Annotated in this window: 49 protein-coding genes, 1 tRNA gene and 1 pseudogene (1 of these 51 cut by a window edge); 23 read left to right on the top strand and 28 right to left on the bottom strand. The window is 61.2% G+C overall.

Annotation, left to right across the window (positions count from 1 at the left end):
• The 4 genes from IVA96_RS08310 to IVA96_RS08295 all read right to left on the bottom strand — a co-directional run.
• Positions 1-3062, bottom strand: partial view of an efflux RND transporter permease subunit gene (locus tag IVA96_RS08310; protein WP_247278657.1) — the 5' portion only. It extends 88 nt beyond the left edge of the window; the window shows 3062 of its 3150 coding nt (coding positions 1-3062); its start codon is at positions 3060-3062; its stop codon lies beyond the left edge, outside the window.
• The gene (locus IVA96_RS08305; RefSeq protein ID WP_247278658.1) at positions 3062-3991 is read right to left on the bottom strand and encodes an efflux RND transporter periplasmic adaptor subunit; all 930 of its coding nucleotides are present in this window, start codon (positions 3989-3991) and stop codon (positions 3062-3064) included. Before IVA96_RS08305 ends, IVA96_RS08310 begins: the two co-directional genes overlap by 1 nt.
• Before the next feature lie 158 nt (positions 3992-4149).
• On the bottom strand, positions 4150-4821 hold the full coding sequence (locus tag IVA96_RS08300; RefSeq protein WP_247278659.1) for an OmpA family protein: 672 nt from the start codon (positions 4819-4821) through the stop codon (positions 4150-4152).
• Positions 4822-4965: 144 nt separating this feature from the next.
• Positions 4966-6489 carry a caspase family protein gene (locus IVA96_RS08295; protein ID WP_247416785.1) on the bottom strand — a complete coding sequence of 508 codons (1524 nt, stop codon included), beginning with the start codon at positions 6487-6489 and terminating at the stop codon, positions 4966-4968.
• 374 nt (positions 6490-6863) lie between these two features.
• On the opposite strand from IVA96_RS08295, the gene IVA96_RS08290 reads away from it, so the two are divergent.
• On the top strand, positions 6864-7670 hold the full coding sequence (locus IVA96_RS08290; RefSeq protein ID WP_247278661.1) for an N-acyl homoserine lactonase family protein: 807 nt from the start codon (positions 6864-6866) through the stop codon (positions 7668-7670).
• A gap of 58 nt (positions 7671-7728) precedes the next feature.
• On the opposite strand, the gene IVA96_RS08285 is transcribed toward IVA96_RS08290, so the two are convergent.
• Positions 7729-8271, bottom strand: a complete 543-nt coding sequence (locus tag IVA96_RS08285) for a MarR family transcriptional regulator (protein WP_247278662.1) — start codon at positions 8269-8271, stop codon at positions 7729-7731.
• Between the two features lie 109 nt (positions 8272-8380).
• Between IVA96_RS08285 and IVA96_RS08280 the strand changes: the two genes are divergently transcribed.
• The 5 genes from IVA96_RS08280 (at position 8381) to fahA (ending at position 14038) form a co-directional block, all read left to right on the top strand.
• Entirely contained in the window at positions 8381-9994 is a 1614-nt protein-coding gene (locus IVA96_RS08280; protein ID WP_247278663.1) for an FAD-dependent oxidoreductase, read from the top strand.
• 7 nt (positions 9995-10001) lie between these two features.
• Positions 10002-10226 carry a DUF2783 domain-containing protein gene (locus IVA96_RS08275; protein ID WP_131874472.1) on the top strand — a complete coding sequence of 75 codons (225 nt, stop codon included), beginning with the start codon at positions 10002-10004 and terminating at the stop codon, positions 10224-10226.
• 24 nt (positions 10227-10250) lie between these two features.
• Positions 10251-11207: an MBL fold metallo-hydrolase gene (locus IVA96_RS08270; protein ID WP_247278664.1), complete on the top strand. Its 957-nt coding sequence runs from the start codon at positions 10251-10253 to the stop codon at positions 11205-11207.
• Positions 11208-11209: 2 nt separating this feature from the next.
• Positions 11210-12556, top strand: coding sequence for a homogentisate 1,2-dioxygenase (hmgA, locus tag IVA96_RS08265; protein WP_247278665.1), 1347 nt, complete (start codon positions 11210-11212; stop codon positions 12554-12556).
• A 210-nt stretch (positions 12557-12766) separates the two neighbouring features.
• Entirely contained in the window at positions 12767-14038 is a 1272-nt protein-coding gene (gene fahA / locus IVA96_RS08260) for a fumarylacetoacetase (RefSeq protein ID WP_247278666.1), read from the top strand.
• 172 nt (positions 14039-14210) lie between these two features.
• Here fahA and IVA96_RS08255 read toward each other — a convergent pair whose 3' ends face one another.
• Positions 14211-14522, bottom strand: a complete 312-nt coding sequence (locus IVA96_RS08255) for a DUF1272 domain-containing protein (protein ID WP_247276745.1) — start codon at positions 14520-14522, stop codon at positions 14211-14213.
• 74 nt (positions 14523-14596) lie between these two features.
• Complete coding sequence (locus IVA96_RS08250; RefSeq protein ID WP_247276744.1) at positions 14597-15076, bottom strand: Lrp/AsnC family transcriptional regulator; 480 nt, start codon at positions 15074-15076, stop codon at positions 14597-14599.
• 121 nt (positions 15077-15197) lie between these two features.
• Between IVA96_RS08250 and hppD the strand changes: the two genes are divergently transcribed.
• Complete coding sequence (hppD, locus tag IVA96_RS08245; RefSeq protein ID WP_247276743.1) at positions 15198-16316, top strand: 4-hydroxyphenylpyruvate dioxygenase; 1119 nt, start codon at positions 15198-15200, stop codon at positions 16314-16316.
• Between the two features lie 116 nt (positions 16317-16432).
• Here hppD and IVA96_RS08240 read toward each other — a convergent pair whose 3' ends face one another.
• The 4 genes from IVA96_RS08240 to IVA96_RS08225 form a co-directional block, all read right to left on the bottom strand.
• Positions 16433-17545: a CaiB/BaiF CoA-transferase family protein gene (locus IVA96_RS08240; protein WP_247416780.1), complete on the bottom strand. Its 1113-nt coding sequence runs from the start codon at positions 17543-17545 to the stop codon at positions 16433-16435.
• A gap of 205 nt (positions 17546-17750) precedes the next feature.
• The gene (locus IVA96_RS08235) at positions 17751-18551 is read right to left on the bottom strand and encodes a xanthine dehydrogenase family protein subunit M (RefSeq protein ID WP_247276741.1); all 801 of its coding nucleotides are present in this window, start codon (positions 18549-18551) and stop codon (positions 17751-17753) included.
• Between the two features lie 15 nt (positions 18552-18566).
• Entirely contained in the window at positions 18567-20909 is a 2343-nt protein-coding gene (locus tag IVA96_RS08230; RefSeq protein WP_247297719.1) for a xanthine dehydrogenase family protein molybdopterin-binding subunit, read from the bottom strand.
• A gap of 79 nt (positions 20910-20988) precedes the next feature.
• Entirely contained in the window at positions 20989-21474 is a 486-nt protein-coding gene (locus tag IVA96_RS08225) for a (2Fe-2S)-binding protein (RefSeq protein WP_247276739.1), read from the bottom strand.
• A gap of 341 nt (positions 21475-21815) precedes the next feature.
• Here IVA96_RS08225 and IVA96_RS08220 point away from each other — a divergent pair, with 341 nt between their 5' ends.
• The gene (locus IVA96_RS08220; RefSeq protein ID WP_247416775.1) at positions 21816-23855 is read left to right on the top strand and encodes a HAMP domain-containing methyl-accepting chemotaxis protein; all 2040 of its coding nucleotides are present in this window, start codon (positions 21816-21818) and stop codon (positions 23853-23855) included.
• A 176-nt stretch (positions 23856-24031) separates the two neighbouring features.
• On the opposite strand, the gene IVA96_RS08215 is transcribed toward IVA96_RS08220, so the two are convergent.
• Positions 24032-24406, bottom strand: coding sequence for a DUF3175 domain-containing protein (locus IVA96_RS08215; protein ID WP_247276736.1), 375 nt, complete (start codon positions 24404-24406; stop codon positions 24032-24034).
• Positions 24407-24585: 179 nt separating this feature from the next.
• Here IVA96_RS08215 and IVA96_RS08210 point away from each other — a divergent pair, with 179 nt between their 5' ends.
• From IVA96_RS08210 to IVA96_RS08200, 3 genes are all read left to right on the top strand, one after another.
• Entirely contained in the window at positions 24586-26070 is a 1485-nt protein-coding gene (locus tag IVA96_RS08210; RefSeq protein ID WP_247276747.1) for an MFS transporter, read from the top strand.
• A 3-nt stretch (positions 26071-26073) separates the two neighbouring features.
• Positions 26074-26895 carry a trehalose-phosphatase gene (gene otsB, locus IVA96_RS08205; protein WP_247276735.1) on the top strand — a complete coding sequence of 274 codons (822 nt, stop codon included), beginning with the start codon at positions 26074-26076 and terminating at the stop codon, positions 26893-26895.
• Positions 26896-27134: 239 nt separating this feature from the next.
• Positions 27135-28598 (top strand): trehalose-6-phosphate synthase, encoded by a 1464-nt coding sequence (locus IVA96_RS08200; RefSeq protein ID WP_247276734.1) that lies wholly within the window; start codon positions 27135-27137, stop codon positions 28596-28598.
• Between the two features lie 114 nt (positions 28599-28712).
• On the opposite strand, the gene IVA96_RS08195 is transcribed toward IVA96_RS08200, so the two are convergent.
• Positions 28713-29054: a hypothetical protein gene (locus IVA96_RS08195; protein ID WP_247416771.1), complete on the bottom strand. Its 342-nt coding sequence runs from the start codon at positions 29052-29054 to the stop codon at positions 28713-28715.
• A gap of 195 nt (positions 29055-29249) precedes the next feature.
• Between IVA96_RS08195 and IVA96_RS08190 the strand changes: the two genes are divergently transcribed.
• The 3 genes from IVA96_RS08190 (at position 29250) to IVA96_RS08180 (ending at position 32823) form a co-directional block, all read left to right on the top strand.
• Positions 29250-29339: transfer RNA gene (locus tag IVA96_RS08190), tRNA-Ser, on the top strand.
• 666 nt (positions 29340-30005) lie between these two features.
• A complete protein-coding gene (locus IVA96_RS08185; RefSeq protein WP_247416768.1) occupies positions 30006-32171 on the top strand; it encodes an ATP-binding domain-containing protein in 2166 nt (721 codons plus the stop codon).
• Positions 32158-32823, top strand: coding sequence for a DUF2290 domain-containing protein (locus IVA96_RS08180; RefSeq protein ID WP_247416765.1), 666 nt, complete (start codon positions 32158-32160; stop codon positions 32821-32823). The genes IVA96_RS08185 and IVA96_RS08180 overlap by 14 nt, the downstream gene beginning before the upstream one ends.
• 117 nt (positions 32824-32940) lie before the next feature.
• Here IVA96_RS08180 and IVA96_RS08175 read toward each other — a convergent pair whose 3' ends face one another.
• The 6 genes from IVA96_RS08175 to IVA96_RS08150 all read right to left on the bottom strand — a co-directional run bounded on the left by IVA96_RS08175 (position 32941) and on the right by IVA96_RS08150 (position 36252).
• The gene (locus IVA96_RS08175) at positions 32941-33333 is read right to left on the bottom strand and encodes a hypothetical protein (RefSeq protein WP_247416763.1); all 393 of its coding nucleotides are present in this window, start codon (positions 33331-33333) and stop codon (positions 32941-32943) included.
• Positions 33334-33398: 65 nt separating this feature from the next.
• Positions 33399-34778 carry a recombinase family protein gene (locus IVA96_RS08170; RefSeq protein WP_256465473.1) on the bottom strand — a complete coding sequence of 460 codons (1380 nt, stop codon included), beginning with the start codon at positions 34776-34778 and terminating at the stop codon, positions 33399-33401.
• Positions 34775-35218: a DUF2924 domain-containing protein gene (locus IVA96_RS08165; protein ID WP_247416759.1), complete on the bottom strand. Its 444-nt coding sequence runs from the start codon at positions 35216-35218 to the stop codon at positions 34775-34777. The genes IVA96_RS08170 and IVA96_RS08165 overlap by 4 nt, the downstream gene beginning before the upstream one ends.
• Positions 35211-35414, bottom strand: a complete 204-nt coding sequence (locus IVA96_RS08160; RefSeq protein WP_247416757.1) for a hypothetical protein — start codon at positions 35412-35414, stop codon at positions 35211-35213. The genes IVA96_RS08165 and IVA96_RS08160 overlap by 8 nt, the downstream gene beginning before the upstream one ends.
• A 103-nt stretch (positions 35415-35517) precedes the next feature.
• The gene (locus tag IVA96_RS08155; RefSeq protein ID WP_247416756.1) at positions 35518-35976 is read right to left on the bottom strand and encodes a hypothetical protein; all 459 of its coding nucleotides are present in this window, start codon (positions 35974-35976) and stop codon (positions 35518-35520) included.
• Between the two features lie 120 nt (positions 35977-36096).
• Positions 36097-36252 carry a hypothetical protein gene (locus IVA96_RS08150; RefSeq protein ID WP_247416754.1) on the bottom strand — a complete coding sequence of 52 codons (156 nt, stop codon included), beginning with the start codon at positions 36250-36252 and terminating at the stop codon, positions 36097-36099.
• A 50-nt stretch (positions 36253-36302) separates the two neighbouring features.
• Between IVA96_RS08150 and IVA96_RS35760 the strand changes: the two genes are divergently transcribed.
• The 5 genes from IVA96_RS35760 to IVA96_RS08130 all read left to right on the top strand — a co-directional run bounded on the left by IVA96_RS35760 (position 36303) and on the right by IVA96_RS08130 (position 41240).
• Positions 36303-36674, top strand: coding sequence for a helix-turn-helix domain-containing protein (locus tag IVA96_RS35760; protein ID WP_346347895.1), 372 nt, complete (start codon positions 36303-36305; stop codon positions 36672-36674).
• Positions 36671-37570, top strand: a complete 900-nt coding sequence (locus IVA96_RS08145; RefSeq protein WP_247416753.1) for a hypothetical protein — start codon at positions 36671-36673, stop codon at positions 37568-37570. The genes IVA96_RS35760 and IVA96_RS08145 overlap by 4 nt, the downstream gene beginning before the upstream one ends.
• 487 nt (positions 37571-38057) lie before the next feature.
• A complete protein-coding gene (locus IVA96_RS08140) occupies positions 38058-38921 on the top strand; it encodes a KilA-N domain-containing protein (protein ID WP_346347894.1) in 864 nt (287 codons plus the stop codon).
• 526 nt (positions 38922-39447) lie between these two features.
• On the top strand, positions 39448-40755 hold the full coding sequence (locus tag IVA96_RS08135) for a site-specific DNA-methyltransferase (protein ID WP_247416751.1): 1308 nt from the start codon (positions 39448-39450) through the stop codon (positions 40753-40755).
• Between the two features lie 2 nt (positions 40756-40757).
• On the top strand, positions 40758-41240 hold the full coding sequence (locus IVA96_RS08130) for a phage terminase small subunit P27 family (protein WP_247416748.1): 483 nt from the start codon (positions 40758-40760) through the stop codon (positions 41238-41240).
• Positions 41241-42496: 1256 nt separating this feature from the next.
• Here the strand turns inward: IVA96_RS08130 and IVA96_RS08125 are convergent.
• The 8 genes from IVA96_RS08125 to ligD all read right to left on the bottom strand — a co-directional run bounded on the left by IVA96_RS08125 (position 42497) and on the right by ligD (position 51230).
• Positions 42497-43729: a hypothetical protein gene (locus IVA96_RS08125; protein WP_247416746.1), complete on the bottom strand. Its 1233-nt coding sequence runs from the start codon at positions 43727-43729 to the stop codon at positions 42497-42499.
• A gap of 9 nt (positions 43730-43738) precedes the next feature.
• The gene (locus IVA96_RS08120) at positions 43739-44758 is read right to left on the bottom strand and encodes a hypothetical protein (protein WP_247416743.1); all 1020 of its coding nucleotides are present in this window, start codon (positions 44756-44758) and stop codon (positions 43739-43741) included.
• A 3-nt stretch (positions 44759-44761) separates the two neighbouring features.
• Positions 44762-45403, bottom strand: a complete 642-nt coding sequence (locus IVA96_RS08115) for a hypothetical protein (protein ID WP_247416739.1) — start codon at positions 45401-45403, stop codon at positions 44762-44764.
• Between the two features lie 187 nt (positions 45404-45590).
• Entirely contained in the window at positions 45591-47045 is a 1455-nt protein-coding gene (locus IVA96_RS08110) for a hypothetical protein (protein ID WP_247416737.1), read from the bottom strand.
• Between the two features lie 12 nt (positions 47046-47057).
• Positions 47058-47783, bottom strand: coding sequence for a thermonuclease family protein (locus tag IVA96_RS08105; RefSeq protein ID WP_247416734.1), 726 nt, complete (start codon positions 47781-47783; stop codon positions 47058-47060).
• 674 nt (positions 47784-48457) lie between these two features.
• Positions 48458-48904, bottom strand: coding sequence for a PIN domain-containing protein (locus tag IVA96_RS08100; protein ID WP_247416731.1), 447 nt, complete (start codon positions 48902-48904; stop codon positions 48458-48460).
• Positions 48905-48909: 5 nt separating this feature from the next.
• On the bottom strand, positions 48910-49407 hold the full coding sequence (locus tag IVA96_RS08095) for a hypothetical protein (protein ID WP_247416728.1): 498 nt from the start codon (positions 49405-49407) through the stop codon (positions 48910-48912).
• A 14-nt stretch (positions 49408-49421) separates the two neighbouring features.
• Complete coding sequence (gene ligD / locus IVA96_RS08090) at positions 49422-51230, bottom strand: DNA ligase D (RefSeq protein WP_247416727.1); 1809 nt, start codon at positions 51228-51230, stop codon at positions 49422-49424.
• Between the two features lie 150 nt (positions 51231-51380).
• Between ligD and IVA96_RS08085 the strand changes: the two genes are divergently transcribed.
• Positions 51381-51569 carry a DUF3606 domain-containing protein gene (locus IVA96_RS08085; protein WP_247276746.1) on the top strand — a complete coding sequence of 63 codons (189 nt, stop codon included), beginning with the start codon at positions 51381-51383 and terminating at the stop codon, positions 51567-51569.
• A 670-nt stretch (positions 51570-52239) separates the two neighbouring features.
• Here the strand turns inward: IVA96_RS08085 and IVA96_RS08080 are convergent.
• Complete coding sequence (locus IVA96_RS08080; RefSeq protein ID WP_247416725.1) at positions 52240-52665, bottom strand: hypothetical protein; 426 nt, start codon at positions 52663-52665, stop codon at positions 52240-52242.
• Positions 52666-52863: 198 nt separating this feature from the next.
• Between IVA96_RS08080 and IVA96_RS08075 the strand changes: the two genes are divergently transcribed.
• From IVA96_RS08075 to IVA96_RS08065, 3 genes and pseudogenes are all read left to right on the top strand, one after another.
• Positions 52864-53088, top strand: coding sequence for a hypothetical protein (locus tag IVA96_RS08075; protein WP_247276711.1), 225 nt, complete (start codon positions 52864-52866; stop codon positions 53086-53088).
• Positions 53089-54918: 1830 nt separating this feature from the next.
• Complete coding sequence (locus tag IVA96_RS08070) at positions 54919-55353, top strand: nuclear transport factor 2 family protein (protein WP_247276710.1); 435 nt, start codon at positions 54919-54921, stop codon at positions 55351-55353.
• Positions 55354-55486: 133 nt separating this feature from the next.
• A pseudogene (locus IVA96_RS08065) lies at positions 55487-56432 on the top strand (IS110 family transposase).
• Positions 56433-56962: the final 530 nt, after the last annotated feature.

Here is a 56962-nt window from a genome sequence, read left to right as displayed (position 1 = left end):
TCGCTGTGCACGATCAATCGCTTGGCGAAGCGCCAGATCAGTGCGCCGAAATCGTCCATCACCATGAACATCGCAGGCACGAACACCAGCGACAGGATGGTCGAGAAGATCAGGCCACCGATCACCGCGAGCGCCATCGGTGAGCGGAACTCGCCGCCGGCGCCGACCGCGAGCGCGCTCGGCATCATGCCCGCGGCCATTGCGATCGTGGTCATCACGATGGGGCGGGCGCGCTTCATGCCGGCGTCGATCATGGCCTCCTCGCGCGGCTTGCCGGTGCGAATGGCTTCGATGGCGAACTCCACCAGCATGATTGCGTTCTTGGTGACGATCCCCATCAGCATCAGGATGCCGATCCACACCGGGGTGGTGAGCTGCTTGCCGGTGACGAGCAAGGCGGCGATCGCACCGCCGATCGAGAGCGGCAGCGAGAACAGGATGGTAATCGGCTGGAGGAAAGTGCCGAACAGCAGCACCAGCACGGCGTAGACCATCATCAGGCCGGCCGTGATCGCGGTCGCAAAACCGTCGGACAGCTCGTTCAGGCTTTCGGCGTCGCCGGAGGGTGAGACTTTCACGCCTTTCGGCAGACTCTTCATCACCGGCAGGTCGTAGATCTTCTTGGTGGCATCGCCGAGCGCGGCGGAGCCGACGAGATCGGCCGCAACGGTCGCCTGCCGCTCGCGGTCGTAGCGGTTGATGCTGGTGGGGCCTTGGTCGAGCTTGACGTCGGCGATGACCGAGAGCGGCACGCCGCCCTTCTCGCCGTGCTCCCCGAGCGGGACACGGAGCTGCTCGAGCGTCTTCAGATTGCCGCGCGCGGCGTCTTCGAGCTGAACGCGGATCGGCACCAGGCGGTCGCCGACGTCGAACTTGGCGAGTGCAGGCCCGACGTCGCCGATGGTGGCGACGCGGATGGTCTGCGACAGGCTTTCGGTCGAGACGCCGAGCCGCGCGGCGAGATCGGCGCGCGGCTCGATGCGCAGCTCGGGTCGCTCCAGCGAGGTTTCCGAGATCACGTTGGAGATGGTGGGAATGCGCTTCATCTGCGTCGCAAGCTCGCTCGCGACGTTGTTGACGATGTTGGGATCCACACCGGTCACCACCAGCGAGATCGCGCGCAGGCCGTTCTCGTCGAGGAACCAGAAGCGGATGTCGGGAACGTTCTCCAGCTCCTGGCTGATCGAGAACTCGAGCTCGCGCTGGGTAATGTCGCGGCTGTCCTTGGGCGTGTAGTTGATGATCAGAGCGGCGCGCCGGACTTCCTGAGTGCCCGGCGGGACGCGCCCGCCGTCGACGAAGATGCTCTTCACCTCGGGCCGCTTGCGCAGCCGCGCGACGATGTCCTCGGTGACCTTTTCGGTGTAGGCGAGCTGAGTGCCAGGCGGCAGCTCGAGGGCAAGCAGCGAGCGGGCGCTGTCCTGCGCCGGCAGGAAGCCTTGCGGCAGCAGCGTGATGCTCCAGATCGAGGCGGCGAAGACGCCGAGCCCGATCAGCACCGTGATAAAATAGTGCTTCACCGACCAGGCCACGATCCCATGGTAGGACCGCAAGATGCGACCGGGCGGCGGCTCCACATGCGTGTGGTGCTTGAGAAAGTAGGCGGCTAGCACCGGGGTGACGAAGCGGGCCGCGAGCAGCGAGAAGAATACTTGGACCGAAACGGTAATGCCGAACTGCTTGAAGAACTGTCCGGCGATGCCCGACATGAAGCTCGCGGGTGCGAAGATCGCGATGATGGTCAGCGAGATCGCGATCACCGCGAGGCCGATCTCGTCGGCGGCCTCCAGCGCGGCACGGTAGGGCGACTTGCCCATGTTCATGTGCCGGACGATATTCTCGATCTCGACGATGGCGTCGTCGACCAGAATACCCGTCGACAGCGTGATGGCGAGAAAGCTGACGAGGTTCAGCGAGAAGCCGAGCAGGTCCATCGCCCAGAACGCCGGGAAGATCGACAACGGCAGCGAAATCGCGGCGATGATGGTCGCGCGCAGGTCGCGCAGGAACAGGAGCACAATGACGACGGCGAGGATGGCGCCTTCGAACAGGGTCGAGATCGCAGCGTGGTAATTGCCCTTGGTATATTCGACCGAGGTGTCGATCAGCTTCAGATCGACGTCGGGATAGGAGGCCTTCAGCGCGTCGATGCGCTTTTGCACGGCCTCGGCTACCTTCACGTCGCTGGCGCCCTTGGAGCGCTTGATGCCGAGCGCGACCACCGGCTCGCCGTTGAAGCGGGCGAAGGTGCGACGGTCGGCAATGGTGTCGGTGACGGTGCCAAGATCGTCGAGCCGGACCTCGCCGCCGCCGAACAGCGGGATCATTGTGCCGGCAAGATCGCCCAGCGTCTTGGCGCCGGCGAGCGTGCGGATGGCCTGGTCGTTCTTGCCGATCTCGGCGCGGCCGCCGGCGACGTCGACATTGGTGCCGCGCAGGCTCTGGCTGACATTGACCGCCGTCAGCCCCATCGCTTGCAATCGATCGGGGTCGAGCGAAACCAGGATCTCGCGCTCGACACCGCCGATGCGCTCGACCTGGGCGACGCCGCGCACACCCTGCAGCGCGCGCTTGACCACGTCGTCGACGAAATAGGAGAGCTGCTCGGGCGTCTTGCCGGGCGAGATCGCGGCATAGGTGACAATCGGCAGGCCGATGACGTCGACGCGCTGGATCAGCGGCTCAGTGACGTTCTGCGGCAGGTTGGAGCGCACGCGCGTCACCGCGTCCTTGACGTCGTTGAGCGCGCGGTCCGTGTTGGTCTCCAGCGCGAACTGGATCGTGGTGACCGACAGGCCGTCGGTGATCGAGGAGGTGATGTGCCGCACGCCCTCGACGCCGGAGACGGCGTCTTCAACCGTCTTGGTAACCTGGGATTCCAGCTCGGCAGGCGCAGCGCCGAATTGCGATACGGCGACCGAGATCACGGGAATGTCGGCCGACGGCAGCCGCGTCACCGCAAGCTTGGTGAAGGAGGTCCAGCCGAGGATCAGGAGGATGATCGAGAAGACGACCGACGGCAACGGATTGCGGATCGACCATGCCGAGATATTGAGAGCCATCAGCGTACCCGCGTGCGATCGAGTTCATCGGCGAACATGGTTTTGATCTGGTCGCCATCATGGAGCGAAGAGCCGGCGTCGGCGACAACGATTTCGCCGACCTCGAGCCCTTCCAGGATTTCCGTCGCGCTGTCGGACGATAGTCCGACCCGCACCTTGCGCGTCTCGACAATGTTGCCCTTGACGACTTGCACGGTGAGATGGTCGATCGCGGTCTTGGGAATCGAGACGCCGCAGCTTCGCTTGGCATCGATCGAGGCGCGGGCGAATACGCCGACCTTCAGCGAGGGATTGTTGGTGACGCTGATGCGGACGCGCCCGAGCTGGGTCGTGCGGTCGATTTCGGGCGCAACCAGCCGGACCCGGCCGATCAGATCGGGCGCGTCGTCGCGGCTGATGCGCACGGTCGCGCCGGAGCTGAGCTTGGGCATGTGAACCGCCGGGACCTGGGCGTCGAGCTCGATCTCGCTGTTGACGGCGATGCGGAACATCGGCCCGGCCTGCGGCGAGGCCGGCGCGCCGACGATGGTGCGGACCTCGGTGATGAGGCCCGGCGCGGGCGCCTTCAGCGAGATCGGGCCTTGCGGGCCGGGCCGCTGCGGTTGGCCCGGGATCTGCGGCGGCGCGGTCAGGCGGGCCAGTTCCTGATTATCGGTGACAACAGTGCCTTCGGTGACGAAGAGGTCCGTAACCCGAGAGCCTTCCTGGTCGGCCACGACCACGGCCTCGCGGCGCGGCACGAAGAAGCCGGTCACCCGCACGAGATCGGAGAAGCAGGCATTGGTCGACTTCGTCACGATGACGAGCGCCTCGCCCGGCGTTTCCTTCGCCTCAGGGCGATGCCGATGCTCAAACAGATAATAGCCGAGGCCGAGCGCCACGACGAACACCACCGTTCCCGCCGGCTTGAGATATTCGGAAAGGTTCATCGCCGGATCATCCTGGCCTGGCTCACGGCCGTCCGTACGAGGCCTATCGAGAGCGTTTCCCTGAAATAAAGTGGCGTCCCGCAAGGCTGCGGGACGCGCCCTGGAAGCGAGACGTTACACCACATCACGACTTGTCACTGCAAAGGATTGCGTCGTGCTTACTTGGATGCGGTGGTCTTGTTTTCCATGTTGACGACCTGCACGCGGCGGTTGACCTCCGCCATCGGCTGGTTCGGATCCTTCAGCTTGCTCTTGCCGTAGCCGACGGTGACGAGGTCGGTCGCGGAGATGCCGTACTTGTCGACGAGGTAGCGCTTAATCGAATCGGCGCGGCGCTCCGACAAGTCCTGGTTGTAGGCTTCGCCGCCTGCGGCATCGGTGTGACCGGCGACCACGAAGGTCGAGCCCTTGAGGTCGGGGCTCGTCAGCGCCCGGCCGAGCGCCTGCACGGACGGCATGGACTTGGCGCTGATATTGGCGGAGTTGTAGTCGAACGTGATCTCGAGATCGATGTTCGGCTTGTCCTTGGCGACCGAGGCGATTTCCTCGCGCTCGGTCGACGACAGCGAACGCGTCGAGCGGCCACGCACGGACTGGATCAGCTTGGTCTCCGCCGCGTTCGGCGCGGGATCGGCCTGCGGAGCGATCGAGAGGCCGCGCGTCAAAGGCTTCTTTGCCGGCGGCGCGAGCGCGCGGACGATCTCGTCCTCGGTGACGTTCTTGCTGTTGCTTTCGTCGCCCGCGACGGCGGGCGAAGCCGGCAGCGACAGAGCGGCGCCGATGGTGATGATGGACAGGATCGCGGTAAGTCCCTTTGCAGCCAATCTCATAGCAGTCCCTCCTGCGCGGCCAGCTCGCGCGTTTCCAAATTCCTGCAATAAGCCCTCGGGAAAGCCCCCTTGCGGCATCCGCCCATTAGTCTTCCCTGGGCTGTTCAAGGTTCGAGGCGCGTCTTCCCTCAACTCAAAAAAATATCAACGCACTCCGTAACTTGCGAATTCCTGAACGATGTTCGGATCCATCGCCTTGGCATTGGCGATGTCGAGCGCACCTTCCTGGGCGGAGCCGTTGCGCTGCTTGGCAAGGCCGCGTCCGTAGAGCGAGGAGGTCAGGCGGGGATTGATCTTCAGGGCCGCGTCGAAATCGGCGATGGCGTTCTTGACCGCTCCCGATTTCAGGTTGACGAGCCCGCGGCTGTCCAACGCATCGACGAAGTTCGGCCGCAGCCGCAGCGCCTCGTTGCAATCCTTGAGTGCGCCCTGAAGGTCGCCGACCACGGTGCGGGTCCAGCAGCGGTTGTTCAGCGCCTCGACGTCCTTCGCGTTGATGCGGAGCGTATCGTCGAAATCCTTGATGGCGAGGTTGTAGGCGCCCTTGCTGGCATAGACCTGGCCGCGCCGGTACAGCGCGTTCACGTCGTCCGGATTGGCGGCAATCTTGGCTGTCAGGCTCTTGATCGTGGGGTCGTCAGCCAGGACGGCGGGGCTCGGCCCGCCGTCCGCGTTCGGCGCGGGAGCGGGATCAGCCGGCTTCGCGGGCGGCGGCGGTGGCGGCAGGGCGGCCTCGACCTGCGGCTTCGGCGAGGGTGCCGGTGCAGAAGGAGGGGGTGGTGCAGGCGCCGCAACCGTGTCGGCCGGCTTCGTCGGCGGAGGCGGTGTCGGCGGCGCGGGTGATGCCGGCGGCGGGTTGTTGGCGACCACGGCCGGCGGCGCCGGTGGTGGCGTCGTCGACGGCCGCGATCCGCCGGCCCCCGGAATGAACGAGAAATCTTCAGCCAATGAAGAGGATATCCATGGCACCTGCTCGCCGCGCGAGGCGCGGGTAACGCCCATCTTGGTGCGGTTCAGCGTCTCCTCGGCCATTAGGTCGGGGACGCGAATTTCCTTCAGCAGCTCCTGGACGAACAGGCTGTGCTCGCCGCCGGCATCCGAGACCACCGAGGCCAGCGCCGCCGAATACATCACCAGGGTGCCATTCGGCGCGATGACCGGGGTCAGGCCGGCCGAGAAGCTGCGGAACCGGCGCTCGAACGGGTTGCGCCTGGAGGCATCGATCAGCGCGATCTTGACACCGGCACCGCGGGTGTTGAGCTCGCCAAGCACGCTCTCCAGGCTGAAACCGTCGCGGCGCACGTCGGATTCGGTCCAGATCTGCGCATCGACCGGCAGCAAATAGCTTTGACGCGCGGACTGGATGCCGAACCCGCTGAAGAACACCAGCGCCACCGAACCCGGCTTGATCTTACCGTAGAGCTTCTCGAAGGCGCGGCGCATGCCGTCGCCGGTCAGGTTCTCGCCGATCTCGACGGAAAAGCCGTCGCGCTTGAGCTCGTCGGCGACGTCGCGCGCATCGTTTATCGGTTCCTTCAACGGGGCATCCGCATCCGGATATTTGGCGTTGCCGATCACCAGCGCAAAGCGGTCGCCAGCCGCAAGCGTCGGAGCAGTCGGGATAAGCGAGATGAGCAGGGGCAGCAGAAAAAGGAAGCGAATTTTCATAATCAGCGCGGTCCAGCCAAAAAGGCGCCGTTCCAGCTTGCGCCGCGGCGACCTTAACTTACGCTTTAGGCATTATCAAACCGGGGACAGGGGGCGTCAACCGCTTGGACATTCGGCTTTATTGCGACGATCGACCCAAAGGCATAGGCACGCTTCGAGTGGAATAAAGGGGGCTGTCATGGTTGTGCTCGATGCATCTGGTGCGATCCTATCTGCGGGATGTTAGGGCAGCCAGGGCGACGAAAATGTGATTGCTCTCACATTGCAGGACCGCGGCCGTCGCAACCCCAGGTGTTTGACCTTTGCTGCGGACAATGGCTTGGTGCGCCGGCTCGTCCCGCAGGTCCACTCAGAAAAAAACAAAGAGCAGAGGCATGGGAAACGTCTACGAGATCTACGCACTGCGCTATGCGACGATGTCGCCGCGCACTCCTCACATGAACTTCCTCGTGCCCGACCCGCATGACAGCGCGGCACAGGACCTCGATTACTTCGTCTGGCTGATCCGCGGCGGCGACCGCGACATCCTGGTCGATACCGGCTTCAACGCCGAGGAGGCGAGCGCGCGGGCACGCAAGCTGACGCTCAATCCTGTTGACGCGCTGGAGCGCTTTGGTGTCGCCGCGGCCGCGATTCGCGATGTCATCGTGACGCATCTGCATTACGACCATGCCGGCAATCTCGATCGCTTCCCGCATGCGCGCTTCCATCTCCAGGAGCGCGAGATGGCTTACGCGACCGGCCGCTGCATGTGCAATGGCCTCTTGCGCCATCCGTTCTCGGTCGAGCACGTCACGCAGATGGTGCGCCATGTCTATGGCGAGCGCGTTACGTTTTATTCGGGCGACGGCGAGGTCGCGCCCGGCGTGACCGTGCATCGGGTCGGCGGCCATTCCGACGGCTTGCAGGTCGTCAGGGTCGAGACCGCGCGCGGACCGGTGGTGCTGGCGTCCGATGCCGCGCATTACTACGCCAATCTTCAGCGCAAGAGCCCATTCCCGATCGTCTACAATGTCGGCGACATGGCGCAAGGCTGGGAGACGATCGAGCGCCTCGCCGGTCACCCTGATCGATTCATTCCCGGTCATGATCCGATCGTGACGGAGATCTATCCACGCGCCAGCGACAAGATCGATGCCTGGGCGCTGCACCTGCCGCCGACGAGATCGTTTGCGAAGTGACGCGGTAGCGTCATTCCGGGTTCGCCGCTGTCGCGGCGCCCCGGAATGACAGCATCGCCTAATACGCCTGCTTGGCGTCCGCCTCTTCGCTGGTCTGGATCAGGTCGAGGCTCTCTTCGATCTTGCCGAGCAAAGCCGAGAGCTGCTTGCGCTCCTGCGCGGAAAGGCAGGCGAGGATCTCGTCTTCCCGTCGCAGCAATTGCGGGAACAGCTCTTCATAGAGCGCGCGGCCCTTCTTCGTCAGTTGCAGGCGAAATTCGCGGCGATCGGCTTCGTTCTCGACCCGCTCGATCAAGCCCTGCTGCAGCAGCGTCGTCACCGCACGGCTGATGGTCGATTTGTGCGTGCGGGTGCATTGCGAGATGAATTGCGCGCTACAGGCATCGTTGCGAAAGCCGAGCGTGGCGATCACGCGCCACGCCGGAATATCGAGGCCATGCCGTTCCTGATATTCCACCGCGAGCGCGGAACTCACCTCCGCGGCGAGCCGGTTGAGGCGGAACGGCACGAACTTGAACAGATCGAGCCGAGGCTTTGGCCGCGATGAAGCCTCTTCGGCTTCGCGTGTCCTCAGCGCGATGTCACTGGATGTCCTTGCCAAGCAGAGCGCTCCGAATTCGGTTGACGGCCGGCCGGCTCCGGTCCAAAATAGTTGCACGTGAGACTATCTAGCAGATCAGTCCTCTCCTGACCAGAGCCGAGGTTAGTGCATGGCGCACGCCAAATCCCAGTTCGGCTACCAACGCCACCCCGATCAGGATCGTTCGGGCCAGGACCCGGCCGCGCATCCGGTCGTGGTCGTCGGTGCGGGTCCGGTCGGGCTGTCGCTGGCGATAGACCTTGCCCAACGCGGCCAGCGCGTCGTTCTTCTTGATGATGCCGATCGTATCGGCGAAGGCTCGCGCGCGATCTGCTTCTCCAAGCGTTCGCTGGAATATTGGGACCGGCTCGGAGTCGGCGACCGCATGGTCGAGAAGGGCGTGGTCTGGAGCGTCGGCCGGATCTTCCACGGCGAGTCGCAGCTCTATCAGTTCAACCTGCTGCCCGAGGACGGTCACAAGCGGCCGGCTTTCATCAACCTTCAGCAATATTACGCCGAAGCCTATCTGGTCGATCGTATCCAGGATCTGCCTGCGATCGACCTGCGCTGGCGCAACAAGGTGACGGCGCTGGAGCAGCGCAACGATGCCGTCGCGCTGACGATCGAAACGCCCGAGGGCGCCTATCGGCTGCACGCGCAATATGTCATTGCCTGCGACGGCGCGCGCTCCTCGCTGCGGCAGATGGTCGGCGCCGAATTCGCGGGACAGGTGTTCGAGGACCAGTTCCTGATTGCCGACGTCAAGATGACCGCGGAATTCCCGACTGAACGCTGGTTCTGGTTCGATCCGCCGTTCCATGCCGGACGTTCGGCGCTCTTGCACCGGCAGCCTGATGATGTCTGGCGCATCGATCTCCAGCTCAATCGCGACGCCGATCCCGTCGTCGAGAAGAAGCCGGAAAACGTGCGGCCGCGCATCGCGCGCATGCTCGGGCACGACAAGTTCGAGTTCGAGTGGATCTCGCTGTATAAATTTCAATGCCGGCGGATGGACCGGTTCATCCACGGCCGCGTGATTTTTGCCGGCGATTCCGCTCACCAGGTCTCGCCCTTCGGCGCACGCGGCGCGAACTCGGGACTCGAGGACGCCGAGAATCTCTCCTGGAAGCTCGACCGTGTGCTGCGCGGGACTTCGCCCGCGAGCCTGCTCGAGAGCTATCATGCCGAGCGCAGCATGGCGGCTGACGAGAACATCCGCGAATCCACCCGCTCGACCGATTTCATGGCGCCGAACTCGCACCAGGAAGCGCGGCTGCGCAAGGCGGTGCTGTCGCTCGCCAAGGAGACCGAGTTCGGCAAGCGCATGGTCAATGGCGGCCGGCTCTCGGTGCCGTGCAGCTACGACTCCCCGCTGTCCTCGCTCGATGCGGATACGTGGCACGGCGGACCGTCGCCCGGCTGTTCCATGCTCGACGCGCCCGTCGCAACGCGCGCCGGCGAGCAGATCTATCTGACGGATGCCTTCCGCAAGGGTGGAACGGACTTCACCTTGCTGTCGTTCAGCAATGGCGCGCCGACCGATGTGCCCGATGGCATCAAGGGCATCCGCATTGGAGATGAGGGCGGACTTGCCGATCCCTCGGGCCTGGTCGCGAAACGCTACGGCGCCGAGCCGGGCGCCGCCTATCTGCTGAGGCCTGACGGTTATGTCGCGGCGCGCTTCCGCCGCCCGACGCGTGCGATGATCGCGGCGGCGCTGGCGCGGGCCGAAGGCTTGTATTGAGGTTCTGATGCCGCTCTCCACCAGTTCCAACTTCGCGCGCCCCGACGATGCCTTTCGCGCCATCGTCGAGGCCCATCGCGGGCTCACCGACGAGCAGAGTGCCGATTTCGACGCGGCGCTGGTGCTGATCCTCGCCAACCATATCGGCGACATCGACGTGCTGCGGGAGGCGATCGGGCTTGCAAAGCGGCGCATGATCGACGGCCAGCAGCAACAACAGCAACAACAATAACCCAGTGACTTGAAGGACGAATTGATGGCGAAGAACTTCGCATCCACCGGCGATCTCTCCGAGAAGAAGATCACCTTCTCCGAGATCGGTACCGATCTCTATGCGTTCACCGCCGAGGGCGATCCCAACACCGCAATCATCGTCGGCGACGACGGCTGTCTCGTGTTCGATGCGCAGGCGACGCCCGCAATGGCGAACAAGGTGATCGAGCGCGTGCGCACCGTGACCGACAAGCCGATCAAATATGTCGTGCTGTCGCACTATCACGCGGTGCGCGTGCTTGGCGCCTCCGCCTACAAGGCGCAAGGCATCGTCGCCTCGCAGGAGACCTATCGGCTGATCGAAGAGCGCGGCAAGCAGGATTGGGATTCCGAATACGGCCGCTTCCCGCGCCTGTTCCAGGATGCGCAGAGCATTCCAGGCCTGACCTGGCCGACCCTGACCTTCGAGGGCGAGATGTCGATCTATCTCGGCAAACGCGAGGTGCGCCTGATCCAGTTAGGTGCCGGCCACACCTCCGGCGACATCGTCGCCTGGGTGCCGGACGCCGAGGTGATGTTTTCCGGCGATCTCATCGAATATCACTCGGCCTGCTATTGCGGTGATGCGCATTTGCGCGAATGGCCGCTGACGCTGAACGAGATCCGCAACTTCAATCCCAAGGCGATCGCGCCGGGCCGCGGTGATGCCCTGAAGGGCACAGCCACCGTGCGCGAGGCCATCGCGATGACGCGTGATTTCGTCACAACGCTTTATGGGGCCGCGGAGATCTCCGTCGCCAAGGGGCGCACGCTGAAGGAGACGATGGCGGCGACGCGCGAGGTGATGGATCCGAAATTTTCGAGCTTCGCCATCTACGAGCACTGCCTGCCGTTCAACGTGTCGCGCGCCTATGACGAAGCGTCGGGAATCGACGATCCTGTGATCTGGACCGACAAGCGCGACCAGGAAATGTGGGCAGCGCTGCAAGGAGGAGGATAGTCATGAACATCAACACCTCGCCCGATCAGATCATCCGCAGTTCCGCGCAGGTGACGCCGGGCTACATGTCCGGCTTCGGCAACAGCTTTGAGACCGAGGCGCTGCCGGGCGCGCTGCCGATTGGACGTAATTCGCCGCAGCGCTGCGCCTACGGGCTCTATGCCGAGCAGCTCTCCGGCTCGCCCTTCACGGCGCCCCGCGGCAGCAATGAGCGCTCCTGGCTTTATCGCATTCGTCCGTCGGTGAAGCATTCCGGCCGCTTCGAGAAGATCGATGCCGGGCTGTGGCGCTCGGCGCCGTGCCATGAATACGATCTGCCGATCGCGCAGCTGCGCTGGGATCCGGCACCGATTCCGCAGGAGGAGATGACCTTCCTGCAGGGCGTGCAGACCATGACGACCGCCGGCGACGTCAACACGCAGGCCGGCATGGCGGCGCATGTCTACCTCATCACCAAGTCGATGGTGGACCAGCACTTCTATGATGCCGACGGCGAGCTGATGTTCGTACTTCAGCAGGGCAATCTGCGTATCGTCACCGAGTTTGGCTGCATCGATGCCGAGCCCGGCGAGATCGTGGTGATCCCGCGCGGCGTCAAGTTCCGCGTCGAGATCCCGAACGGTCCGGCGCGCGGCTATCTCTGCGAGAACTATGGCGGCGCTTTCACACTGCCGGAGCGCGGCCCGATCGGCGCCAACTGCCTCGCCAATGCGCGCGACTTCCTCACGCCGGTCGCAAACTACGAGGACAAGGACACGCCGACCGAGCTCTACGTGAAATGGGGCGGCTCGCTGTTCAAGACGCAGCTCGCCCATTCGCCGATCGACGTCGTGGCCTGGCACGGCAATTACGCGCCGTACAAGTACGATCTGCGCACGTTCTCTCCCGTAGGCGCGATCAGCTTCGACCATCCCGACCCCTCGATCTTCACGGTGCTGACCTCACCATCCGAGACCGCGGGCACCGCGAATATCGACTTCGTGATCTTCCCCGAGCGCTGGATGATCGCCGAGAACACCTTCCGCCCGCCCTGGTATCACATGAACATCATGAGCGAATTCATGGGGCTGATCTACGGCGTCTACGATGCCAAGCCGCAAGGCTTCGTCCCCGGCGGCATCAGCCTGCACAATTGCATGCTGCCGCACGGGCCGGATCGCGACGCCTTCGAGCACGCCAGCAACGGCGAGCTGAAACCCGTGAAGCTGACCGGCACCATGGCCTTCATGTTCGAAACCCGCTACCCGCAGCGCGTCACTGCGCATGCGGCGAAGTCGTCGACGCTCCAGGACGATTACGCCGATTGCTGGAAGGGCCTGGAGAAGCGGTTCGATCCGAACACGCCGTAATGCCTCTTACCCTCCCCTGGAGGGGGAGGGTCGCTACGCATGCAGCGAAGCGGAATGCGTAGCGGGGTGGGGTGACGGTCTCTCCGCAAGGAACACCGCCCGTGTTGAGAGATCACCCCACCCCGTCTCATATTTCGCTGCGCTCAATATGAGCCGACCCTCCCCCTCCAGGGGAGGGTGACACCGTCACCGCTGCGCCACGGAAAACCTATGCCTCACCCCAACGAACCCAGCCTCCGCTCCTTTATCGACATCGAGCCCGCCTCGGACTTTCCGATCCAGAACCTGCCGTATGGTGTGTTCTCGACTGCGGCCAATCCGACGCCGCGCGTGGGCGTCGCGATCGGCAACTACGTGCTCGATCTCTGGGAGCTCGAGCAGGACTCGCGGCTCGATATCAGTCCACTCGGCGTGTTCTCCGGAGCCTCGCTCAATCCGTTCATGGCGCTGGGACCAAACGTCTGGTCCAAGACGCGGGCGCGGATCAGTGAGCTCCTGCGCCACGATCATCCGGAGCTGCGCGACAACGAGGAGCTGCGCAAGCAGGCGCTCGTGCCGATGCGCGATGCAAAACTGCATCTGCCCTTCACCGTCTCCGGCTACACCGACTTCTATTCCTCCAAGGAGCACGCCACGAATGTCGGCGTGATGTTCCGTGGCAAGGACAATGCGCTCCAGCCGAACTGGCTACATATGCCGATCGCTTATAATGGCCGAGCTTCGACCGTCGTGGTGTCAGGCACGAAGGTGAAGCGCCCGCGGGGGCAGCTGAAGCCGCCGAATGTGGACTTGCCGAGCTTCGCGCCGTGCAAGCGGCTCGACTTCGAGCTGGAGATGGGCGTCGTCGTTGGCCAGCCGTCGCCGATGGGCGGCATGCTCACCGAGAGCCAGGCCGAGGAGATGATCTTCGGGTTCGTGCTGCTCAACGACTGGAGCGCGCGCGATATCCAGCAATGGGAATATGTGCCGCTTGGCCCGTTCCTGGCAAAAGCATTCGCAACCTCGATCAGCCCATGGGTCGTGACGCGCGAAGCGTTGGAGCCATTCCGGCTGAAGGGGCCGGAGCAGGAGCCGGCGCCGCTCGATTATCTCAAGCAGAGCAAGCCGCAGAACTACGACATCGCGCTCGACGTGTCCTTGCGCACCGCCGGTGCCAACGCCCCCGCCAGCATCAGCCGCACCAATTTCAAGTACATGTACTGGTCGTCGGTGCAGCAGCTCATGCACCACGCCTCCAGCGGTTGCGCCATGAACGTCGGCGATCTCCTTGGGAGCGGCACCATCTCCGGCCCGGAGAAGAACCAGCGCGGCAGCCTCTTGGAAATCAGCTGGAACGGCACCGAGCCCGTGGAATTGCCCGGCGGCGCCAAACGCTCCTTCCTGGAGGACGGCGATTCTCTCGTCATGCGCGGTTGGTGCCAGGGCAATGGCTATCGCGTGGGGTTTGGCGAAGTGGAGGGGACGATTCTGGCGGCGGAATAACTGGGGAGCGTGGCGCGAGGCTCTATCCACATTCTCCGTCATTGCGAGCCAACGGGTCCGCGCGAAGCGCGGCCCGATGACAGGCTCCGCGAAGCAATCCAGAATCTTTCCATGGCGGCAGTCTGGATTGCTTCGTCGCAAGGGCTCCTCGCAATGACGGCGCGGAGAGAGTTCACCGCTTCTCCGGCGGCACCTCGCGTATCCTCGCGCAATGCGCAGCGACATCTTCCAGGCTGTACTTCAGATGCACCCGCTTGTCGGAGGGCGCCTGCCTGGTCGTGCAGACGCCCGGCCGCCATTCTTGCGTGGGGCGGATCGGGCGCGGCATAAAGCCGCCGCCGCAGTTTGGGCAGACATTGAAGAGCTTGGTCTCGACGCAGTGCGCGCAGAACGTGCATTCATAGGAGCAGATCCGCGCCTCGATTGCATTCGGCGGCAGGTCGCGGTCGCAATATTCGCAATTCGGTCGAAGCTGGAGGGCCATGGTCGAATCTCCGCGGACTGGCCTCAATCATCGCAGATCCCATGCCTAGCACGAATGCCGGATTTCCCTCGATTTCAGCCGGGCTTGATCTCCTTGAGCGGCAGCCGCGTGCTCTCCTTCAGCCTGTCGAGCACGATTGAGGAGCGCACATGCGCGACGCTCTGATGCGGCATCAGGACGTCGTTGACGAGGTTGGAGAGACCCTTGAGGTCGCGCAGCACGGCTTTCAGCACATAGTCGGCATCGCCGGTGAGCGAATAGGCCTCCTGGATTTCGTCGATTCGATTGACCAGCGCGCGAAAGCGCTTGGCGTTGTCCGGCGAGTGCGTCGCCAGCGTCACCTGGATGAAGGCGACCACGCTGAAGCCGAGCGTCTCGCTGGAGAGATCAGCGTGGTAGCCCGCGATCACCTTCTCCTCTTCAAGCCGCATCCGACGCCGCGAGCATTGTGAGGCAGAGAGGCCAGCGAGGCCGGCGAGCTCCTGGTTGGTGAGGCGGCCATCGTCCTGGAGTGCGTCGAGAATCTTGAGGTCGAAGGCATCAACTGAGATCATGCGTATTTCGCCCATTCTGTGCATGGATCGTGTGTAAGATAGAGAAATAGCGGCGGATTTGCACGCTCATTGCGCGCTACATGAAGGATAGTTCTGCCCAGCAGCAATTTGGGAGAACACCATGGGTCCGTTTCCGCACGATGCGCCGCCGGCCAGGATCAGCGCCGACAATCCGATGGGAACCGACGGGTTCGAGTTCGTCGAATATGCGCATCCCAACCCGGAAGAGTTGCACGCGCTGTTCAAGCTGATGGGCTATACGGCCGTGGCGCGCCACAAGGCGAAGAAGATCACGGTCTATCGCCAAGGCGACATCAATTATCTCGTCAACGAAGAGCCCGGCACCCACGGTCACGACTTCGTCGCCGCGCACGGCCCTTGTGCGCCGTCGATGGCGTTCCGTGTTGTCGATGCGAAGGCGGCCTATGATCGCGCGATCGCGCTCGGTGCCGAGCCGGCCGACGTATCGTCCTCGCAAAAGACGCTCGACGTCCCCGCCATCAAGGGTATTGGCGGCAGCCTGCTGTATCTGGTCGATCGCTATGGGGACAACGGCTCGGCCTATGATGCCGAATTCGAATGGTTAGGGGCGCGCGATCCGCGGCCGTTCGGCGCGGGCCTGTTCTATCTCGACCATCTCACCCACAACGTCCATCGCGGTCGCATGGATGTTTGGGCCGGCTTCTACGAAAAGCTGTTCAACTTCCGCCAGATCCGCTTCTTCGACATCGAGGGCCGCGCGTCGGGCCTGTTCTCGCGCGCGTTGACCAGCCCGGATGGCAAGATCCGGATTCCGATCAACGAGGATGCCGGCGATTCCGGCCAGATCGAGGAATATCTGAAGACCTATCGCGGCGAAGGTATCCAGCACATCGCCTGCGGCTGCCGCGACATCTACCAAACCATCGAAGGCCTGCGCGAGGCCGGCCTGCCCTTCATGCCGCCTCCGCCCGATACCTATTTCGAGAAGATCGACGCGCGCCTGCCCAAACACGGCGAGGACGTCGCACGTCTCAAGACCAACGGCATTTTGATCGACGGCGAGGGTGTGGTCGAGGGCGGTCAGACCAAGGTGCTGCTGCAAATCTTCTCGGCCAACGCGATCGGGCCGATCTTTTTCGAATTCATCCAGCGCAAGGGCGACGATGGATTCGGCGAGGGCAATTTCAAGGCTCTGTTCGAATCGATCGAGGAGGATCAGATCCGGCGCGGGGTGTTGAAGGTGGACAGCGCGGCATAGCTCAGTGCCGTAGGGTGGGCAAGCGTAAGCGTGCCCACCAGTTCTGTAGCGATCTCCGAGAGATGGTGGGCACGGCGCTATGCGCCTTTTTCACCCTACGGATTCGTGCGCTGAGGCTACTTCGCTGCCTTCCACGCCTTCGTGACCGCACCGATCTCCGCCGCTTCCGGCTCGCGAACCGTGGAGGGTGTGCGCGAGAAGCGCGGCGCGGGCGCGGGCTGCTTCACGCCATGGCGCTCGATGAAGACGTTGCGCGCGACCATGTGCGGGTATTGCGTGGCTTCCGACATGGTCAGCACCGGCGCGAAGCAGATGTCGGTGCCTTCCATGATCTTGCACCAGTCTTCGCGCGTCTTGCTCTTGAACACCGCCTTCAGCTTCTCCTTCAGCGCCGGCCAGGCGTTCCGATCCATCTGCGCGTCGAAATCGGCGTCGGTCAGGCCCGCATGCAGGCGCAGCAGCGCGTAGAATTGCGGCTCGATCGAGCCGATCGAGACGAAATGGCCGCAGGCGCATTCGTAGACGCCGTAGAAATGCGCGCCGCCGTCGAGGAAGTTCTGGCTGCGCTCCTCGGTCCAGCGTCCCATCGTGGTCATATCGAAGAAGAACGACATCAGCGACGCCGCGCCGTCGCACATCGCGGCATCGACCACCTGGCCCTTGCCGGATCTCTGCGCCTCCAGCAGTGCGGCCAGCACGCCGACGACGAGATAAAGCGCGCCGCCGCCGAAATCGCCGACCAGGTTGAGCGGCGGCACCGGTGCCTCTTTGGTGCCGATCGCGGCGAGCGCACCGGTGATGGAGATGTAGTTGATGTCGTGGCCGGCGGCGTTGGCAAGCGGGCCTTCCTGGCCCCAGCCCGTCATGCGGCCATAGACCAGCTTGGGGTTGCGCGCGAGCACCACGTCCGGCCCGAGCCCGAGCCGCTCCATCACGCCGGGACGGAAGCCTTCGACCAGCGCATCGGCGCTGGCCAGCAGGTCGAGCACTTGCGCGATCGCCGCCTTGTCCTTGAGGTCGAGCTCGATCACCTTGCGGCCGCGGCCCGCCACCGACTTCATGCTCTTCCTCGCGCCGACGCGATCGAGCGTGACGACGTCGGCGCCCATGTCGGCCAGCATCATGGAGGCGAACGGGCCGGGTCCGATGCCGGCGAATTCGACGATGCGAAAGCCCGACAGCGGGCCGGAGGTGCGGACGGAGGAGTTTTGGGCTGGTTTGTCGAGCACGTTGTTGTTTCCTCGGATCGCAGCGCGCGTGCGCGATGAGCGCATTCGCCTGGACGTTTCCTCTATCGAGTTAATTGGTCAATTAACTTTTCCCGCCTTACACCGAACGAGGCAAGCGCTTTTCATGCATGGGCGCATAATAAAAGCGGCGCGCACCGAAGTGCGCGCCGCGGAAAAATTGCGTCGAGGCGCTGAAGCGCGAACGTCACCCAGCCGCGGCTACCGCGCGCTGCGCCATCACTTTGACGAGGTTGGCCCGGTACTCGGCCGTGCCGTGGATGTCAGCCAGCAATCCGCTTGCAGAAATACTGACGCTGTCGAGCGCCGATGGCGACCAGTTCGCCTTCAGCGCGGCTTCGATTGCGGGCACGCGCATCACACCAGACTGCGAGGCGCCGGTGGCGGCCACCCGAACCTCGCCGGACTTGGTCTGCGCGACGAACACACCGGTCAGTGCGAAGCGCGAGGCCGGGTGCCGCATTTTTTCGTAACCCGCTTTTGCCGGAACCGGGAACGACACAGCGGTGATGATCTCGCCGTCTTCGAGCGCCGTGGTGAACAGGCCCTGGAAGAAATCCTCCCCCGCAAGCGATCGCTTATTGGTCTTTACGGTCGCGCCGAGCGCCAGCAGCGCGGCCGGAAAGTCTGCGGCAGGATCGTTGTTGGCAATCGAGCCGCCGATCGTGCCGCGATAGCGCACGGCAGGGTCGCCGAGCACCGAGGTGAGATAGGCAATCGCGGGGATCGCCTTCTTCACATCGGCATTCTGCATGATGTCGTAATAGGTCGTGGCGGCCTTGATTGTCAGCGTATCGCCTGACAGCTCGATGCCCTGCAACTCTTTGATCCTGCCGAGGTCGATCACGTCGGAGGGACTGGCAAGCCGCTGTTTCATGACCGGCAGCAGTGTCTGTCCGCCGGCGAGAAATTTCGCCTCGCTGCTCTTGCCGAACAGGCTCACGGCTTCTTCGACCGAGGAAGCCCGATGATAGGTGGTTTGGTACATCTTCGTTCCTCCCTCTTAAGCCGCGTGGATCGTGCGCCACACCCTGTCCGGGGTTGCGGGCATTTCCAGATTGTTCTTGCCGATCGCATCCGTGATCGCGTTGATCACGGCTGCAGAAGCGCCGATCGCGCCGGCCTCACCGCAACCCTTGATGCCCAGGGGATTGCCTGGGCACAGCGTCGTGGTGTGGGAGAGATTGAACGAGGGCAGATCGTCGGCGCGCGGCATGGAGTAATCCATGAACGAGGCCGTGACCGGCTGGCCGTTGGCATCGTAGATCGCGTGCTCGAGCAGCGCCTGCCCGATGCCTTGGGCGAGTCCACCATGAACCTGTCCCTCGACGATCATCGGGTTGATCAGCCGGCCGAAATCGTCGGCCGCGACGAAGTTGACGAAGGACGTCTTGCCGGTGCCGGGATCGACCTCGAGCTCGCAGATATAGGCGCCGGCCGGGAAGGTGAAGTTGGTCGGGTCGTAGAAGGCGCTTTCCTTCAGGCCGGGCTCCATTCCTTCAGGCAGATTGTGCGCGGTGTAGGCCGCGAGCGCGACCATCGGGAAGGCGATCGCCTTGTCGGTGCCCGTGACCTTGAACTCGCCGTTCTCGATGACGATGTCGGCCTCGGAAGCCTCCAGCGCATGCGCGGCAATCTTCTTGGCTTTGGATTCCATCTTCTCCATTGCCTTCAGGATCGCAGTGAGACCTACGGCCGCCGAGCGCGAGCCATAGGTGCCCATGCCGAACTGCACCTTGTCAGTATCGCCATGGACAATCGAGACCTGGCTGATGGGAACGCCCAAGCGATCGGCGACGAGCTGGCAGAAGGTGGTCTCGTGACCCTGGCCGTGGCTGTGCGAGCCGGTCAGGATCTCGATGGTGCCGACCGGGTTGACGCGCACCTCAGCCGATTCCCACAGGCCGACGCCGGCACCCAGGCTGCCGACGGCCTTTGACGGCGCGATGCCGCAGGCCTCGATGTAGCAGGATACGCCGATGCCGCGCAGCTTGCCTTGTGCCTTTGCTTGTGCCTTGCGGGCAGGGAAGCCGGCATAGTCGATCGCCTTCATCGCCGCATCGAGCGAAGCATTAAAGTCGCCGGTGTCATAGGCCATGATGACAGGCGTCTGGTGCGGAAACTGAGTGATGAAGTTGGTCCGGCGCAGTGCGGCCGGATCGACGTTCAATTGCCGCGCTGCCGTTTCCATCAGCCGCTCGAGCAGATAGCTGGCCTCGGGGCGGCCGGCGCCGCGATAGGCATCGACCGGCGTGGTGTTGGTGTAGACCCCGATCACCTCGGCATGGATCGCCGGGATGTTGTACTGGCCGGACAGGAGCGTTGCGTAGAGATAGGTCGGCACCGACGACGAGAACAGCGACATGTAGGCGCCGAAATTGGCGTAGGTCTTCACTTTCAACCCGGTGATCTTGTTGTTGGCGTCGAAGGCCATCTCGGCATGGGTCACGTGGTCACGGCCATGCGCGTCGGTGAGGAAGGCCTCGGTGCGGTCGCCGGTCCATTTCACGGGACGGCCGACCTTCTTGGAGGCCCACAGCGCCACCATCTCTTCGGGATAGATGAAGATCTTCGAGCCAAAGCCGCCGCCGACGTCGGGCGCGATCACGCGCAGCTTGTGCTCGGGGGCAATGTTGTAGAACGCCGACAGCACGAGGCGAGCGACGTGCGGGTTCTGCGACGTCGTGTAGAGCGTGAAATGCTCCTCCGCCGCGTCGTAATCGGCGATCGCCGCGCGCGGCTCCATCGCGTTGGGCGCGAGGCGGTTGTTGGTGACGTCGAGCTTGACCACATTGGCGGCCTTCGAGAAGGCTGCATCCACCGCACTCTCGTCGCCGATCACCCAGTCGTAGACCTGGTTGCCGGGGGCTTCGGGGTGAAGCTGCGGTGCTCCGGGCTTGATGGCAGCGTGCATGTCGGCGACCGCCGGAAGCTCTTCGTAATCGACGACGACGGCTTCCGCCGCGTCGCGCGCCAGATTCTTGCTCTCGGCGATCACGACAGCGACGGCCTGTCCAACGAAGCGCACCGTCTCCGGCGCCATCGCCGGCCATGCACCCATCTTCATCGGGCTGCCGTCCTTGGAGGTGATGGCCCAGCCGCAGATCAGGTTGCCGACCTTGTCGTCGACGAGCTGCTGTCCCGTGAGCACCGCGACAACGCCCGGCATCTTCAGCGCGGCGGAAGAGTCGATCCCCTTCACCTTGGCGTGCGCGTGCGGACTTCTAATGAAATACGCATGGGTCATGCCCTGCAATTTGATATCGTCGACGTAGCGGCCCTTGCCGGTAATGAAACGCTTGTCTTCCTTGCGCAGCACGCGTGCGCCGATGCCTTCAACACCCATGTCTGGTCCTCCCGACCGGAATTTGTTGACCCGCGCTTTCCATCGAAAGCGCCAGTGATTTTCTTGCTCGCTGCGGCCTTTACTCGGCCGCCTGCGCAACCTTCATGCGACCGGCCGCATCCAGCACGGCCTTGACGATGTTGTGGTAGCCGGTGCAGCGGCAGATATTGCCCTCGAGCTCCTGACGCACGGTGGCCTCGTCGAGCTGGCCCCCGTGGCGCTGCACGATGTCGATCGCCGACATGATCATGCCTGGCGTGCAATAGCCGCATTGCAGGCCGTGATTGTCGCGGAAAGCGGCCTGCATCGGATGTAGTTCGTCGCCCTTTGCGATGCCTTCGATCGTGGTGACGCTCGCGCCGTCTGCCTGTCCCGCCAGCATGGTGCAGGATTTCACCGCACGGCCGTCCATGTGGACGACGCAGGCGCCGCACTGGCTGGTGTCGCAGCCGACATGGGTGCCGGTGAGGTTGAGGTGGTCGCGCAGCAGCTGGACCAGCAGCGTGCGGTCCTCGACGTCAACGGCAACGGCCTTGCCGTTGACCGTCAGTTTGACAGTAGACACGGTGAAGTCCTCCCGGGATTGATTTTGATTGTTTCCAATTAGAGACCGGCGACCCGGAACTTTGCAACTGGGATTTTGGTCGCCGGCGTCATGGAAAAGTCATTGATCCAGAAGGGCGTGCAATGAGTTGCCACCGAGCCGCTGGACCCGGACGGCGCGGCCTGTCTAACCATGGGATGCCAGCCGTCGCCTTTTTGTAGCCGGTCAGCCTTGGCCCGATGACTTCGGAATCAGGAGATGCACTGAGTTTACCGCCCCTTATCGATTGTGCCTTAGTTTTGCGCATCCAGGTCTGGGGCGGGGCGCCTCCCGGTCGCGGCTGAATGAAAATGGGGGTGGGAATGTCCGGGCGTATCGGGTCGCCGTCGAAGCGAACACTAATTCCGGCTCTCAGGTTCCGTACCAAGATCATCCTGGGCTTTGCCGCAGTGCTGGTGATCTCCGCCGGCAGCATGGCCTTCTCATATTTCGGCTTTGAGCGGGTTTCCTCCGGGGTCGGGTCCTACCGCACCAGCGTTTCCGAGGCCGACCTTGCCCGCAACATCGACCGCGAGCTGCTCGCCTATCGTTCGGCTGCCCGCTACTTTGTCGTTACCGGCAAGGAGGACGACGCCAAGGCGGCGCTGGAGGCAGAAGCCAGCCTCAAGAGCGCGATCGACCTGGCCATCAAGAACGCCAAGAAGCCGGCGCGGCAAGAGGGCCTCAACAAGCTCGCCAAGGAGTTTTCCAACTTCTCCGCGACGTTTGCCAAGATCCTGCAGGCCAAGCGTGACAGCGTGCTGCTGGTCCAGAACCAGCTCCAGCGCAACGCCAATCTCCTGAAATACAAGCTCGATGACATCGGCAACAACGCCTCCGACGCGGAGGCGCAGGCGATCGAGTTCGGCACCAAGCAGGTCAATGCCCAGTTCCAGACCGCAAGCTCCGCCGCGAGCAATTTCATCCTCAATTCCGACCAGGCGGTCGCGGCAAGCGCGCTGGCGCGGCTGAAATTCGTCGAGAACTCGCTCGGTGCGATCTATTCCATGGACGACAAGATCGTCGCCGGGCTGAAGGACGCCAAGGCGCTGCTGGGGGCTTATCGGGAAGCGCTGGAGAAGCTGATCGCCAACGCCAAGCTGGTCGATGAGCTCGTGACCGAAATGAGCGGCTCGGCCGGCGCCATCCTTCAGGGCGCCACCGCCATGAAGGCGGACCTCATTGCCGAACAGCAGCGGCTGGAGGCGGAATCGGAAGCAACCATCGGGCAGACCGAGCAACTGGTGCTGATGCTCGCCGTCGGCGGCACGCTGCTGGGGGCGGTCCTCGCCTTCCTGCTCGGTACCGGCATCTCGCGTCCGATGATTGCGATGTGCAAGGCGATGCGGGAGCTGGCCTCGGGCAATTTCGACGTGGTGCTGCCGGGTCTTGGCCGCAAGGACGAGATCGGCGAGATGGCCGGAGCGGTCGAGGAGTTCAAGGTTCAGGCGGTGGCCAAGGCCGAGCGCGATGCCGCCGCCAGCGAAGCCCAGAACCGGGAGCAGGCTGCAAGCCGGCGCGCCGAGCTGATTCGCTTCGCCGACGATTTCGAGAACGCGGTCGGCGCCATCGTCTCCAACGTCTCGGCTTCCGCCGTGCAGCTGGAATCGGCAGCCTCCACGCTGACCCGCACCGCCGAGACCACGCAGAGCCTGTCGAGCCAGGTCGCCGGCGTCTCCGAGCAGGCGTCCTCCAACATGCAGTCGGTTGCGACCGCGACCGAAGAGCTCTCGGCCTCGGTCGAGGAGATCGGCCGCCAGGTCCGCGATTCCAGCCGGATCGCCGAGGCCGCCGTGGTGCAGGCCAAGGAGACCGACGGCCGCATCGGCAAGCTGTCGCATGCCGCCCAGCAGATCGGCGAGGTCGTCAAGCTGATCACGGCGATTGCCGAGCAGACCAATCTTCTGGCGCTCAACGCCACCATCGAGGCGGCGCGCGCCGGGGAGGCCGGCCGCGGCTTTGCCGTGGTTGCGAGCGAAGTGAAGTCGCTGGCGAGCCAGACGGCGAAGGCGACCGATGAAATCTCCTCGCATATCACCGGCATGCAGGGCGCCACGGCCGAATCGGTTGCCGCGATCAAGCAGATCGGCGCGACCATCGGCCAGATCTCGTCGATCTCGACCTCGATCGCGAGCGCCGTCGAGCAGCAGGGCGCGGCGACGCAGGAGATCGCCCGCAGCGTCCAGACCGTCGCGCAGGGCACCCAGACCGCAGCCACCGATATCGGCGAGGTCAACCGCGGCGCCGCCGAGACCGGCTCGGCCTCGGAAGAGGTGCTGAACTCGGCCAAGACGCTGTCGAGCGAAAGCACCCGCCTGCGCGCCGAACTCGACCGCTTCATGGCCAATATCCGCGCGGCGTGACGCTCGGACCGCGCCACTTCCTCCGTCGTCGTGCTGGCCAAGGCCAGGACCCATTCCCCCCGGAAACCGTTGCTGCGCGAAGCGGGTAACTCCGAGTCTTCGCCAAACCACGTCTTGTGATGATGGGTCCTGGATCAGCGCTTCGCTTGTCCAGGACGACTGCGGAGCTCTGAAACTCACTCCTTCCCGAAAGCCCGCTTCAGCTCCACCTTTGCGCGCTCCAGTCGCGTGCGCTGCGTCTTCGGTAGCGTCTTGCCGGCGCGGTTGATGTAGAACGTCAGCATCGACAGCGCAGAGCGATAGGCGCCGGTCTTGCGGCGCGAGCTGTGCTCGGCCGAGCGCTTCAGGGAGCCCGCGATTTTCCTGGGGTCCTTGAGCTTGAACACACCGTGCTTGAGATCGAGCGCGTTGCTCTCCTTCGTCACACGTTGCGACCATCGCTTCGGTGCTGCGCGGCGGCTTGACCTCTTGCGTGTCGTGCTGGCCTTGCGGCGCGCGGTGCTGCTCGCGCCTGTCTTCCGCGAATGTGTCGTCTTTCTGACCTGAGCCATGCGTCAACTCCTTGCAGCTCCATCGGAAACGGATGTTCTTGGAGGCTGTTCCCAAGGGAACTCGACCTCGTGGCAGACGTTGTCGCAGGCAGGCGGAATGCCGCACCCCCATGATCGGATCGACCCCGTCCACGCCATGTGAACCGGGGCCGCTTCCATTGATCAGACGCAACAACGCGATGGAATTGCAGGAAAGCCCAGCGCTGAATTATGGACCTGCGATCTCGGCGGTGGCGACGGATCGCATCGTCGAGACCAGCATCCCCTCGCGGCTCGACGCGCTGCCGTGGAGCGGCTTTCACACGCGCGTCGTGCTCGCGCTCGGCATCACCTGGATCCTCGACGGGCTCGAGGTGACCCTGGCCGGCGCGCTCTCGGGCGCGCTGAAGCAGAGTCCCTCGCTGCATTTTTCCAATCTCGATCTCGGCATTGCCAATTCCGCCTATCTCGCCGGCGCGGTGCTGGGTGCGCTCGGCTTCGGCTGGCTTACCGATCGCATCGGCCGCAAGAAATTGTTCTTCATCACGCTTGCGCTCTACCTCTCGGCGACGGCTGCGACGGCTCTGTCATGGGATGTGGCGAGCTACGCGGTGTTCCGTTTCCTCACCGGTGCCGGTATCGGCGGCGAATACACCGCGATCAACTCAACCATCCAGGAGCTGGTGCCGGCGCGGTATCGCGGCTGGACCGATCTCGTGATCAACGGCAGCTTCTGGATCGGCGCTGCGATGGGCGCGGTGGCAGCCATCGTTCTGCTCGATCCTGCCGCGATGGGGCCCGACATGGGCTGGCGCCTCGCCTATCTGATCGGCGCGACGCTCGGCCTCGTCGTGCTGTTGATGCGGATGTGGATTCCGGAGAGTCCGCGCTGGTTGATGATCCATGGTCGGCCCGACGAGGCTCATGCGATCGCCGATGAGATCGAGCGTTCGGTCATTGGACACGGCCAGGATACGAGCGACGGTCGCTTTACGAAGATCCGCCTGAGGATGCGCGATCACACGCCGATCGCCGAGGTCATCCACACGCTGTTCTCGGTTTATCGACAGCGCGCGCTGGTCGGCCTCATGCTGATGAGCGCGCAGGCATTTTTCTATAACGCCATCTTCTTCACCTTCGCGCTGGTGTTGACCGATTTCTACGGCATCAGCGCCGATCACGTCGGCTGGTACCTGCTACCCTTCGCCGCCGGCAACTTCCTCGGCCCGCTGCTGCTCGGCCGTCTCTTCGATACGCTCGGCCGCCGCACCATGATCATGTTCACCTATGGCATGTCAGGCCTGCTGCTGGCGCTGTCAGGCTATCTATTCTCGATCGGCGCGCTCAGCGCGCAGGGGCAGACCATCGCCTGGATGGTGATCTTCTTCTTCGCCTCGCCCGCCGCGAGCGCGGCCTATCTCACCGTCAGCGAGAACTTTCCCTTAGAGGTTCGCGCGCTGGCGATCGCGGTATTCTATGCAGTCGGCACGGGCATCGGCGGCGTGATCGGGCCGGCGCTGTTCGGCGTTCTGATCGACACGGGATCGCGCACCAGCGTATTCGCCGGTTATCTGCTGGGGGCAGCCCTGATGATCACGGCTGCAATCGTGGCGTGGCGCTATGCCGTCTCGGCGGAGCGCAAATCGCTCGAACAAATCGCACGGCCGCTTGCCTTTATGGAGTAGACTATGAAATCGGAACTGGCGGAAATGGAATTGGACGAGAAGCTCACCATCCCTGGTGACGACGAGACGCCGGAAACGGTGCCGGTGCCGCACGCGCTCGTGCCGCATCTGAACGAGACCGCGATCCTGCTCGACATCGACGGCACGCTGCTCGACCTGATGCCGACGCCGCGCGAGGTGTGGGTGCCGCCGGGGCTTTCGGACACGCTCAACCGATTGGTGGAATGTACGTCAGGCGCGCTGGCGCTGGTCAGCGGCCGCTCACTCAACGATATCGATCTGATTTTCGCCCCCGACGTGTTTTGCGCCGTCGCCGGTCACGGCGCAGAGATGCGGCTGTCCGCGGACAATGAAGCTGATGCCGTGCATGCGCCGCCGCTGGACAAGGAGCTGAAGCGGCGGCTGGCTGCGATTGCCAAGCTCAGCCCGGGCATTCTGCTCGAGGACAAGGGCTACTCGCTTGCGCTACATTACCGCCTGGCGCCACATGCGGAGAAGGCGATCTACGAATCCGTGTCGCTGATCCGCGCGGACCTGCCCAGTGCGCCGATCGAGGTGCTGCCTGGCAAGTTCGTCTGCGAGATCAAGCATTCAGGCTTCACCAAGGCGAGCGGCGTGCGCGAGTTGATGAAGCACGAGCCCTTCAGGGGGCGTCGTCCACTGTTCATCGGTGACGACGTCACAGATGAGACCGTGTTCGCGATCATGCCTGATATGAACGGGCTCGCCTTCTCGGTCGGCCGCCGCGCCATGGGCGTGAACGGTCACTTCGATGCGCCAAGCGATGTGCGCGCGTTCCTTGCGCACCTGCTCGATCCGAGGTGAAACAAAGGCAGCGCCACTTCGCAAACACAATGCGCGACACCCTTTCGTGGCGCATCGCAATGCATCCTGCGCAATTCCGGGCGCACGAGCTCTCTTTGCGCTGAAATCCTTGGTTCCGCGAGCGAAACCAGTTCCAACGCGCACGCCTGATTTTGGTTTCAATTCGTTGAAACGATGATCAGGAACCATATTGATGAACGGCAGTTAAACGGGTGGAATGAAACAGGAGGGGACGGCCTGTGAACTTAGTCGTCGTTTCAAATCGCGTCGCGCGCGGCAAACCCAATGAGCCCATGACGGGTGGCCTCGCGGCGGCCTTGCTGCCGGTCGTGGAACATTCGGGAGCTATTTGGGTGGGTTCTTCAGGCCGCGTGCGCGATGGCCATCAGAAGGAACCGTTCGCCGAGATCGAAGCGCTGGGGTCGGGCGCGATTGCGACGTTGGATCTGCCGGCGGCGCATTACGGCGGCTATTACGAAGGCTTTGCCAATTCGGCGTTATGGCCGGCACTGCATTCGCGCAGCGATCTGATCCGCGTCTCGCGCGAGGATTATGTCAGCTATCGCGAGGTCAACGCCTTCATGGCGCGCGCCTTGATGCGCTTCCGAAAAGCAAAAACTGCGTTCTGGGTGCAGGATTATCACTTCCTTGCGCTCGGTGCGGAATTGCGCGATCTCGGCGTCGATGATCCGATCGGTTTCTTCCTTCATACGCCGTGGCCGGTCGCCGCGGTGATGCAGGGCGTGCCCAATCATCGCGAGCTGATCACGGCGATGCTGGCCTACGATCTGCTCGGCTTCCAGACCAATGAGGATTGCCAGAACTTCCTCGGTTATGTCGGCGGTGAGCTCGGCCTCGCCGTTGAGAACGGTGTTGCGATCTCTCAGCATGGCCGCACCCGCTGTGAAGTGTTTCCGATCGGCATCGATGCGGAAAAGTTCGCAGCTTATGCCGCGAAATCGGTGTCGCATCCCGACGTGTCTCGGTTGCGGCGCAGCCTCAACGGCGAGCGCCTCGCGATCGGCGTCGATCGCCTTGATTATTCGAAAGGCCTCGTCAACCGCATCAGCGCGTTCGACCGGCTCTGGACCGAGCAGCCGCAGTTTGCGCGCAGCATTTCGCTGCTCCAGATCGCGAATCCCTCGCGGGGTGGCATCGAGGCCTATGGCAACCTCCAGAACGAGGTCGCTCGTCTCGTCACCGACGTCAATGGTCGCCACGGCGAAGTGGACTGGACGCCGATCCGCTACCTCAACAAGGGCTTCAGCCAGGCCGTGCTCGCAGGCCTCTACCGCACCGCGCAGATTGGCGTGGTAACGCCGCTGCATGACGGCATGAACCTCGTCGCCAAGGAATATGTCGCCGCGCAAAACCCGGCCGATCCCGGCGTGCTGGTGCTGTCGAAGTTCGCGGGCGCGGCCAACGAGCTCGACACCGCCTTGCTGGTCAATCCGCACGACATCGACGGCATGGCGCGCGCGATCGCCGTCGCGGCCTCAATGCCGCTCACCGAGCGCAAGATGCGCTGGGACGCGATGATGAAGAAGCTGCGCGGCCACACCATCCAGCAATGGTCCGCCGATTTCGTGGCTGAGCTCGAGAAGTGCCGGACGGAGAAGGCCGCTGTCGCGCCGCTTGCCGCGCAACCGCCGCAGGCGCTACGTTGGCTGAAGTCGGCGATCTCAGGCGTGAGGTTGATCTAAGGTCTCGTCAGGCCGGGCCTGTCCCGGCCATCCACGTCTGACGCCTCGGCTTGAACGTGAATGCCCGGGACAAGCCTGGGGCATGACGGTGCACTGCGAGGGCGGCCCGCGGCGTCAATAACAATACGACACGCCATCCAGAATCGCGCACTGCCGCTTGTTCGGCGCGTTCGGATCATCCATCGGCGCCATACCCTTACCCTGACCGACGAACACGCCTGGCCCGACATGCACTGAGCTTTTTTTGCCGATGATCACGCTCGGATGCGGCGAGGCGCTCGAGCGCGTGCCGTCCGGCCAGATGATGGCATCGCCCGACAGCATTCCGCGCCGCCCGTCGTCGCAGCTCACATCGACGCCCTGCCGCGTGCAGACCTGCGCCAGGGCCGGCGCGGCGAGGGCGATACCCAAGCCCGAAATCAAGCTCAGCGCGGTGATGGTCTTGCAGATGGTCATGGCGTCCCTGGCATGTCTGGCGTCCTCACGTGAATCGTCGCCCCAAACCCACCGATGGTTCAGCCGACCGGCGCGTCAGGACGTTGGCCGGCGCGAGATATTCTCTCGTAAATCCAATATGTTGCGGAAAATTTCACCCGATTTTACCGCGATCCCTTGCAAAATCGTCGGCGCCCCTTCAAGAGAGGGCGCTCCGGAGAGATGGCCGAGTGGCTTAAGGCGCACGCTTGGAAAGCGTGTGTGCGGGAAACCGTACCGTGGGTTCGAATCCCACTCTCTCCGCCAGCCGGCAAAAACGATCTCGTGCTTGGACCCTGCAGACTGGCCAGAAACTCGGCTATTTTACTGCTCTTCCGTGGGCGGAGAACTCCCAGCGGTTATCCAAGAAGGGTCTGAATGAAGCCGGAGAACCGAATTTTCTCCGAATCTTTGAACCCGCAAAATCGATCTAGTACGGCATTTCTCAGAAAATCAACGGCTTAACTGCGAGGCGGTTTGAATCCGTCTCGCCCAACCAAAAGGGATTCGCCCAGCTGCTTGGCAGGGGTTTCCCGTGCCCTGGGAGACTCGGCCATCCCAAGGATGAGAGTTTCGATTGAAGCGGCAGAGGGCTCTTTTACTGGATGTGAGCTGGCTATCTCGAGATCACTCCTGAGAAGCTGCCTAATGGCCTCATAGAAAGGCCTAGAAGAGACCGAGTCCCATGGCGGCTCTTAGGATTCCGAAGCAACGCCTAGAGGTGCTCTACAACGGGAGCTTCCCTCTATAACTTCCGTTGCTGTAGAGCCCGGTAAGGCGCTTTCTAGATTCTCTGTATCGGAGCGGGAGAAGACCTGAGGACCTAGGTGAAAGCCCTTTTGATCGCGATGCTCCTTGGGTGTCCTCTACACGATGAGTGGCAACATGCTATTGCCAGTGATAAGCGAGAGTTGAGGGTCGAGGTCATTCACCATGACGACTGTAGTTTGGGGATCAACTAAAAAGCCGGTGACTAGCCTCCGACTAGCTGAGGCCATTGAACAGCACTTTCCCGAGGAAGGAATGCTCTACATCGGCTACCCGGTGTTGTCGGGGTCCGATGGTGCCAGTTCGATCGATGCTCTCTGGGTCAGTCCAGGACATGGGTTGATCATATTCCACTTGGTTGAAGGTCGCGATATCGGCGGTTATCGAGAGATCCAGGACGAGTTCGCTAACAATCTAGAGACACGCCTCCGCTCGCATCGGACGCTGATGCAAGGTCGCACTTTATTGGCTTCACCCGTTGTCGTGACCTACGCCCCTATGGTGCGGCTCGAAGGCAATGAGGAAGCGTTCTACCCCCTTGCTAACGATGACAATCTGCTCGCCGTCCTTAACGCAACTGTTTGGGATCGTCCGGATCTCTTCGCGGCCGCGCACTCAGTTGTTCAGTCAATCTCAAGCATTCGGCAAGGTCGACGTCGCAGGACGATCCACAACAAGAACTCTCGGGGTGCCGTGCTGAAGGCCCTTGAAGATTCGATCGCGAATCTCGATTCGCGTCAAAGTCGAGCCGTGATCGAAACAGTAGATGGCGTGCAGAGAATCCGTGGACTAGCCGGCTCTGGGAAGACCATAATTCTCGCCCTCAAGGCGGCTTATCTTCACGCTCAGCATCCGGATTGGCGCATCGCAGTAACTTTTAACACTCGCTCACTGAAGGGCCAGTTTCGAAAATACATCACCGACTTTGTCTTTGAGCAAACCCGGGATGTTCCGGATTGGACGAAGCTACAGATCCTCAATGCTTGGGGCGCACCTGGCAGCGATGATAGAACCGGGGTATATTATCAGTTTTGCCGATCGAATGGTGTTGAGTTCTTTGACTTTGCATCAGCCCGCCGGAGATTCGTGCAGTCTCAAGAGTTCTCCGGCGCGTGTCAGCACGCCCTTAGCTCCGTGAATTCGCCTCAGACGTTATTTGACGTTGTCCTCGTCGACGAGGCTCAGGATTTCCGCCCGGAGTTTCTTCGCCTTTGCTACGCAGCGCTAGGTACTCCCAAGAGGCTCGTTTACGCCTATGACGAACTTCAATCTCTAACAGAGTCCACCCTGCCACCTCCTGAAGAGCTTTTTGGAACAGATGCCGAGGGTCGCCCGCTCGTGACCTTTGCAGCACCGCAGCCTGGACAACCAAGTCAAGATATCATCTTGGAAAAGTGCTACCGGAACTCGCGTCCTGTTCTTGCGACCGCACACGCGCTTGGCTTTGGCATCTATCGGAAACCTGACCCGAAATCGGGCACTGGCCTGATCCAAATGTTCGATCGAGCCGAATTGTGGGAAGACGTAGGCTACAGCGTTGTTGGAGGGGAGCTAAAGGACGGAGCGAAAGTCTCACTTTCGCGCACTCCTCAATCAAGTCCTGAGTTTCTAGAGATTCCAAGCAGCGTTGATCAGCTGATCGAGTTTCAAGTGTTCAACGACGGAGCGGAACAAGCGCAATGGATCGCCGATGCGATCGAAAGGAACATCAAGCATGATGAGCTGAGTCACGGCGATATCATCGTGATCAACCCCGACCCTCTCACTACCGTAAAGCAGGTCGGAATTCCGCGGCAGTTGCTTTTTGAAAAAGGCATCCAATCACACGTCGCGGGAGTTGACACTGATTCTGATGTATTCTTCACCAGCGAAGATGACTCCGTTGCATTTACAGGCATCTTTAGAGCGAAAGGTAACGAGGCGGGCATGGTCTACATCATGAACGCACAAGACTGCTATTATTCGTTTGGAAATCTTCAGAAAATCCGGAACCAGATTTTTACGGCCATCACGCGGAGCAAGGCATGGGTAAAGGTGCTGGGCTTCGGACCAAACATGGTTAAGTTGAAAGAAGAGTTTGCTCGGATACGCGACCACGATTACCGGCTCGATTTCATCTATCCCGATGAAGCGACCCGCCGCTTTCTGAAAGTCGTCAATAGGGATTTGACCGCTGCGGAGAAGCGATCAATCAAGGGCGCAGCGCATAGTGTTCGAGAGCTCGCGGCGGAGCTCGAGTCCGGCCGATTAATGGTAGATGACCTGCCGAAGGCTGAGCTGAAGAGGCTCCGAGCGCTCCTGGATGAGAAGATGCGCAATGGCGACTCCTGATCTTCTCTTCCGAGAAACGCAAAAGCTGACAGCAGAGCTCATTGCGATTGGAATATGCACGGACCAGAACTTTCCTGCGCAGGTTCTTCAAACCGACGGCACCTTGACCATTGGAATGCCGAAGACAGATCGATTAGCCATCACGTTAAAGAACATTCCCTATGCTGAAGCCTACAAGGTCATTGCTGATGAGCGTGCCTACAGCATGCGGTTCATCGACGGTGGCTTAGTTCAGATCCTTTACACATTTCGCGGCGGCGATCTTACAAAGCATCGGCTTGCTTTTTTTCCTTCTCCGGATCTTCTGGAATATCAAAACAATGCCGATATTTATGACACTGATGAACTCTATGCCGACATCACGGCCCTAAACGTTGTAACAACACCGATGCGATTTGACTTCGACAGAGAGAACTTTGTTGAGGTCAGTCATCCGATGTGCCATTTGACTATCGGCCAGTACAAGAATTGTCGGATACCCGTTTCTGCACCACTGACTCCCCACGCGTTCCTACGTTTCATTTTGAGTTCATTCTACAATACGCCATTCAGCAATTTGTGCTCCCATTTGAGCGTCGTTTCGCCAAGATTGACGCGCACCATATCGAGCCTCGAACATCAACAACTTTATATGCAAGCCTGCGGCATCTAGAACGCTCGCCATTCGCAATGCCCGGCACCCGCGAGCACTAGTAGCGCCGTGCTCGCGCGCTATTGAGCATAGCGATGGCGAATCGGCGCCCGCCAACGTTTCCAGCTTGGAAAGGACTTAAGGGCTTCCGGCTTTCCGGGCGGATGAACTGAACAGCGCCTGCTGTTGGTTCCACTCAGCCGGGACGGATTTCAAGAGCTTCGCCAACTCAAGCCCTTCAGGCTGCTGGCCGTTTAGAACCGCTTCCGTGATGGCTGGCGAGAGCAGCGTTAGCCGAAGCACACGGCACAGATAGGATTCGTTGATCTTCTCTGCCTTGGCGAGTTCTCGCACCGAACAAAACAGGTTTGATTCGAGCAAATTGCGCCAGCAATGGGCTCGCACCACCGCTTTGATCAACGTGTTGTCGACCTGAGGCTTTGGTGGTGACCAAGCTTCTGCATTTGCGGGGGTCACCACACGTTTGCGGCCACCTTGCCGGCTGAATGAGATCGGAATACTCACGACCATTGTCCGGCCGTCCCGACTGACTTTTGGTCGGCCAGTGGGTCCGAGGGTGAGGGTCGTGGGTCGGTTCATTCGGCGGCCTGCTGGTAGGGTTGGGGCTGCAGCTCTGCGGAGAGCGAGGTCAGTCCCTGGACCTTCAAGGTGATGTCCACTCGTTCGGCATGCATGTCGATGCGTTCGACGAGCAGTTGGACGATGCGCGCCTGTTCGGCCGGAAACAGCTCATCCCAAAGTTCGCCGAAGCCGAGGAGCGCGCTTCGGACTTCGGCCTCGTTGATCTCAGCCGATAGTTTGCGTAGAGCGCGCCAGGTCTGAACAATCACTTCAGGGGTCTGCAGGAGCAGACGGACCTGATCGATGATGATCCGCTCTATCTCGGCCGCAGGCACCAGCTTAACGGGGCAGTCTGACCTACCCTGCTTCATGGCGGTCTGGCTGATGTAGTAGCGATAGAGTCGGCCGGACTTGCGGGTGTGGGTTGGCGACATCGCCGCGCCGTCGGGCCCAAACAACAGGCCCTTCAGCAGGGCGGGGGTTTGTGCTCGGCTGCTGTTCCCCCGCTTGCGTGGGCTTTCCTTGAGGATCGTGTGGACCTGATCCCAGAGCTTACGATCGATGATCGCTTCGTGCTCGCCTGGATATGAGGTGCCCTTGTGGACCGCCTCGCCAAGATAGACCCGGTTGTGCAGGATCTTGTACAGCACCCCCTTGTCCAGGAGGTGCCCATACCTGGTGCGCTCATTGGCTGCGACCAGCTCGCGAGCGAGCAGAGTCGCGGACTTGAGTTGCACGAAGCGCCGGAAGATCGCTCTGACCCGTTCCGCATCGATCGCGTGAACCAGCAGTTTGCGATCGCGGACTTCGTAGCCGAGCGGCGTCCAGCCGCCCATCCATTTGCCACGCTTGCGGGAGGCCGCGACCTTGTCGCGAATGCGCTCCCCGATCAGCTCGCGCTCGAACTGGGCAAAGGTCACCAGGATGTTCAGCGCCATGCGGCCCATGGCGTCCTTGGTGTTAAAGGACTGGGTGACGGATACGAATGTCACCCCGTGGCGCTCGAATAGTTCAACAAGGTTGAGGAAGTCGAGCATCGACCGCGAAAGCCGATCGATCTTGTAGACGACGATGACATCGATCTTGCCGGCCTGAACCGTAGCAAGAAGCCGTTTCAGTGCTGGTCGTTCGAGGGAGCCACCCGAGAAGCCACCATCATCGTAGCGATCGGACACCGCCGTCCAACCCTCAGCCCGCTGGCTCGCGATGTAAGCCTCACACGATTCTCTTTGGGCATCGAGCGAGTTGAAGTCCATATCGAGGCCTTCCTCGCTCGACTTTCGAGTATAGACCGCACAGCGGACTTTGCGGATCGGGGAGCGGTCTGGGCTTGCCCGCTCTAAGGAGTTAGCGAACAGGCTGGTCCGAGACTTTGCCGACCTTCTGGGTGTCATTTGCTCGCCGGGTTCTTTAGGCCAAAGAAGATCCAGCCATTCCATTTCGTGCCGGTGATCTGGCGAGCGACTGAGGAGAGCGATTTGTAGGGGCTGCCGAGATACTCGAAATCGTCGTGGCGAACAGTGACGCAGTGCTCGACGCCCTTCCATTCGCGGATCAGCTTCGTCCCGGTGACAGGTCGCAAAGGAGGCCGAATTTTGCGGTCCGCGGGCTTCTGGCCGGCGTACTGTTTGGCCATGGCCTTGAGTCGCTCGGTGGTGTCCCGGCTCAGGCCGCCATAGGCCAATTCCTGGATACGATAGGCCAGCCGGCTTTCCAGGAAGCGCCGATTATAGGCGGGTGGCTCGGTATCAAATAGTTCGCGCCAGCGAGCCTTCAAAACGGGAGCAGAGGCGCCCCTGAGAGCGGCCAGTTGGGCTAAAATGGGGTCAGTCATGTGCGTTCACCTCGGGAGAAAAGGGTATCGCATGACCGCTCTGGTAAGCATCGTAGTGAAGCGAAGATTCTCCGTTTTCAGAAGACAATCCGCTGGACTTCCGGGCGTGAAGACGCATGAGGCCAATGGCGAGTATTTGGCCGATTTCGGCCAATTGCCCCTTGCCGTTTAACTCTGTGTCATCGAGAATCGCCATTTCCGAATGATGGCTTCGGAGTAGCGAGAAAAACAGACCAAAACACTCGTGCACGAACGCGCGCGGCTACAAAACAATACGTTCGAACGAATGCGCAAACGGCTCAACGCTCCCGTCTTCTTCCGTGTAGTTTCCACTCGCCGGGCGCGAGCTCTTTCCGCAACGATCGCATCGTTGACCTCGAAACCACCTCACCGAACCGCTCGCGCGCTGCCTCGAGGTCTTCATCTCGGCTGGGCGCGTTCCCGCTCTCCTGATTGGATGAGATCCAACCCAAATACCATCTGCGCAACTCCGCCTGAGAATGTCTCTTCGCGCCGACTGTTCGGGAAACATCCCGAGCGTTCCTGAATACAAGAATGCCCGAAATCTCGAGCCCGCGCCCTTTCGCGGTGGACTCGCGAAAATCCGGCTCCAAGAGGCGCCAGCGGTCTGGAAGGATCTTGGTGCGTGGCGAATCGAGAGGGGTATCGGCTGCATAGCCGGTTGCAACGAGCTCGCCTTTGATTAGCTTGACGAAGATCTCGGATTCGAGCTGGCGCCGGGCACGCTCAAACTGCATTGAGCCCGCGTTGTATTCGCGCTGTTCTTCGCGGGACATCTCATGGAAGGGATAGAAGGGGGGCTCATCGAAGCCCTCTAGCCTGCGGCGCCAAGCAGTTTCTGCTGCGAACTGGTCTCCTTAGTACAGCATCGCTTCCCACAGCGGGAGACCATCCTTTGGGTCTACCCGACGCCAGAACGGCTCGGGATCGGTGTCATCACCGAAGAATTCATCCACATCATCAGCAGGGTCGTCGCTGCGACCACTTATTCCGCTCGGCACTTTGCGTTTCATCTCTCAGCCGTTCTCAGCCTTACGCATAAGAACAGAGCAAAATTCCTTGAATGTCGAGAGGGGATCGTACTTGCAGCCAAGTATCTGAAATTCGTAGCTATTTAAAAACTGGCCAAAATAAATTGGCCGCCATTTTTGCCAGTTTAGTCAATCCTTCGAATCTTGCTCAAAGTGACGCTCAGTTTCGCACGTTCGCGAATGGAGCCGTCATGACCAGACACTTGAACCAGCTAGAACTAGCACGCCGTTGGAGCATAAGCCCGCGCACCTTAGAGCGTTGGCGTTGGACGGGTGATGGGCCTCGTTACATCAAACTGAAAGGGAGGGTCGCCTACCGCGAGGCGGATGTAGAAGCCTTTGAGGCGGAACGGCTGATGGAGAGCACGCAGCAGCCGGTTAGGGCTGAAGAGGTGCAGCCGTGAGTGAGCGGGGCGTCTTCGCCGTCGACCGCGGCGTGTTTGACCATCCGAAGTTCTCGCATGATGAGCCGTTGAGTCGATTGGAAGCTTGGCTATGGCTGCTGTCGAGGGCGGCCTGGCGGCCGATCAAACATCGCATCTCGGGACGTGTGATTGAGCTGAGGCGGGGACAGCTCACTGCCTCGACCCGATACATGGCGGAGCAATGGCGCTGGAAAGAACCTCGAGTACGGCGGTTCCTCTACCTGCTGAAAACCGATCCGAACAACGACGCGGAGATCGACACACAAACTGACGCGGGCATTACAGTCATAACCATCCGAAAGTACGACCAATATCAGCGGGTCAGCTTGCCGGCCAACGTGCTCGGAGACTCAGGGATCAACGCGGGAGTGACGCACGATCGACGCAAAGAAGAAGACATTAAAGACATTGAAGGTTCAGAAGCCAAAGCTTCTGACGTTGGAGCTTCCGTCTACACCGACGCTAAGCACCATCTCTGGGCGGAAGGCGTTCCCATCCTGGTCAGCCTCGGCGAGAACGAAGGTCGTTCACGCCAGATGATCGGTATGTGGCTGAAGCAGACATCAGACGACGCGCGACGGGTACTGAGCGCTATTCAGCGAGCCCGTGATCACCGCGTCCATGGTCCGATCGCATGGATCACACGGGCTCTCAATAGCGGACATGACAATGGCCAACGAAATCGCAACGGTAGAACAGATAGAACTTCCGGACACGCAACGGCCCGGGAAGCCAGTTTCGTTGCCTCATTGGGCAAAGGTGCGTTTGGCCAACTTGAAAAAGGCGGAGCAGCCGGACCGATCCGGCCGTTATCGGATGACGCTGGTGCTGCCTGCGCCTCTAATGCCCACCCCCGCCCAGCGAGCCGCCATTGAACAATTTCAGACGGCGGTGGAGACCCTCTTAGCACAAACACCCGAGCGGGATGGCTGCTGGAGCCAACGCACTCTTGTTTGTGTCTCCAAGTTGCTGATGGCATTGGCTGGGAGAGAAGGAGGGGATCTGGCCGGCGAAGCTAAGGGCGCAGCGTATATGGCAGCCTTAGATGACGTGCCTTGTTGGGCGACAGAGGAGGCCGCTAGGCTGTGGTATCGCGGGGAATGCGGCGACGAGCATAATTACAATTGGCCTGCGGCACCGGCAATCTTACGCACGATTGCGCGTCGGTCGGAGTATGCAGTTCGGTCGAGGTTAGCTGAACTACAACAGTTGCTTTGTGCCGAAGTTGAGCGGGCTACCGACGTCGTCCCGAGTAAAACAGTGCCAGACTGATGGTGTATCGGCGCTTTTTGACAACCGATTCGCCGGCCGTTCACGGTCCGCACTAGGGGCCGAGATTGTACCCATTGCGGACCCAAATAGGTGGATTGGTGGGTTTTGATTCCGGGCTTCCGCAGGAATCGGGTAAGTTGCATTAATAAGCGCGAGTGCAACTGGAGATTCGTTGTGAACCATTCTCGTTCGGTCGTGGTCCGGGGAAGCCGGATTTCTGAGGACGTTAACGGGTACCTTTCTCTGGATGACCTTTGGCGCGCCGCTCGGGCAGCGGACAGCAAAGCTCCGGCCAAGTGGCGCGTTGGCCGCATGGCCCAAGCTCTCATCATCGAGCTTGAGAAAAAGATCAAAATTACTTCTTTGAAAGAAAATAAACCTGTTCCTCCAAGCATTTACGCTCGTAGAGGCAGGGGCAGTACTGGCACTTTTGCCCATCCTATTTTGGCGGCAGCTTATGCCGGATACCTCAGCCCTAAGCTGGAATTGGAGGTCCGCGAGGTTTGGCTCCGTTATTGGTCTGGCGATGCCACGTTAGCCGACGAAATCCTCGAGAGGGCAACGGCTGAAGAGAATCGCTGGGCAGGTGCTCGAGCGCTGTCGCGAGCTCAGCGGGTGACGTACACGGACACGCTCAAGGCTCATTACGTCACCGGGCCCGGCTATATGGAGTGCACGGAAGCGGTCTATCTGAAGCTCTTGGGCGGTAAGTCCTACCAGCTCCGCGAAGCTCGCGGCCTCGCCCCGAAGGAAAACGTGCGGGACAATTTGTCGGTTGCAGAGCTTTCGTTCGTCATGGCGGCGGAAGCGCTCGCGGCCGAGCGCATCGAGGAAGAGCTTCGGCTTGGCAATGATGAGTGCGTAGAGGCAAGCGGGCGGAGTGCTTCAGCGATCCGTGATGCCATCGAAGCTGACCGCAGGGCGCGAAATGCGCCCCGACTGACAAACACATAGTCGTCCATTTTCGTCGGTTGGCTTGGAGCGCTCGGCAACCGTATCTATCTGGCCGCCAACGGCGAACTCTAACTGAATACTCCCCGGCGCTTGATCCTGCGCGTGCTTGTCGGGCCGGTGTGCTGTGAGGTGTTCGGTAATCAGCCCTTTGCGGGCTGCCTTCATCCGTAACGCACGCATTCATCACGGCTTGGTTCACGGTGGCGTTGCTCATTCCGTGCAAGCGAAAAGCAAGCGGACGCACGATAGTAGCGGCTCATCAACGATATTAGGTTGGGGGAGCGCGTACATGCGCAGTGTTGCGCAGCCAAGTGTCATTGTGCAATCCAGGATTTGTGAAATAATTTTTGAGCCAACGCTCCTGGATGCAGGGCGGGGGGCGGTCAGAAACTCTACAGGCTTTCGATCGTAGACCGGTGCCGGCCTTTCACACGCAAAACCGCGAAATTGGGGAGGGGGTATCCCCTCGCTACCTGGAGTGAATGTTCAATGATGTCAGCTCAAATCGCGATCTGAAGGAGGAAGGATGGTCTCGCAACAGTCTGCTAACTCGCAGGGTGATCGCAAGTCAGCGAACGGTTGCGCAAGCCCGGCAAAGCCGCTGAGGGTCGAGTATCGGAGCCTGGAAAGCCTCATTCCCTATGCTCGAAACGCCCGCACTCATTCCGGAGCTCAAGTAGCTCAGATCGCTGCCTCCATCCGTGAGTTCGGTTGGACCAACCCAATCCTCGTGGATGGCAATAACGGAGTGATCGCAGGCCATGGGAGGCTCTTGGCTTCCCGCAAGCTGGGCCTAGTGGAAGTACCTGTTATCGAGTTGGCCGGACTCTCGGAAGCTGCCAAACGGGCCTATGTTCTAGCTGACAACAAGATCGCTCTCAACGCGGGGTGGGACGAAGCCATGCTTGCTCTCGAGGTGGGCGAGCTCTCAGCGTTAGGCGCTGACCTTTCGCTTGTAGGGTTTTCAGACAGCGAATTGATAGCTTTGGCGGCCAAGCAAAACCCTGGGCTGACGGATCCTGATGAAGCGCCGGAGCCGCCCCAGGTGCCCATTACAAAGATGGGCGATGTTTGGTTGCTGGGCCGGCATCGTCTGATCTGCGGAGATTGTACAAAGAGAGAGACAGTCGCCAAGCTTCTTGGCGACGTGCGGCCTCACTTGATGATCACTGATCCACCCTATGGTGTCAGCTACCGGCCGGAATGGCGCAACGAGGTGGTTCGCAGCGATGGCAGCAGTGTCGCTGCAAGAGCAACTGGCACCGTTCTCAATGATGACCGGGCCGATTGGCGCGAGGCCTGGGACCTGTTCCCAGGAGAGGTTGCCTATGTTTGGCACGGAGCCTTGCACGCAGCCGCAGTCGCGGAGAGTCTTGAAGCTTCCGGCTTCGCCATCCGGTCCCAGATCATTTGGGACAAAACCCGGCTGGTAATCGGTCGCGGAGATTACCACTGGCAGCATGAACCAGCGTGGTATGCGGTTAAGAAAGGCAAGACGGGGCACTGGGCCGGCGACCGGAAGCAGACCACGGTTTGGAGCATCTCGCATCAGAAGTCAGAAACGGGACACGGCACGCAAAAGCCCGTCGAATGCATGAAGCGACCGATAGAAAACAACTCTTCGCCTGGCCAAGCAGTCTACGAGCCCTTCAGTGGATCCGGCACTACCTTAATTGCAGCTGAAATGACCGGAAGGGCCTGCTACGCAGTTGAGCTGTCGCCTGCCTACGTCGATGTCGCTGTTCAGCGGTGGCAGGCCTTCACCGGAGAGTTTGCTCTCAACGAGGCCACCCGCGAGGCATTCCCCGGGCATTCAAAGTCGGCTGAACGCTGATTATGCGTGGCCGAAAGCCTACTCCAACTCATCTCAAGCTCCTCAACGGGAACCCCGGCAAGCGGCCTATAAATCTAAGAGAACCGGGCCCTGAATTAAGGGCTCCTACATGCCCCGCGCATCTTTGTCCGGCCGCTAAGGCAGAGTGGAAGCGGCTGGCCGCCCAACTGATCGTTCTACGGATGCTTACCGATCTCGACCGTGGTGCACTCGCAGCGTACTGCCAAGCCTATGGCCGCTGGGTTGAGGCCGAGCGAAAGCTCCACGAGACACCGATGCTGTTGAAGCTTCCATCGGGGATCGTTCAGCAGAACCCTTGGCTTACTATCGCCAACAAGCAATTGGAATTGATGCATAAGTATCTGACCGAGTTCGGCTTATCGCCAGTTTCTCGGTCGCGCGTTTCCGTGGCGCCCGCAGCTCCGGGGCGAAGCAAGTTCGAGGGATTGCTAGGGCGGCAGCCTGACGAATTCTTTGACGACTAAAGGATAATCCGGCTAGATCCTGGAGCAGAAAGTCTTTCCGTAAGAAGACGATCCGCGGCTATCGTGGAGGCGGCCCTACGCGTACTGGAACGATCAACATCGGCGAAGCGCACACCGCAACACCGATGAACAAAAAAGATTATGAAGTCGATTGAAGGGATTCACAAAGCCTCGGAATTGGCCTATCAAAAAGAAGGCGGCAGAACAGATGTCACGATCCGAACTGCCGCCCGTCTTAGGTCAAGTCAGGAAATTACTTTCCCTTCTTGATGGTCTCGACGACATGCGTCGCAGGTTTTGACTGTGCCGTTTTGACCGTGGTGAAACGACCGCTCCCGGCGTTTCGACCGATCTTAGTGCTCTTACTCATAGTCACTCCTCTGTTCCGGACAGCCGAAATGGCGGCCCGGGATAGAGGCGTGGCGAATCAGTATCAGCACAAGACATTATATGTACGGTGCAACCCAGAGTCTCAGGTCAAGGGCCGAGAACTCCACTGCTTCCCCCGTTGCCTTAGAGACATAGATGACAGTCTGGTTTCGGAGCCAGCGGTGATGGAGGGCCCGTTTGCCGTGATGAACCGCCTCGCGCCGCAGATCGGCGATTTGAAGTTCTTGCATACGCCTTTGCGTCCGCTGTCATGATTATTGATGACGCAGCCGCTGCGAGAGACGCTCCTTTCGGGAAGTACAACTGATACACGCGCAGTGCCAGGTCACAACGATAGGAATTTTCTCTGCCACCTGGGCGATTGCCGATAAGCCCGCCCAAGCCGCGCCTGCGAGAACCCAAGCAGACCGTTCTGCAGGATTTGCAAGAAGATGGTGAACCTCAAAACCGAATGCGGCATAGAGGCCGCACACAGTTGAAATCAGCGAGGAAATTAGAGGGAACCAAGATGCGCACGATCTAACGGCAGCGCAGCTCGGCCGAAATATGGGCTGAGCGCGGTCAGTGGCCGACCTCCTCCATAACATCTCATATCCGAATGACGTCAGATGTTCGCCAGACGGTCGTGTCATCGACCACGGTTTCCGCGGCCGGTTAGTTACCGTTGGCAAGCGTTCCATAACGGCGCACCAGTAATCAGGCGGAATTTTCTCTTAGACGCGAGCGAACCGCCCATCTGCATCTTGTGGCATCTCGCGGCCCCAAGCTAAACCTTAGAGAGGCGGACGATCTCGCCAAACTGTGCGGCGTCGCGGGCGAGCTATGCAGTCATCGATCCTGCTACACCACTTCATGGATGGTATTGATCAATGCGCGATCGCGGGCGTACCGAGCGTTGGTCGGATCACCGACGGCGCTGCCGATTTGGGTGGTGAGGACGGTTGCCGTGGTAACAGGGAGATGGGCGCAGGTGCCGGCGGGCGCGGCTTCCCTGGAGCGACCGCCGCTCGTGGAGTAACGTCCGATGCGCGGGTCGGAGTGGACTGCGCAATGCTCGCGGTGACCTCACGGGCGCTCGACTTACGCAGCCGGATCTCGATTCGGCGCCGTTCGGGGATATTCGCTGATATTCCCTCTATCGCGAGCGTCTCATCGGTATTCACGAGCTGCGCGCCAGAAAGTGGAATGATCTTGTAGTTCGCAAGCTGACTGTTCTGCTTGAGAACGCTCACGACTGACACCGCACGAGCCAGACCCAAGCCGGCGTTGTCAGCCGGAACGAGCTTGCTGACCTCCGTCTTGCCTTTCAGGACCGGGAGCAGATCTCGGTCCAGGTTGGATTGGTGCACGCCGAGGGGCTGCTCGTCGGTGTGACCAACTACCTCGACGACATCCACATCATACTGTTTGATGTACTCCAGGACTTTGGCCGGGATTTTGGTCAGGAGGCTGTCACGGAAAGGTGCGGAAAGCTCGGCGCTCCCGCTCTTGAAGAAATTGCCCTCAGCCTCGCTGAGGCTGATGATGGGCGGCCACAAATGGCCGGGCGCGCCTTCAGCGGGTGCGGTACGCTTAAGCGCATCGATGATGGACTTCGTCGATACAGGTGGCTCGCCGGGTTTTGCCAGCTCACGGTTGATCGCCGCCACGGCGTTTGCGTCCTTGACTGCCTTTTCGACGTCGATGCCATTGGCATCCAACGTCTTGACTTGTGCAATCCGGTCACGAAGCTCCCTCAGCGTCATGCCGGACTTTTGGAGCTCATCGGCGGTTGCGCGGCCTTCCACCAGTTCCCGCCAGTATTGATCAATTGCCTGAGGATCGCTGCTGCCCGCGATAGTCTTGAGCTTTTCGACGAGGGCCTCGTTCTTGCCTAGCGTTTGCGCAAGGTTTTGACTGCGTTGATTATCAGCGAGCAGCTGCTCGACGCGCTTGTCGGCCGCAGCGCGCTTCTCCTGCTCCTTCAGGATGAAGGTCGCCATGGCGATGAGTAGGCAGAACACCAGGAGGAGCATGATTTCCGCCATCGTCAAGCCGAGTACCAGGCCCTGCCGGTACGAGGAGCCTTGCCTGATGATCTGGCCGTTCACGACTGTCATGGTTGCCGCCTAAGTGTTGTGCCCTCGACCGGCCCAAGGGCCGGTCGCATACCGTGCCGCATTTTCCGCGCGAATCTCGTTCATCAGCTGGGTCAAAGCCGACGCGAGAGCCTGCGTTTGCCGGAGGTTCTCATCCATTGCCTTCGCCTGAGTCTCGGCACTCTTGTTGAACGAATTTACGGCACGCGAAAGGCCCTGGATCATCGGCGCGAGCTTGATTTCGATAATCTGCTCCGGCGTCTGCAGCGATGCCAGCCTGCCAACGACCGTGTCGATCGCCTTGATCATGGTTGCGGTGCTTCTCGTCAGTCGGTCCCCTTGGTCCACCAGCTGCTTGGACATGGCCTCGAAAGTCCGCGTCGCCTGGCTGTTCATCATATTGAGGGCTTCTCCGGAACGCTTCGAGGCATCCTCCAAAGGCTGGCGCGCGGTGACCGCGAAATCTTTGATCTCTCCCGCCAGCTCCTTGCGGGTCTCGCCAAGGGTTTCCTTTAGCTCATCGAGCGCATCGCCCAAGGACTGCTGGGTCATCCTGCGGAAAGAGCTGAATTCCAGGATAGTGCTCTCCAGCTCGACTTTCACCTTTCGGGAGGCCTCGGCAAGCTCTAGGCGGGCGGTAGCTTCAACTTCGATCGGATCGCGGCGCATTTGATTGAAGAAGATGCGCAGGGCGACGCCGGCAATCGTCGAGGCGATTGCGATGCCGAAATTCCTGACGATCTGCTCGGACCCCCCTTCGGGTGAGAACTGATAGAGTGACACGCCGAGGCTGGTCAGCGTGAATAAAAAGCCCATGTAGTACAGATTGTCGCCTGACTGGTCGTCCCGAAGGCGAAAGACCCGTGCCAATCCGAGGAGTAGCGCGTACCCGATCATGATCAGGACAGGCACCGCCGTCACCAAAACAGGTGCGAAATCGTGCGCCTTCGAAAAGACGATATAGCCACTGCCCGCCAACACGACGGCGAAGAACAGCAGCGCGCTCAATAAGCCTGGCGGTAAGAGCTTATCTCTCTTGTCGGCCGCCATCGGTCATGCTCCCTGCAGGCGCTTGAGGCTGCCGATCAGGCCGCGATTGTCAGAGATCCATTCTCGCCAGAAGCCCATCAGCTGGCTGTCATCCACAACCGGCTTGCCGTTTAGCTGGCGGCTGACAAGCCGCACGAAAACCGTCGCATCATTTAGCTCGGTCCGGTACTTCAGATAGGCGGGGGATTGCCTGAAGCGTTGGTAGGACAGGTCACCGGATCGGGGATATTGACTGTAGTCCTTCGTGGACTCGATCATGTCGGAGATGACGTAGAGCGTCTTTTTGATGTTTTGGCCGGCGCTGCCGGAAAAGTCGCTGATCGCAATGTCCTGGATCGCCCCCATGATCGGGGAGGCGGTGGCCCGGGCCGGCGTAACGCTCTTATTGATGGCTTCCAACGCCGGCTTGCGGAAACTCTCGATCCAGCGCAAGCGAGCAGCCTCGATATTGTTGGTCCACTCGCTGAGGCCCGTCCCGTTGCCGGGATTACATTTGGCGAACAGCGATCGGCTCCGCAGGCCAGCGACATCGAGCACTCGGATGTCGAGCTTGTGGTAGGGCGGCAGGGTGGTGACGATTTCTTCCAGGAGCCCGAGAACCTCGCGCCGGGTGGCATCAGGCAGGTCATCCGACGTATCAATCAATACGACCGTTACACCTCGGGGACCTCCAAGAGGACACAGGGTCTCTTCAGCTACGGTCGGGGGCCGCTCGGTGAAGAACGCGAAATATATCAGCGCTGCGCCACAGGAGACCGCAAACAGGAACAGGGCGATGCCGAGGAATCCTGCCCAGCCAATGCCGGGCGAGCTCCGCCGCCGGGGTCTGGGCCTAGCCACTCTTGCTGTCCTTCTCCGGAAAGAACTGGTCGATCTCGCGGTAGGACCGCATCGCCCGCTCGAAGGCCTCGTTGATGGCTTTGATTTGGTCCTTTAATAGGTCTTGGGTCTCGTCGATCAGCTGGCGCAGCCGCTCGCGGGCGGTCGAGTCGGGTTCGGCATTGGCGTACACGATGCGTTCTAGGACAAAAGGCCTGGCGAAGGAGGCGGGCGGTGGGGTTGATCGTGCCTTGCGGTTCGCCTCGCGGTATATGCCGAGCAGTGTGCGGCCGGCCGTCTCAATCTGGTTCTGCTGCTGGACGAAGCGCTGATTGAGCCGGCTGCGACCTTGGAGAATCGAATCGTATTCGGCTCGCCGCTTGGACAGATCGGTGGACGCCGCGTTCATAACGTCGGTGGCGTCCTGCCGAATGTCTCTGAGCCGCTCGATCAGGTCGCCTTTGAGATCCGTGAATTGCTTGCTGGCGTCGTTCCAGCGCCGCTCAAGGCCGGCATAGCCGATGTAGGGGTCGAAGAACGTGAGCCCGTCCGCCATCGCGACAAGTGAGAAAAGCAGGCCGATGCTGATGAACACCCATGAATTGACGTCGGTCAGATCGAAAGGCCCTGTCAGGAGACGATGCAAGACATCCTGGCCCACGTCGCCGCCCAGGCTAGGCTTCATTTCGCGCAGGTGCGCAAGGGTCAGGTTCAGTGCACCCGCGAAAGCCAGATAGCCGACAAAGAAGATTGCCCCGATCAGCTTAAGCAAAAGATTGCGGTGGAAGATCGGCCTGATGAGGACCAAGCCCCATAGAAAGCTCGCAAGGATGTTCAGCGCGGCAAACGTGGTCGCCTGGACGGCCGCGCCGATGTACCCGCCCATATTGGCCTTGGCTAGGAAGCCCGCGTTGACTGCGACCTCGATGACAAAGAGCAGCGCAAGCAGCCCGACCTTCAGAATGATCTTTCCCGGTGTTGCCAGCCGGGCCGGCCGCTGCAGGCGGTGCCGCTTGCGGAACGTCTCTCGTTCCAACTCGGATTCATGGATCCGGCGTCGGTGGACGAACAGCTCGTCGCGTCCCATGGTCGCTTCCGCCTCGAAATCTCCAACGGCTTCGGGGGCGGTTTGCTGGATCACCGCGAAGCGCTCCTCGAAGCTGAGCGATGTCATTCGCTCGTCGTAGGTATGTAGATGCTCTTGGTAGACCGAATGGGAATCCTGCTTGTGGGCCTCGACCCGCTCGACAATCAGATGTTCAACGTCGTCCAGCGTCTGGTCGTTGGAACCCGGCCGGTTCTGTGAACCGCGTTCTCGACCGAGATCTGTGAGCTTTAGCTCGTCTGCGACTCGGTCCACGTTGAGATCAATGAACACGGTCGTGGCCGGACGATAGTCGTGCGGCGGCTTGTTAAGCAAGGCCCACAGCCGCGCGATTGGGGAAAGCCGAGTTTTGGAACGATCCATCGTGGCTCGCAACTAAAGCTTCGATTTACGGCAGCCGGCAGCCTGGGCTTCCGCCTCGGTGCAGAACCAGCGTCGGTAAGAACTCGGCTGCATGTCCAGCCGGTCGTAAAAGCGGCCGCCCGGCACGTGATATATGCATTGCGGCGCGCTGCTCAAATTACCTTTGATCGAACAATTGCCTGTCGGCGGTGGCGGATTTGCTGCCGTATTTGAGACCAGGGCTCGCTGTGCTGTGGAAGGGATGGAGAGAGCGCCCAGTATTTCCGTCGAATTGCTGCGATGACGCCAATCCCACGGGGCTATGAACGCTCCGCCCCAAAGTCCGCGCTGATGTTCGCGCGCTAAATCTTCGTCGGGGACGTATTCCGTGGAATATCTTCGAAACGCCAAAGCCCAACCGTTCTGGACAAGCCAACGCGATACGTTCTCGCCACCGACTGCGCATGAACCCAACGATCGCCTGTATTTGTCCGTGCCCGTCAGCTCGCAGGACCACTCCCGGTCTTTGCTGAAGGACCGCAGCCGCTCCCGCGCTTCGATGCCGCACGTCCATGTCTTGCCCGCAACATCAAGGCAGACCTGATCGGTCTCGGGGGCGTCGACGCCGTTGAACCGGATCTTGCTCTGGCCGATGTAGACAGTGTCCGCATCAACGATTTGCGGCACGCCGCGCACGTGCCCGGCGCCCGCGGCCTGCATGCTGATGAATAGGGCCGCGACAGCCAGCCAACGCTGCAAAGAAACCCCCCATCTTTATGCAACGATCGTCGATAGTTAACATTCTATTACACTTTTTAGGCGAATGGCGAGGGAAGGGCGCTTGCCCTCCTGATATGGTGAATCGGCAGCTCCGACCGGCGCCGGGGTGGTAAAACTGACACCTTGGCATGGATGCTTCAGCTTCTGGCCATCGCTAACACCCGACCTGAAGCTCCATACTTCCGGCAATCGCAGCGGGCATCGGCCGTTGGCCGATTTCTTCCATAACGTTTGATATCCGAATGATGCCAGGTCTTGGCGAGAAAGCGGACGCCCGTCGCCGCGAGCTTACCGTCCGTTTTGACCCTGTCCGGCATTCGTGAGCCATGGCGCGGGTCTTGTTCGTCCACTATTTACAGGAAGCGACTCATCCTCGAGCTGTCGTTAATCGCTTCCACTCCAGGTGCACCTGATCGACACATCTTTGGACCGGTCCCGGATAGTCTCGCTCGATCCAGCGCTCATCGGCGGGGCGAACGTCCTCGATCTTCGACAGCCGAAGGCAGATCCACCTGTCCTGGTCGGGACGCTTCGTGCTCGAACTTGCCTCCACAAGGAGGGCGAACGCGCGCTCCTCGCCGGCGGCGTGGCCCACGATGTAGGGGCAGACGGTCTGGCGTTCGCCGTCATTGCTCACGTGAACGGGCCGGCGTTCAAGAAGCGCCTCTCTGAGCGCAGTGAAGACTTCGCTGTGGCCTTCGCTCAGGATCTGGAACGGTCGCTTGCGACCGCGGCGGGGTCGGCACGCTGCGAAGTCCGGGCTGAACGTCGCTGCTCAGGCGCTCCATCAGCGCAAAACTCGTGCGGTCGATGAAGGAAAAGCTCTGGTTCGGGAAGCTAGCCTCTATCTCCGAAGCCGCATCTAGATCGGCGCGAATAACAAGTTCGATCTGGACTCCGCTATCGCGCAGCCGCTCCCAGAAATTGTCCGCAACGTCCTTGCCGAATTTTGCCTTGAGCAGTTGCCACGTCTCGGTCAGTACCAGATCCGTGGTAATGTGCTGGCCGATGCTCCGAAGGATCGACTTGGCGCGCTCATTCTGTGCGTCCCGCTTGGCGGCGGCCGCGAACCACACGGACGTGTCGACGAATGCAGTCATGCGCCTCACTCCTGAACCGGATATTCCCCTATCTCGCCGCTTGAATCGTTCTGCTCAAACCATTTTTTGGCGCCTTCCATCGACGCAAAGAGCGTGAGCCAATCGGGGTCTCCGATCGCTCTGGACGCCGGATCGGGCGAGTAGAGCCAAACCGATCCTTCGGCTGGGCCGCCTTCCACTCGGTATTCCCAGGCAACGCCTTCTGGGTCGTTTTCCTTGAACCACCTATCGGCGACCTCGGCAGATGCAAACACCCTCACCCACTCGGGATCGCCGATCATGCGCGATTCGCCGTCCTGATACTCGTCGAGGTAGAGCCATACGGTTCTGCCCTCCCGACGAGCCTCATCATTCCTGCGCACCGTCTCGTTCACCTTCTGCCGGTCAGCGCGGTCGTTTTCAGGCAGCGACATCACCGCGGCGTAGAGTTCGGCGGGAATGCTGCGCCTATTGCCGGCGGGTTTGTGGCGCCATTCCACCCATTGATCGAACGCATCCGACATGTGGTTTACCTTTTTTATTTGGCACGGAATGGACTGTGGATGGTGAAGGCGTCCGGCGCGACCCCGCTCTCGATGCGCTTCCAGGTCACAGGCGCTGCGATCGGAAATCCTTCTCGGGCTCGCGGGGAATAGGTGCCGATCGCCGTGGTGCCGCGGCCGTTGCGCAGGTAGTCGAGGAAGATGCGGTCACGACGCTTTGCCTGCGCAGACAGCAGGTAGCGGTCTGGATGGCGCGCGGCGAGGGCGGTGACCAGCTGATGCGCCACCCGATGCGCCTTGTCGTGCAACACCGGGTGATCCAGCGGGGCCATCAGGTGGATGCCCTTGCCGCCGGTGAGCTTGGGCCAGGTCTCGAAACCCTCCCGCTTCATCAGGTTGCGCAGATCGAGTGCGGTCTCCACGACGGCATCCCAGTCAACGTCCTCTCCGGGATCGAGGTCGATCACGATGCGGTCGGCATATTCGAAGTCCTCGACGGTCGCATTCCACGGGTGCAGCTCCACGGCCCCGATCTCGACGAGCCCTAGGAAGCCATTCAGGCTGTCGACCCACAGGCGCGTTCCTTGGCCGCCCTCGCGCTTCTGAATACGGAGCTGGTGCACGGCGGCCGGAATGTCCTTCGGCAGCGACCCCTTGTGATAGAAGGTCGTGCCGTGCACGTGACGTACCAGCTTGAGCGGCCGATGCCCGAGGTGCGGCAGCGCCTTCCTCCAGACCCGGGTCCAATAGTCGGCGAGTTCTTCCTTCGACGGAGCTGCGGCTTCGGGCAGCAGCTGCAGGATGTTCTCTCGGGGGACGCCCAGCTTCGGGCGGCCGGTTACGGACGGCACCAGTCGCGGCGCCTTGACCTTGCGCACCGCGAGATCATCCCGAAAGCCCTTGAATACAGCTTCGCGGAGGAGGCCATCATCGGTCAGGGCGCCATATTGGACCTCGATTGCAACGGTCGGGTCGACCCAGGTGGCCTTCGGCTTCTTGATCGCCACATCGAGCGGAGAAGTCTTGCGGATCAACGGATCCAGCCGCTCGCGCAATTCTCGCGCCGTCGTCTCGGTGTAGCCAGTGCGAACCTTACCGGCATACAGCAGCTGTCCGTTCTCGCGCCGGCCGACATACAGGGAGGCGACCTTGCGCGGGCGAGCTCCGAGCTTCTCCACGAATGCGACAATCGGGAAAGTTTCGCTCTTCTTGCACTTGAGCTTGGCCCACGTCTCTTGCCGCCCCGAGCGGTAGGGCTCGCCGAGTCGTTTGGCGATCAGCCCTTCCAGCCCCAGCTTGCACCCCTCCTCGAAGACCTCGTTGCCGTCGGCCGCAAGCGCCTCGACGTAGATAAAAGTTTCCGGTGCGTCCTTCAGGAGGCGCTCCAGCAGGCGCTTGCGATCCTCATACACGACCGCGCGCAGGTCGTAGCCGTCCAAGTAGAGGAGGTCGAAGGCGTGGTAGCGCACGCGCTCGCTTTGCTTGGGTCCCAGTTCTCGCCGGAGCTGCTGGAAGTCCGGTAGGCCGCCAAGGCCGTACACCACCGCTTCGCCGTCGATGATCGCGCTGTTTGCCTTGAGCAGGTGGGCGCCGGCTGCGATCGAGGAGAACTGTTCGGTCCAGTCCAGGCCGTTACGCGAATACACCTTGGCGTCCTCATCTTGCAGGTGCAGCTGTGCGCGGTAGCCGTCGGCCTTGATCTCGTAGACCCAGTCTTCGCCGCGCGGCGGCTTCTCGCGCAGCGTGGGATCACACGGCTCGATGTAACCAGGAACAGCGGCTTTGATGGCGCCATGAACACGCGATACTCCCCAACGAGACTGACGCAACGCCACGGCACACATGTCGATTCAACACGGGCCGGCGGATTCGTTCCGCAATTGCGTACACTTTGGCCAGAGGGGCACGCTGAACCCGTGGGGATGGCGCTGCGCCCTGACGCGCCGGAACTGCGACCTTTCTTCCTGCGTTGGCGAACCAGGAGGACTTCTCAGATCGCCAAAGCGAAGAAGCAAACGAGCCGGGGCCGCAAGCAGGATCGTGCCAGCGTCGCGAGCGGGCAGGACTACGAGGTCCGCTACGAAGCAAAGAAAACCCGCAAATCTGCCTCGGCAATGAAGAAGGCCGTCAAGAGAGCCGGCAGCAGTCGCAAGAAGGTAGAGTGGCAGCTGCAGTCTAAATAGGTATTCTTGCTGTTGCTCGCTCTGTCTGCGGCCTGAGCCACGTCACACCGAAATGAGGGTGAGCTCAGGCGTTCAAGAACCGTATCAAGCGAGCCATCGCTGAGCTTCCGGTGTCAGCACGTAACGGTCGCCGGTTTTGACTAGCCACCCTGCCTCGATCATTCGGCTCGCCATCTCGGCTCCGCACAGGGGCTGCGTGCCACGCGGATGGAATAGCTTTCGATTTCGCTCGACCAGGTACCCGTAAAGCTGGACGTGTCTAATTGGCTTCACCATCCCTGGTGTGGGCTGGTTCATGTTGGCGCTCTATTCGCGTCTTGAGACGGCCCCGGCTCTCAAGGGAGGCTGGAGGTACGGGCCGGGGCCGCTCCGCCGGCTCCGGGAAGAGCCGACGCATCACCAATTCCGCAGCGAAAGCCGACGTTCCTAATTCAGGAAGTGGATGCTCGTGCAAGCAGCTGCCTTCGAGTAGGTCCAGCTTCCGCAGTGCACCGTGCAGTACTCTACGTTCCGGGAGCCAAGTCTTCCTTCACCCCGCGAGCAACGAGGCGCAGCGTCCCGTCCGGAAGCGGCCGCTGACCACGCGGAACAGCGCGCTGATCGCGGCTTGGTTGGTAGTGATCGAATATAGGTTGCACATTTTTCCACCTAACCCGATTCGCGGTCCAACCTACCGCTCTTCAGTCGGGTGCACCCACTTGCAGGGCGTGATCTGCCTCGTCTCAGTCAGTTTGATCACGCGAGCTGGGGGCGCGTAGCGGTTGGTGCGGCAGGAGCGGCATTTCAGCGAAGCTTCGAGTTTCCAGAGCGGCGTATCGCGAGGACGGCGGATGGCGTCGAGAGGCAGGCTTGCTCGCGTCTTGCAGCGGGCGCATTCGACCTCCAGCCAGGCGAGACCGCCATTCAGGCACTGGCCGATCGTCGGGGAGGGCCGGGCAGGGCCGCCGTAGCCCTCCATGCGGACGGACCAAGCCTCGGCCTCGGCCCGGTCGGCGGCGCGGATGGCCTGGTCGGCACGCTCTCGCGCTCCCTCAGCATGGATCTTCGCCCCCATGATCCGGCCGCCCCAGATTACCTCTCGCGACTTAGTGCTCATGCGAGATAGATTCCGGCGAACCGAGCGAGAGGCAAGCCGCTAGCCCTAGAGGCCTACCGCCACAGAGCGCCAAATGCTTGGTCAAGGACCAACGGTCCCACCAATGCTAAATTTTGAATTCCCGAAATTTGACTTGCTCCGTCGGGCAAAACAGTGGTTCATAAGGCGCTGGCTCTAACCGCGAGAGGACCAGCGTCAATGGCCGATGAAACCGGGGCGTCTTCAGAGCTGTCGAAGATTGCAAAGCTCAATGGAGATTTTAAGAGGAACTATGGGACGGTGCTGGGCGCGTTCCTTTACTTGCGATCGATCAGCGCCGCCCGCGGCCGCTCTATTTTTTGGGTTGGCCTGCTTTCGGTCGCTTGCTCAGCAGCGTTGGCATGGCTCGGGAAGTATGGCTTTGCCTGGCTAACCTCCGGGTGATCGCGCGAACAAGACCGTCAGCCGTTTTGAAGCAGCTGATCTGACGGCGCTCCCGGGCTTTCTCCGAAAATCTAATGGTTCTCTTCACCCTTCCATCTGTGGGCAGCAAAACGTAGTCAAGCACAGTCTCGTTATGCTCCGATAGTCTGATGGCAGCGATCCAGCCCGCAGGCACGTGTGCATCGTATTGGATGGTCCAATGTGGATAATGAGCCGCCACTTTTCTTGGCGTCCAGCGCGCCGCTCTCACGGAGACGCAAACCGTGCCATTCACACGCAACGAATCGGTCCAACCGCCAGTGCTTGTGCGACCGCCTGACCTCCTGATGGCGGCTCCAATGCGAGTGGCAAGCTGCGTCTTTTGCTCAGACCAAAGAGGACGCGCTTCTAGAAATTCGTAATTGCGCTTCGGAGTGTAGCCGAGCAGTCGATAAAGATTCCGCATGCTGCCGAAGTGGGTTTGACACGTAGCCACACAGGGTAAACCGCATAGCAGGCGGGCGCTACGTGCTAACGCATGAAGCGCAGCGCGCCCTCGCTCGATCGCTTCTCCCTTAAGCCTTCAGGTCCGTGATGCGCATGATCGCCACGACGTTCCCATCGTTGAACGCCTGCTCCTTTGTGTCCTTGTTGCAGGTCCACATAAAATTCTTCCTAACCGTAAAGGTTTTTCCCTCCTGCCCGATCCGAAGCTCCCCTCGGGATGTGGCAGATCATGCCATTCATCATCGGAGGACCCCATGGATCTTCGATCCCGGCTGCATGATGATGTCGCGCATTGAAACTATCCTGAAGCCACGGATGAGAGACGGTGTCTCGCCCTCGTAAGCACGCACTACCACGCCTGGGCCAAGGCGTCTCGTCCTTGTAGGACGTGGTTTGAGCGGCGGCTCGCCTCATCGTGGGCCACAGAGACCGCGGCCAGCCCGATTCCCAATGCTGACGTTCGATCGATTCTATTCATCGCTCTTCTCCCGTAGGTCACGCAACAAGCCGCCGCGAAAGCGACCCCGCGCTGTTGTGGAAGGTGAACCGTGCTGCGAACCGAAGAAAAAGAATCAGTTTCCAAAGTGAGCACGCCTGCCGATGGCATCAGTGGCTGCTCGTTCGAGCCCGGACCGCAATTTCGGTTATCCAGTTAGGGCAACTTCACTATACATGACCCAGCGCCCGAGAACCGCATTCGATAGCAAGTCAGCGCGCCTGACCTGCCTCGCTGGTCCGGTCGGCGACAAGTGCGCCACGCACCATTGACGTCCTGTCCGACGGCGACGAGAGCGGCTCGAAAATGTCCGGAGTTGGCCCCAAACCAATTGGCGCAGAGATAGATGCTCGCAGCCGAAGCAAGAGCGAACTCTTCAGTCGCCGCTTTCTTACCGCGATTCAATCTTCGCAGTCATACTTCGTTCAGCAAGGAACCTCTATGCTGCCTGCGGCGACTACACTCAACGGGAGAAAACCAGATGAGATTCAAATTCGCACTTCTCGCATTGGCCACTTTAGGCGGTGCAGCAATTTCGACCGGAGCCGCTTCAGCCATGCCGCTCGCCCCCTTGGGACAGTTCCAGTCTTCGAACGTCGAGAGCGTTGCAGTGGTCTGCGGTCCGCGCGGTTGCGTCCGCACAAGGCCCGTGTATCGGCGTGGGGCCTACGTCGTCCGCCGCCCCTATGTACGTCGCGGCTACGGATACCATCGCGGCTATCGCCGGTACTAATCTTGAAGGGGGCTTCTGCCCTCTTTGCTGCTGACGTTCCATCGCGATCGAATTGCGCCTGCGTGGTAGGCAAAGAGATGCTGAGGCGACCAATAGCTAAGGCAACGGAGGGAAGATGGCATTCAGATTGGCGACCTTTATAGTTTGCTTGCTGTTTGCCATTCCATGCAACTCGATTGCGGGAGAGACGCTTTCTGATGCTGCCATGGACGAGATGCACAAGCATTTTTCAGAAGCGTACAATCGGGGTGATCTGGATGCTATGGCCGGGACATTTGCAGAGAACGCGGTGCGCGTGACGCCCAGCGGTATCTTCCAGGGGCGGGACGCCATTCGCCGAAGCTTCAGCGACGCCCTCAAGCTGGGACTGCGTGACTATTCGGTTCAAAGAACCATCTCGCGTGCCGAAGGCAAATTCGTTTTCAACGCAGGAACATGGCAGGCCAAGATAGGAGATCGGTCTTTTTACGGTTATTACTCATCCATCCTTGCTAGCGAAGGTGGACAGCCGAAGATAATCGAAGAAACGGTTGCAGTTGCCGCCCCCTGATCGTCCCGCCGTGATCCCGCAGAAGCGGGACTACAGCATTCCGCTTGTGATGCTGTGGACGGCTCCTCCACGGGCACGAGAGTGCCAAGGATTGGGCGCCGATTGAGGCTCCCACGATTCGGAGGAGCAGCCTGTGCAGTCAATTTCGACGATCGGTCTGGATATCTCGAAGTCGGTTTTTCAAGTGCATGGCGTCGATGCAGCCGGCCAGGTGGTGATCCGGCGCCAACTCAAGAGCCGTTTCATGCTGTCGTTTTTTGAGAAGTTGCCGCCATGCCTAGTGGGGATCGAGGCTTGCGGTCATCCCACTATTGGTCCCGCGAACTGCAGGCGTTGGGGCATACGGTGCGGTTGATGCCTCCGGCGTGCGTGAAGCCCTACGTCAAGCGGCAGAAGAACGACACCACGGACGCAGAGGCGATTTGCGAGGCGGTCACGAGACCCAACATGCGGTTCGTGCCGACCAAGACGGTCGAGCAACAGAGCTGTCTGATGCTTCATCGCGCGCGCCATCTCTTTATCCGCCAGCAGACTGCCGTCATCAATTTAATCCGGGCCTATCTTGCCGAGTTCGGGATTGTCGCCCCGGTCGGTCGCCGAGGTGTCGAGCAACTGCTGGAAGTCGTCGCCGATACAGCTGACCGCCGGCTCCCGGAGGTGGCCCGCGCGTGTCTTGAGGCTCTCGGCAGTCAGTTGCGGGCACTGAAGGCCAAAATCCTGGAGTTCGACAGACGCATCATCGCCTGGCACAGATCAAGCGCGACGAGCAAACGGCTGGATGCGATCCCTGGTGTCGGTCCGGCGCTGGCAACGGCGCTGGTCGCGAGCGTTGCTGATGCCAAGGCCTTCCGATCAGGTCGGGACTTCTCGGCCTGGGTTGGACTCGTGCCGAAGCAGAACTCGAGCGGAGGCATGCCAAGATCCATGGAACGGGGCATCGACCCTGGCTCTCCGCATTGCTGGCGCGGCGAGCAACCATGGTCGCCGCCATCGCGCTCGCCAACAAACTCGCCAGGATAGCCTGGGCGATGATGGCGAGGAACGAACGCTACAAGGAACCCGCCGCTCTCATGGCGTAAAACGAGATCACGTCGGACATGCCGGTGTGACGTAACGGTTGGAAGGGCGAACAGCACTTAATGCAGCGCCGGTCGATCCGGCGATCAGGACAACCCACACGGGCCACGGCATCTTTGAATGCGTGCTTTTGATCGGGACCTGATCCGCGGAGGGCATTATGGCCAGCGGCCGCGCAAACAGGCCGAACACATGGCCGCACCGACCAACGCCGCAAAGTGAAGATTCTCCTTGCCAACCCGGAGCCGTCCACACATGGCCCATCGCACCCTTTGACGCGGTGTAGCTAGGAGTCCGTTCACAGGGACAGGCCGGGAGTTCGCGTCCGAGGGCCGGATCGTGGGTCGACCGCAAACTGCCCAGCTCAACAGCTAATTACTATTGCCAACGAAACCTGAAGGCCCCCGGTGAAGCGGGCCCTCGACGGATGGACGAAGGCTTTTACGGTCCCATCCTCGCCGAAGCGGGATGTCCGGGCACCTGGAAGCGCTTGCCTGTGTCCGTGATGTTACTGCCATCGACCTTCAGAATC

This window comes from Bradyrhizobium sp. 159 (assembly GCF_023073795.1).
Classification (GTDB): Bacteria; Pseudomonadota; Alphaproteobacteria; order Rhizobiales; family Xanthobacteraceae; genus Bradyrhizobium.
This window is presented reverse-complemented; position numbering and strand designations above follow the sequence as displayed.

What these genes read in the sequence shown, in the direction of transcription:
- IVA96_RS08305 (WP_247278658.1), bottom strand. Translation starts at nt 3,991, where the DNA reads ATGAACCTTTCCGAATATCTCAAGCCGGCGGGAACGGTGGTGTTCGTC.
- IVA96_RS08300 (WP_247278659.1), bottom strand. Translation starts at nt 4,821, where the DNA reads ATGAGATTGGCTGCAAAGGGACTTACCGCGATCCTGTCCATCATCACC.
- IVA96_RS08295 (WP_247416785.1), bottom strand. Translation starts at nt 6,489, where the DNA reads ATGAAAATTCGCTTCCTTTTTCTGCTGCCCCTGCTCATCTCGCTTATC.
- IVA96_RS08290 (WP_247278661.1), top strand. Translation starts at nt 6,864, where the DNA reads ATGGGAAACGTCTACGAGATCTACGCACTGCGCTATGCGACGATGTCG.
- IVA96_RS08280 (WP_247278663.1), top strand. Translation starts at nt 8,381, where the DNA reads ATGGCGCACGCCAAATCCCAGTTCGGCTACCAACGCCACCCCGATCAG.
- IVA96_RS08275 (WP_131874472.1), top strand. Translation starts at nt 10,002, where the DNA reads ATGCCGCTCTCCACCAGTTCCAACTTCGCGCGCCCCGACGATGCCTTT.
- IVA96_RS08270 (WP_247278664.1), top strand. Translation starts at nt 10,251, where the DNA reads ATGGCGAAGAACTTCGCATCCACCGGCGATCTCTCCGAGAAGAAGATC.
- hmgA (WP_247278665.1), top strand. Translation starts at nt 11,210, where the DNA reads ATGAACATCAACACCTCGCCCGATCAGATCATCCGCAGTTCCGCGCAG.
- fahA (WP_247278666.1), top strand. Translation starts at nt 12,767, where the DNA reads ATGCCTCACCCCAACGAACCCAGCCTCCGCTCCTTTATCGACATCGAG.
- IVA96_RS08255 (WP_247276745.1), bottom strand. Translation starts at nt 14,522, where the DNA reads ATGGCCCTCCAGCTTCGACCGAATTGCGAATATTGCGACCGCGACCTG.
- IVA96_RS08250 (WP_247276744.1), bottom strand. Translation starts at nt 15,076, where the DNA reads ATGATCTCAGTTGATGCCTTCGACCTCAAGATTCTCGACGCACTCCAG.
- hppD (WP_247276743.1), top strand. Translation starts at nt 15,198, where the DNA reads ATGGGTCCGTTTCCGCACGATGCGCCGCCGGCCAGGATCAGCGCCGAC.
- IVA96_RS08235 (WP_247276741.1), bottom strand. Translation starts at nt 18,551, where the DNA reads ATGTACCAAACCACCTATCATCGGGCTTCCTCGGTCGAAGAAGCCGTG.
- IVA96_RS08230 (WP_247297719.1), bottom strand. Translation starts at nt 20,909, where the DNA reads ATGGGTGTTGAAGGCATCGGCGCACGCGTGCTGCGCAAGGAAGACAAG.
- IVA96_RS08220 (WP_247416775.1), top strand. Translation starts at nt 21,816, where the DNA reads ATGTCCGGGCGTATCGGGTCGCCGTCGAAGCGAACACTAATTCCGGCT.
- IVA96_RS08215 (WP_247276736.1), bottom strand. Translation starts at nt 24,406, where the DNA reads ATGGCTCAGGTCAGAAAGACGACACATTCGCGGAAGACAGGCGCGAGC.
- IVA96_RS08210 (WP_247276747.1), top strand. Translation starts at nt 24,586, where the DNA reads ATGGAATTGCAGGAAAGCCCAGCGCTGAATTATGGACCTGCGATCTCG.
- otsB (WP_247276735.1), top strand. Translation starts at nt 26,074, where the DNA reads ATGAAATCGGAACTGGCGGAAATGGAATTGGACGAGAAGCTCACCATC.
- IVA96_RS08195 (WP_247416771.1), bottom strand. Translation starts at nt 29,054, where the DNA reads ATGACCATCTGCAAGACCATCACCGCGCTGAGCTTGATTTCGGGCTTG.
- IVA96_RS08185 (WP_247416768.1), top strand. Translation starts at nt 30,006, where the DNA reads ATGACGACTGTAGTTTGGGGATCAACTAAAAAGCCGGTGACTAGCCTC.
- IVA96_RS08180 (WP_247416765.1), top strand. Translation starts at nt 32,158, where the DNA reads ATGGCGACTCCTGATCTTCTCTTCCGAGAAACGCAAAAGCTGACAGCA.
- IVA96_RS08175 (WP_247416763.1), bottom strand. Translation starts at nt 33,333, where the DNA reads ATGGTCGTGAGTATTCCGATCTCATTCAGCCGGCAAGGTGGCCGCAAA.
- IVA96_RS08170 (WP_256465473.1), bottom strand. Translation starts at nt 34,778, where the DNA reads ATGACACCCAGAAGGTCGGCAAAGTCTCGGACCAGCCTGTTCGCTAAC.
- IVA96_RS08165 (WP_247416759.1), bottom strand. Translation starts at nt 35,218, where the DNA reads ATGACTGACCCCATTTTAGCCCAACTGGCCGCTCTCAGGGGCGCCTCT.
- IVA96_RS08160 (WP_247416757.1), bottom strand. Translation starts at nt 35,414, where the DNA reads ATGGCGATTCTCGATGACACAGAGTTAAACGGCAAGGGGCAATTGGCC.
- IVA96_RS08155 (WP_247416756.1), bottom strand. Translation starts at nt 35,976, where the DNA reads ATGCAGTTTGAGCGTGCCCGGCGCCAGCTCGAATCCGAGATCTTCGTC.
- IVA96_RS08150 (WP_247416754.1), bottom strand. Translation starts at nt 36,252, where the DNA reads ATGAAACGCAAAGTGCCGAGCGGAATAAGTGGTCGCAGCGACGACCCT.
- IVA96_RS35760 (WP_346347895.1), top strand. Translation starts at nt 36,303, where the DNA reads ATGTCGAGAGGGGATCGTACTTGCAGCCAAGTATCTGAAATTCGTAGC.
- IVA96_RS08135 (WP_247416751.1), top strand. Translation starts at nt 39,448, where the DNA reads ATGGTCTCGCAACAGTCTGCTAACTCGCAGGGTGATCGCAAGTCAGCG.
- IVA96_RS08130 (WP_247416748.1), top strand. Translation starts at nt 40,758, where the DNA reads ATGCGTGGCCGAAAGCCTACTCCAACTCATCTCAAGCTCCTCAACGGG.
- IVA96_RS08125 (WP_247416746.1), bottom strand. Translation starts at nt 43,729, where the DNA reads ATGACAGTCGTGAACGGCCAGATCATCAGGCAAGGCTCCTCGTACCGG.
- IVA96_RS08120 (WP_247416743.1), bottom strand. Translation starts at nt 44,758, where the DNA reads ATGGCGGCCGACAAGAGAGATAAGCTCTTACCGCCAGGCTTATTGAGC.
- IVA96_RS08110 (WP_247416737.1), bottom strand. Translation starts at nt 47,045, where the DNA reads ATGGATCGTTCCAAAACTCGGCTTTCCCCAATCGCGCGGCTGTGGGCC.
- IVA96_RS08100 (WP_247416731.1), bottom strand. Translation starts at nt 48,904, where the DNA reads ATGACTGCATTCGTCGACACGTCCGTGTGGTTCGCGGCCGCCGCCAAG.
- IVA96_RS08095 (WP_247416728.1), bottom strand. Translation starts at nt 49,407, where the DNA reads ATGTCGGATGCGTTCGATCAATGGGTGGAATGGCGCCACAAACCCGCC.
- ligD (WP_247416727.1), bottom strand. Translation starts at nt 51,230, where the DNA reads ATGTGTGCCGTGGCGTTGCGTCAGTCTCGTTGGGGAGTATCGCGTGTT.
- IVA96_RS08080 (WP_247416725.1), bottom strand. Translation starts at nt 52,665, where the DNA reads ATGAGCACTAAGTCGCGAGAGGTAATCTGGGGCGGCCGGATCATGGGG.
- IVA96_RS08075 (WP_247276711.1), top strand. Translation starts at nt 52,864, where the DNA reads ATGGCCGATGAAACCGGGGCGTCTTCAGAGCTGTCGAAGATTGCAAAG.
- IVA96_RS08070 (WP_247276710.1), top strand. Translation starts at nt 54,919, where the DNA reads ATGGCATTCAGATTGGCGACCTTTATAGTTTGCTTGCTGTTTGCCATT.